The sequence below is a fragment of the Roseateles sp. P5_E4 genome, assembly GCF_054049255.1.
Genome location: NZ_JBFUMS010000014.1, coordinates 53,644 through 108,935 on the forward strand (window position 1 = coordinate 53,644; position 55,292 = coordinate 108,935).

Here is a 55,292-nt window from a genome sequence, read left to right on the forward strand (position 1 = left end):
AAGATCGCGCAGGACTTCCCGGCGCGCCGGGCCGCCGCCTACCAGGCCTGCTGGGAGCACCAGCCCCTGCCCAAGGCCTGGCGCCCGCGCGGTGTGGAGATGCGCATGCATGGCCGCCACACCTGGGGGCGGCTGGCCGTCATCCATGCGCTGGACGACCGCCAGTACCGCGACCCGCAGCTGTGCACCAAGGCCGGCAGATACGGCAGCAACACGCTGCCGCTGCGGGAGTGCCCGGAGCTGCTGGACCCGAAACGCACGCTGCTGGGCGCGGCCCAGGAACGCTGGCTGGCCGAGGGCTGGGACACCACGCCGGGCCGCTGGAATCTCGTCGCACAGCAGACGTTGATGGCGCGCATGAACTGGAACGCGACTGAGCCCACCTACTGGACCGACGGTTGGGATGGCTACGCGCCGGCCCGCAACCGGCTGCTGGCGACCGTGCGCGAACGCCAGGTGCCCAACGTCGTCGTGCTGGGCGGCGACGTGCATTCGCACGTCGTGGCAGACCTGAAGGCCGACTTCGACGACCCCGACTCGCCCGTCGTCGCCAGCGAGTTCTGCGGCAGTTCCATCACCAGTTGGGGTGGCAAGCAGCAGCGGTTGGACGAGGTGTTGCCGCACAACCCGCACCTGCACTACGGCCGCAGCGACCAGCGTGGCTACATGGCCTTCGTGGTCGACAAGGCGGGGCTGCGGGCGGCGGTTCGGTCGCTGGACGATGCCCTGCAGCCTGACAGCGCCATCCGGACGGTGGCACGTTTCGCCGTGCAAGACGGCCGAGCCGGCGTGCAGCCCGCCTGACGGCAGCGGCTCAGCGCGGGCGCGGCGTGGGGGCCGTCAGCGCGGCGGCCAGCGCCGTGGCGCGGCGCGCCTCGGCCTGGCGGCGCAGCGTACGCGGCAGCAGCAGGCAGCCCGCCAGCGCGGCGAAAGTCAGCGCCAGGCTGCCGGGCTCGGGGATGCGGTTCAGGTTGACGTTGTCGAGGTTGCCGCCCAGGCCGTCGCTGGTGCCCACGGATGCGAAGCTCAGCAGGTTGCGGCCGGCCTGTGCCGTCAGGCTGAACTTGACCTCGGTCCATTGATTGCCGCTGCCGCCGAGGCCGCTCAGGGTGGCGCCGAGCTGCACGCCGTTCCAGAACGCCTGCATGCCGTTGGTCGACGCGGCCTGGAGCTCGCGCGGTGCATACCAGAAGCTCAGTTCATAGCGTGCGCCAGCGCTGAGGTTGTCGAGGTATTGACCGATCAGCGTGTTGCCGTTGGTGTCGAGCTCGAGGTAGTTGCGGCCGTCCTGGGCCGTGCCGGCGACGTTGTTGCGGACTTCGAAACCGCTGCCGGGCCCGCCGAGCCAGGTCCAGCCCGGCGTGGTGACCACGTTGACCCAGTTGCCGTTGGCCACGGCCGTGCTCTCGAAGCTGCCGTTGACGAGCAGGTTCACCGGCGCGGGGGCGGCCAGTGCGGAACTGCCGAAGGCAATCAGAGCGAGCAGGGACAGGGCGCGTTTCATGGGCGGGGGCAGGCGGTGTGATGACTGGCCGCGATTCTTTAGCCAGCTCTGCCCCGCGCCGGGTGCAGAGTTCACACTCGCGAAACCACCCCCCTCAGGCCGGTGTGCCGCCTGTGAAGCAATTCACTGAAAACGGTTGTTGGGGACTGAGGTATTTCGGGCCGAGCGCTGGGCCTGCCATGGGCCAGAGGCCCATGGCCTTGCGTAGGCACAAGCAGTCCGCAGGGACTGCTTGTGTCCGACTCCAGTTCACCGAGCCGGCCCGCTTGGGCGATGTGCTTGCGGCTCGATGCCGCAAGCATCGCCGTCCCCTCGGGGGCTTCGGCCGGACACATTGCGCCCGGTGGGCGCGATGTGCCTGCCGAAGAGCTGCGGCACTGCCGCAGCGCGGTCTGCAAGACCGATCAGGCACGCCTGCGTTCAGTAGGGCGTGGCTGGGCGAGGGGCAGTTTTACCGCGGCGTGTGCGCGAGGGTGCTGGCCAGTGCCGCGGCACGGCGCTGTTGCTCCTGGCGACGCAGGGCGCGGCTCACGGGGCGCGCAACTGCCAGGGCCAGAGCACCAAGGACGATCAGCAGCGAGCCCGTGTCGACCTCGGCGGGCAGAGCGTCGAACTCGGTTTCGGCCTGGCGGTTGGCCGGCGTCCAGTGGGCGTTGCCGTTGAACGACGTCAGGCTGGCCGAGCCGAGGCGGCCGGCATCGGCAATCACGGTGGCCGTCGTCGTGTCGACGATGGGTTGGCGCGCTTCACGCGTGGCGCCGGCCGGGGTCGAGGAACTCAGGGCAGCGAGGACGGCAGCAAGGACCAGGGCTTTCATGTGCAGGCTCACCGGAAAGAAGGGCTGGATCGCATTGTTCGCAGCCTACCGTGGCGAGGTTGTGAAGACTTCACGCGCTCGGGGGGTACCCCCGCGAATGAGCGCTTCAGTCTTGACTATTGAGAAGCCCCTCGTCCAAGGAGTACCTTGACCGGTCCCCCGAGGGGACAGCGATGCTTGCGGCATCAAGCCGCAAGCACATCGCCAGGGCGGGCCGGCTCGGGAGCGGCCCAGCGCTCGCCCCGCAGAAAGGCACTACGGCGGCGGCTATTGGGGTGCCGCCCGCGCGGCTGCCTTGGCGGCCAGTTCTTCGCGCATGCGCTTGAGCTTTTCCCGGGGATCTTCACGGGTGATGCCTTCGTGCAGCTTCATCTCGGCCAGGAAGCGGCTGGGAATGCCCACGACGGTATCGCGGCCTTTCTTGCGCCGGCGCAACGTCGACACGGCCAGCGTCGTGCGCGCCCGCGTGATGCCGACGTACATCAGCCGCCTCTCCTCCTGCAGCGCCTCGGCCGTCAGCTCGGCTTCCTCGCGCTTGAAGGGCAACAGGCCCTCGTTGACGCCAGCCAGCACCACGTGGGGCCATTCCAGGCCCTTGGAGGCGTGGAGCGTGGTCAGCGTGACCTGGTCCTGGTCCTCGCCGCGCTCGGCCAGCGACAGGATGACGCTGATGGTCTGGGCCACGTCCAGCACGCTCTGCTTGGGCTCGGTGAAGCTGACGCCGCCTTCCTCGCTGTGCTGGCCGCCGCAGCGCTTGGCGATCCAGTCGACGAAGTCCAGCACATTGCCCCAGCGCGCCTGGGCGACCTTCTCGTTCTCCTCGTTGTCGAGCAGATGGGCCTCGTAGGCGATGTCCTTGAGCCACTCCGTCAGCATCGCGTGAGCCGCGGTGTGGCCTTCGGTATGTTTGGCCTTGTATTGCAGCTCGTTCACAGTGCGGCCGAACTCGTGCAGGCCGTCCAGGGCGCGCTTGGTCAGCGAAGTGGCCAGGCTCTCGGCGAACAGCGCCTCGAACATGCTGCACTTCCACTGCGCCGAGAAGGTGCCCAGGGCGCCCAAGGTCTGGTGGCCGATGCCGCGCTTGGGCGTCGTCACGGCGCGCAGGAAGGCCGGGTCGTCGTCCTGGTTCACCAGCAGGCGCAGCCAGGCACACAGGTCCTTGATCTCGGCCTTGTCGAAGAAGCTCTGGCCGCCCGAGACCTTGTAGGGGATCTGGGCGCGGCGCAGGGCCTGCTCGAAGATGCGTGCCTGGTGGTTGGCGCGGTACAGGATCGCAAAGTCGCGGTATTGAGGTCCCTTGCCATCGGCACGCAGCTGCTGGATGCGCGCCACGGCGCGCTCGGCCTCGTGCTCCTCGCCGTCAGCCTCCAGCAGCGCGATGGGCTCGCCGTCGCCGAACTCGCTCCACAGCTTCTTCTCGAAGATCTTGGGGTTGCCGGCGATGACGTTGTTGGCCGCGCGCAGGATGCTGCCGGTGGAGCGGTAGTTCTGCTCCAGCGGGATGACCTTCAGCTTGGGGTAGTCGGTCGGCAGGCGCTTCAGGTTCTCGATGGTCGCACCGCGCCAGCCATAGATGGACTGGTCATCGTCGCCCACGGCCGTGAACATGCCGCGCTCGCCGACGAGCGCCTTCAGCAGCTCGTACTGCACGGCGTTGGTGTCCTGGTATTCGTCCACCAGCACATAGCGCAGCTTGTTCTGCCACTTCTCGCGCGCCTCGGCGTCGCTGCTGAGCAGCTTGAGCGGCAGCGTGATGAGGTCGTCGAAGTCCACCGCCTGGTAGGCGGCCAAGCGCTCCTGGTAGCGCACCATGACGGCGGCGGCCGAGCGTTCATCCTCGTCCTTGGCCACCTGCGCTGCCTGGGCCGCGTCCAGCCCCTGGTTCTTCCACAGCGAGATGGTCCACTGCCAGCGCCGCGCCTGGTTCACATCCGTCGTGCCGCCGGCGTCCTTCAGCACGTTGAGCACATCGTCGCTGTCGAGGATGGAGAACTGCTCTTTCAGCCCGACCCGCGAGCCCTCCTCGCGCAGCAGGCGCACGCCCAGTGAGTGGAAGGTCGAGATTGCCAGGTCCTTGGCCGCCTTGTTGCCGACGAGTGCCTTGGCCCGCTCGCGCATTTCCTGCGCGGCCTTGTTCGTGAAGGTGATGGCGGCGATCTGGCTGGGCCGATAGCCCGACACCAGCAGCTGCGCGATCTTGGTCGTGATGACGCGCGTCTTGCCCGAGCCCGCGCCAGCGATGACGAGGCAGGGACCGCTCAGGTGGTAGACGGCTTCGAGTTGGGCCGGGTTGAGGCCAGCGGCGGGCGGGGATGACATGTCTTTGGTGGCGGCTCTGCTTGCGGGCCGAGCGACGGGCCGCTCCCAAGCCGGCCCGCGCTGGCGATGTGCTTGCGGTTCAACGCCGCAAGCATCGCCGTCCCGTAGGGGGACCGGCCAAGGTACACCTTGGACGAGGGGCGCACATCATGCCACTCGCGCTACCCCTTCCCCTGGCAAGGCCCGCAGCCCCAGCCCCAGTAGCAGCAGCGTGAAGAAAACGAAGCCGACGCGGGGCACGTCCAGCAGGCTGTCGAAAGCGCCCACGGTACCTAAGCCGATCAGCGCGGCGACGATAGCCGGCGCCAGCGGATGGTCGCGACCGCGGCCGAAGCTCAGGCGCACCAGCACCAGCAGGTAGGCCCCACCCAGCAGGGCCAGGCCCACCAGGCCCTGCTCGAACAGCACGTGCAGGGCCGCGTTCTTGATATGCCAGGGCAGGTGGTGGCGGTCGCTGGAGAAGAACCAACGTGCCATCTCGCGGTTGAAATCGCCATTGACCAGCAGCTGGCGCCCCTGGGCGTCCTGCATCGCGATGCGAGCGATGTCGACGCGCGCCGCGCGCGTGTCCAGCGCCATGGAGAAGGTCACGAAGCGCGGGGCCCACCAGTCGCCGCCCAGCGCTGGCACCGGCCCGAGCTTGAATTCGCTGGTCTGCCAGGCACCCATGCCGGCTGTTGCCGCGGCAGGCGCCGTGGCTTCGGCGCCGCCTTCCGCCGGCGCCTCGGCCCGCAGCGGCTTGAGCATCGGCTCGACGCTGTGGCAGTTGTCCGGGTAGATGAGGTTCTTCTCGCAGATCTGCAGCACCAGATTCGCGTCGGCCGCCGTGCGGTGCACCAGGGTGATGGCAACAGGCCCGGCCGCCGGTGCGGTGATGCGCTGGCTGACGCGGAACTGTTCGCCGCGGCCCAGCGCATGCTTGCCGGCGGCCAGCGCCAGATAGGACTCGGTCGGGTCGTGGCGCAGCCGGTAGTCGCCCACCTGGCTGCTGACCGGGCCCTCGTAGAAATTGCTCGGCACAAAGCGCCCCGCGCCCTTGCCCAGCAGCCACTGGCGGCCGCCGTGCAGCAGGTGCAGGCCCTCGCGCCAATGCGTCAGGCGGGTCTGGCCGTCCTCCTTCCAGGTGGCCACCCGGTCACGCAGATAGGCGCCGCCGCCCAGGGCCGCGACGATGGCCATCACCATCAGCAGGCCGGCAACCAGCAGGGCGCGCTTGCGCCAGCCCGCGGCGCCGTGGCTGTCCTTGCCCTGCAAGGGCCACAGGCGCGGCTCCACCAGCATGGCCGCCCACACGCCGGCCAGAGCCAGGCCTGCTGCCAGCGCCGTCCAGCGGCCCGTGGTGCCGCTCCAGTAGTCGGCCACGATGACCATGGTGGCCAGCAGCGAGAACCAGGCCGTCGCGACCAGCAGCACATACAGGGGCCGTGCCTGCCCCGGCTGGTCGCGCCAGCGCAGCGCGGCGCAGCACAGCAGCGCGACGACGTTGAGCACATAGGCCGCCTTCGGCACGGCCATGGACAAGGCCCAGCTCGCGCCACCGAGCAACAGGGCCAGCAGGCCGCCCATGATCAGCGCCGTCAGCCGCTGGCTCAAGGTGGGCAGCCACAGGCTGGCCGGCATGGCCAGCAGGATGACCATGACAAAGAACAGGGCCAGCAGGCCGCGGTAGCCACCGCTGCCGAATATCAGAGCGGCCGCCAGCGCGAAGGCGCCGGCCATGGCAAGCGCCCCGACCTTGGCCAGGCGCGGCAGCGGCTCGTCGACAGCGCCCAGCGTGCTGTCGATCTGGCTGCTTTCCGGGCCCGAGGCTGCGGCGCGGCGGCGCTGGGCGTCGGCCAGCATGACCATGGGGATGAGAGCCAGCGGCAACGCCAGGTAGACGCCGCGCGAGAAAGTGGTGAGGCAGGCATAGGCCGCCAGCAGCGCGATGACAAGACCGATGGCAAAGCGCCAGGGCGAGCGCGTGCGCAGCAGGGCCAGCAGGGCGAAGGGCAGGGTCAGCACCAGGAAGCCGTCCAGGGCCGCGCCGCCGACATGCATCTCCCAGAAAAGGGCCGTGGTGCGGTAGTCGGTCGAGAAGTCCAGCACGCCGGGGTAGGCCAGGCGCTCCCACAGCGCGGCGGCACTGGCGCCGGCCAGGGCCAGCACCAGGCCGAGCAGCAGGCCGCGCGAGAAACCTCTTGGACGCGCGGTGGCTGCGGCCGTCCACAGCGGCAGCAGGGCCAGCGCCAGGAAGATGGCCTTGGCGTTGCGCACCGAGTTCATCGCCTCGTGATAGCCATGGAACCAGCCGAAGGTGAAGCCACCGGCGTCGGCGAAACCGCGCCTGATGCTCCAGGCCGCGGACAGCGCCAGGGCCATCATCAGCACGACGACGACCGGCGAATAGACGAGGCCGTGGCGCCAGGCCGGCGCGCGGTCGCGCGCGTTCAGCTGCAGCGCATAGGCCAGATAACCGCCGCAGCCGCAGGCGGTGACGAGCAGGTCCATCTCCTCGAAGCTGATCCAGCCGGTCCAGGGCGCCAGGCCGATCAGGGGCAGCGGCGCGAGCACAAGAACGGGCGTCTTGACCCAGAACAGCGCCGCCAGCAGCACAGCGGCGCCCCAGGCAGCCAGTGCGAGCGGCCCCGACAGCGGGTGGTGCCAGGCCAACTCGGCGCCCACGAGGCCAAAGCCGACGCCGGCCGCGAGGGCCAGCCACTGAGTCTTGGTGGCGGGCAGCTTGAGTTGCAGTTCGCCCAGGCCCATCAGGCCCTGGGTGGCGGGGGCGGCCCCGACCGCGGCCATCAGCACGCCCGCCGGTTCAAGCCGGCAGGGATCGGGACAAAACGGGTCGCGTATGACGGCGCAAGCAGCGGGCGGGCCATGAAACCTCCGGAGAAGCGCGCATTGTTGCCGAGCCCCGAAGGCCGTGCATCGCGGGCAACCCGGGCCGGCTGAACGGGTTCAGCGCCTGCGCCGTAGCGCCGCCAGCAGCCCCAGGCCGCCCAGCAGCAGTGCCGCGTGGGTGGGCTCGGGCACGGCCGTGACCTGGATGTTGTCGATGCCGACCACTTCGGTGACGCCAGCATGGAATTCGCCCTTGATCGTCAGGCTGGTCACGTTGGCCAGCACCTGCCAGGACGGCAGCACGAAACTGTAGTGATGCCACTGACCATCGGCCGGCGGGTTGTTCGCGGCCACCATGTCGAACACCACGCCGCCGCCGGCCCCGATGATGGTCACTTCACCGAAAGGCGCCCAGTCCGGCGCATCGCCGTTGATGTTCCTGGCGTCGAAGGACAGCGTGCCGCCGGCAAAGGCCGACCAGTTGCCCAACCAGGCAGTGGGCGCGTTCAGCAGGAAGTCGTCGTCCGTGATGTCGGTGACCTGGAGCCAGCCACCGCCGTTGCCGCCGCTGGCCATCCAGACCTGGGCGCCACCGTTGCTGGTGGTCCAGCCTTCGGCATCGGTGTTGAAACCGGCGGCCATCGCAGCCGAGGTGGCCAGCGACAGCGCGACGGCGACGAAAGGCGCAAGGAGAGAACGGGCCATGGCGGTGCTCCAGCATTGGTAGGGCGCGCATGTTGGCCGAGGGGCCGCTGCGGCGACATCCCTAGCCAACGTCCGGAAAGCTCAACCCTGGGGCAGACCGCGGGTGCCGGCCGTGGGGGCAGACGGCTCCGAAACGTGGCCCGCCATGGCGAGCAGGCCCACACCGGCCGCGGCGCCGAGCCACAGCCAGCGCTTCCACCAGGCCGGCCGAGGCTTGGCTTCGACGGCGGGGCCGGGTTCGGCAGCGCCGCCGGCGCTGCGTGGGGGGGCGAGGCCCAGCCACTCGCGCAGTTCGTCGGCGAGGCCCTCGGCGCCGCGCGTGCGCAGCTCGGGTGATTCGGCCATGGTGCCGCGCAGCAGGGCATCGAGCTTGATCTGCTGCGCCGACTTCATCAGCGGCCAGGCCTCGGCCACGCTGCCACGCAGCGGCGCCAAGCCCCGGGGTGTGTCCTCCCAGCCGCAGATGAAGACGCGGGCCAGGGCGCCCAGGCCATAGATCTCGCTGGCGAGAGTGGGTGGTTCGCCGTTGCGGCGCTCGGGCGCCACGAAGGCCGGCGAAGCGCCGAGGCTCAGGCCGCGGTCGAAAGGGTCGGTCGGGTCGGGAATCTTGGTCAGGCCCAGGCCCATGAGGCGCACGCCGCCTTCGGGGCCGAGCCAGATCATGGCGGGGTCGATCTCGGCCAGCAGCCAGCCCTGCTGGTGGGCCGAGCGCAGGGCTTCGCAGAGCTGCACCAGCAACTCGACGCGCTGGCGCAGCCCCAATTGGTGCAACTGCGGCAGCACCGGCTCGCCATGCTCCCCCTCGACGATCAGATAGGGGTGGGCATCGGGTGTCACGCCGCTGTCGCTGGGCACGGCGATGTGGAGGTGCTGCAGCTTGGCGAGGTCACCGGCCTGGTCGGCGTAGCGCAGCATGACGCCGGCGCCCTGGTCGCTGCGGTCCAGCACGAGGACGGCCGCCTTCTGCTCCGTGGCCATTGCATGGTGGGCGCTGTACCACTGGCCGGCATGGGCCTGCTCGCCGTCGGCCAGCGGTTTCTCCAGCCGCCACACGCCCAGCGCCTGCCCTTCGTCCAGGGGCGCGGCGGCGGCTGGCGGTGGCAGGGAGAGATTGGGCATGCGCATGGCGCGGCATATTAGGGGTGACCCCAAGGGGCTGCCATCCCCCTTTGTTACAAAGCGGGCCGGTCCGCGCATTCGCTCACGGCCCTGGATACTCGCCCCCGGACAATGCTTGCCGTTCTCGCCACGACCTTTCCGTTCTTCGCGCTGGTGCTGTGCGGCTGGCTGGCCGCCGAGCGCGGTCTGCTGCCGGACAGCGCCATTCCCGGCCTGAATGGGTTCGTGCTTTTCTTTGCGCTGCCCTGCCTGCTGTTCCGCTTCGGGCGCGACACGCCGCTGCTGGAGCTGCTGAACCCGGCCCTGCTCGGCGTCTATCTCAGCTCGGCGCTGCTGATCGTCTTCTTCACGGTGGCAACGACGCTGTCCGAGCGAGTGGGCATGAAGGACGCGGCCTTTGGCGCCCTGGTGGCGGCCTTCCCCAACACCGGCTTCATGGGCGTGCCGCTGATCGTCGCGTTGCTGGGCAATGCCGCTGGCGGGGCTGTCGTCAGCACCATCCTGGCCGACCTCTTCGTGACGAGCTCGCTGTGCATCGCCCTGGCCCAGGCTGGCGCCAGCGGGCATGCCGGCCGGGCGGCGTTCGTGCAGGCGCTGAAGGCGGCCGCTTCCAATCCGCTGCCCTGGTCCATTGCCCTGGGTGCGGCTTTGGGCGTCAGCGGCCTGGTGTTGCCTGGGCCGCTGGCCAAGGTCATTGCCATGCTGGGGGATGCGGCCTCGCCGGTGGCGCTGTTCTCCATTGGCGCGGTGCTCAGCCGCTCGGGCCGTGCCAACCGCAAGGCCGGCCGTGTGACGCCGGCGGCGCTCTACCTGCCGGTGGCTGCCATCAAGCTGTTGCTGCATCCGGCGCTGGTCTTCGCCTTGGGTGCCGCGGCGCGCTGGCTGGGGGCGCCGCTGGCCTGGCCGCAGCTGGTTGCGCTGACGCTGGCGGCCGCGCTGCCCAGCGCCAGCAATGTGTCGCTGCTGGCCGAGCGCTACGGCGCAGACAACGGCCGCATCGCGCGCATCATCCTGGCGTCGACCGGCCTGGCCTTTTTCAGCTTCAGCGGCCTGGCGGCCCTGCTGATCTGACCTATGAAGCTTGCGGGCCGAGCGCCGGGCCTGCCATGGGCCAGAGGCCCATGGCCTTCCGTAGGCACAACCAGTCCGCAGGGACTGCTTGTGTCCGACTCCAGTTCACCTAGCCGGCCCGCCGTTGGCGATGTGCTTGCCGGTCGATCCGGCAAGCATCGCCGTCCCCTCGGGGGACCGACCGCGTACCCGCGGGCGAGGGGCTTCAGTTCAGCGGCGGCGACGCGCCACCCAGGCGATGACGCTCAGGCCCGACAGCAGCAGCGCATAGGTCTCGGGTTCGGGAATCGGCAAGCCGCCGCCGGTCGCACAGGCGAGGTTCTGGCAGATCGTGCCGCTGCCATTGCCGGCGAAGCTGATGCCGTAGTCCGCCGCAGCGGCGCCAGACATCACATAGACCGTCGAGCCCTGCGGCAACTGCATGCCCGTGAACTGCACGGTGTTGGAGAAGTCCGCGGCACCGTTGCCGCTGATGCTCGTGCTCAGCTCGGACTTCAGGTACAGCGCCGTGCCATAGGTGAAGCTATAGCTGCCGATGACATCCTCGTTGATCGTCAGCGTGCCGTTGCCATCCGTGTAGGTCCACAGGCCGTCGCTGTAGACGCTTTTGTTCCAGTGGTCCGAGCCGGCGTCGTAGGAGGCGTAGACCGACGCGACGACCTGGTTGGAGAAGGAGCGCAGCGACCAGTCGATGGACGCGCCGCCATTGCCCGTCGTGATGCCGGCGAGACTGCCGTCGATGTGGATGGTGCCGGTGAAGGTGCCCGTGCCGGTGCCGCCGCCGATCTGGTAGAGCTCTTCCCAGGCCGAGCGCCCGACCGCATAGGTCAGGTTGTTGCTTTCCACGTGCATGGGCCAGCTGGTCGCGCCGACGACGAACTGGCCGTCGTAGCTCTGGCTCACCGGCGTGAAGCCGGCCAGCGAGGCGCTGGCGTGGTTGCTGCCCCAGTCCGTCATGCCGTAGGCATTGGCGGTGACGGGCGTCATGCCCTGGCTGGCGTCACCCGCCCAGACGCCACCGGCCGTCACATTGGGCAGGGGCGTGGCTTGATCGTAGGCGGCGCCGCTGCGGTAATCGGAGCCGTAATAGACGCTGCCGTAGACGGTGTTCGGATTGCCGCCGGCGTCCAGGCCAAAGACGGGGCTGGTTGTCTGGATGCTGTTGTAGTAGCCGCTGTAGGCCTCGGCAAAGACGCGGTATTGCGACTGCGCCTGGGCGGTGCAGGCGAGGGAAGCGAGACCCAGCAGGGTCAAGGCACGAAGAGACATGGCACGGCTCCCAAGGCAGCGAGCCGGCGGTGGCCCGCTGAAACAAGTTGTGCACTCTGTCACTAATTGCTTGTCTTGGCATCCCCATTCGACAGGACGGCGCGCCCTGGCAGCCGGATCGTCACGCGCAGCCCGCCACCGTCCCGGTTGGCCAGCGCGATATGGCCGTCGTGGGCTTCGGCAATCTCCCGTGCCAGCGCAAGCCCCAGGCCCGTACCGCCCTGGGAGCCGGGTTCGGAGCGCTTGGTGGAGTAGAAGGGCAGCAAGGCCTGGGCCAGCACCGCCTCGCTCATGCCGGGGCCGCGGTCCAGCACTTCGATGCGCAGCTCGTCGCCCTGGCTGGCCAGGCGCAGCAGGATCTCGTCGGGGTCGCTGCCCGACTCATGGGCGTTCTTGATCAGGTTGAGCAGGGCTTGTTCGATCTGGGCCGCATCGAACCAGCCGGGCTGATCGGGCGGCGCGCCCTCGACGCGGAATTCGCCCAGCGTCGCCAGCCGCGCGATAAAGGCCGACCAGTCCACCGCGGCGCGGCGCGGCGCCGGCAGCTTGGCGAAGGCCGCGTAGCCGCTCAGGAAGACATGCAGATGTGCCGCGCGCTCGCCGATGCTGGCCAGTACCTGCAGCAGGCGCTCGGTGTTGCCGCGCCGCGCCAGCTCCGCGCCGCTGTGGGCCAGCGACGAGATCGGCGCCAGCGAGTTGTTCAGCTCGTGGCTCAACACGCGGATGACGCGCTTCCACGTCGCGACTTCGGCCCGCGACAGCTCCCGCGTCATGCGCCGCAGCAGCCGCAGCCGATGCGGCTGGCCCTGCAGCCTGAATGTGCGCGTGCTGTGGTGGAAGGTTTCCTCCGATCCATCGGGCAGCGTCACCGCGAAAAGCCGGTCGCCGTCGCCGGCGAGGGCCTCGCGCAGCGCCTCCGGCAGGTGGGCGATGACGGTGGGGAAGTCCAGCCCGGTCAGGCTGCGGCCGTCGCCCAGCAACTGGCGTGCGGCCAGGTTGGCAATGGCGATGCGCTCGCTCGGCGCCGTCAGCACCAGCGCGACGGGCGTGTTCTGCACGACGGTGTCCAGCAGCAGCTCGCGCTGGGCCAGGTGCTGGCGCTGCTCGCGCAGGGCCAGGCCGAGCTCGGCGTGCAGTTGCGTCAGCTCGATCAGCTCACGCGGACCGTCTGGCGCGAGATTGAGGCTGAAGTCGCCGTCCCGGTAACTCAGCACGGCCCCTTCGAGTGCGCGCGTGAGCCGCAGCAGCGGCGTCAGCCAGAACGCCGCCAACCAGCCGATCAGCGGCAGCATGACGATCACCGCCACGGCCAGCGCGATGCCTGCATCCAGGCCCGCTCGGCGCATGCCGAGGATGACCAGGGGCGGCACGACCGCCGCCGCGCCGAGTGCCAGCAGTGCGCGTGCGCGCAGCGACAGCGGCATCAAAGGTCTATCCCATAACGCTCCAGCCGCCGGTACAGCGCCTGGCGCGACAGACCCAACTGGCTGGCCGCGCGGCTGACCACGCCGCCTGCCGCGTTCAGCGCCGCGACGACGGCCTCGCGGCTGGGCTCGTCGAGGTTGCGCCAGGCGCCCCCGCCATTGCCATTGGCTTCCTCCAGCCCCAGCAGGGCCGGCGTGATCTCACCGCCCTGGCACAGCAGGGCCGCGCGTTCGACGGCGTTCTTCAGTTCGCGCACATTGCCTGGCCAACGGTGGGCAAGCAGGGCCTCGCGCGCGGCCTCGCTCAAACGCGCCCGGCCGGCCAGGAAGTGTTCAGCCAGCGGCAGCACATCGTCGCGGCGCTCGGCCAGGGGCGGCAGCCTCAGCTCTATGAGGTTGAGGCGGTAGAACAGATCCTCCCGGAAGGCGCCGGTCTTGACCATGGCGCGCAGGTCGGCATTCGTCGCGCTCAGCACGCGCACCCGCACCTGGCGCGTCTTGCTCGAGCCCAGGCGCTCGAACTGGCCCGTCTCCAGCACGCGCAGCAGCTTGACCTGGCCGGCCAGCGGCAGGTTGCCGATCTCGTCGAGGAAGAGGGTGCCGCCATCGGCCGCCTCGAAGCGGCCCACGCGCGCCTTGGCCGCACCGGTGTAGGCGCCGCTGTCGCTGCCGAACAGCTCGGCCTCGATGAGGTCGGCCGGCAGGGCGCCGCAATTCAGTGCGACGAAAGGGCCGCCGTGCGCACTCGAATTGGCATGCACGAAGGCCGCAATGCGTTCCTTGCCGGCGCCGTTCGGTCCGGTGATCAGTACCGGCACCGGTGCCGCGGCAATCTGGCCGGCCAGTTCGAGCAAATTGGCCATCGCATCGGAGCCGAACACGAGGCCGGCGAGGTCGTAGCGCCGTGCCAGCGCTGCGCGCCTGGCGGCCCGCGCCTCGCGCAGCTGTGCGATTTCGCGGTTGGCCTCGCCCAGCTCCAGCAGGTTCTCGACGGTCGCGATCAGCTTGGCGTCGTCCCAGGGTTTGGCGAGGTAGTCGGCCGCGCCGGCCTTGACTAGGGCCACGGCCGCGTCCAGCCGTGTCCAGGCCGTCAGCAGGATGACGGGGAGGTCGGGGCGGCGCGCGCGGATGGCACGAAAGAGCTGCTCGCCTTCCTCACCCGAGGTCGTGTCGGCCGTGAAGTTCATGTCCTGGATGACGAGGCCGAAGGCGCGCTTGTCCAGCAGGGCCAGGCCCTCCTCGGGGCTGGTGGCCATGCTGGCCTCGATGTCGTGCAGGGACAGCAGCAGTTCCAGCGCCTGGCCCACGCCGGGGTGGTCGTCAATGATCAATACGCGTCGCATGGCGCAGCAGGATAGCCGCCCATCCAACCGTGCCATCTGCCCGGATTTTCCGCACGACGCGCTAGGTTTTTCCCTAGATCGCCACTTCAACGGCGGACTCGTCACAAAGCAACCCGTATCCTGCGCCGCCTCGGGCGGGCTGATGGTGGTTGCGCACGAGATTCACATCAACGTCGAAGGGAACACCATGTCTTCAGTGGGATTGGATGCCGTACCCGGTCCGGGTCGGAGTGCGGGCTGGCTCGACAAGGAAAGAACCATTGCCGGCGTCGGCTTCAACCGCTGGCTGGTGCCGCCGGCGGCCCTCGCCATCCATCTGTGCATCGGCATGGCCTATGGCTTCTCGGTGTTCTGGCTGCCGCTGTCCAAGGCCCTGGGCATCAAGGAGGCGATCAAGTGCGGCGCCGACGTGGGTTTCTTCCAGGAACTCTTCGTCAGTGGCTGCGACTGGAAGGTCTCGACGCTGGGCTGGATGTACACGCTGTTCTTCGTCTTCCTGGGTTGCTCCGCGGCGATCTGGGGTGGCTGGCTCGAACGCGCCGGCCCGCGCAAGGCCGGTGTCGTGTCGGCCCTGTGCTGGTGCGGCGGCATGTTGATCTCGGCGCTGGGCATTCATCTGCACCAGTTCTGGCTGATGATCCTGGGCAGCGGCGTCATCGGTGGCATCGGCCTGGGCCTGGGCTATATCAGCCCGGTCAGTACGCTGATCAAGTGGTTCCCGGACAAGCGCGGCATGGCCACCGGCATGGCCATCATGGGCTTTGGCGGCGGCGCCATGATCGGCTCGCCACTGGCGGCCGAACTGATGAAGACCTTCGCCACGGCCACCGACGTCGGTGTGACGCAGACCTTCATCGTCATGGCCCTCGTCTACTTCGTCTTCATGATCGGCGGCGCATTCGGCTATCGCGTGCCGCCCACGGGCTGGAAGCCGGCCGGTTGGACCGCACCGGTTGCCCAGGGCAGCAACGCCATGATCACGCAGCGCCACGTGCACGTGAAAAAGGTCTGGGGCATTCCGCAGTTCTGGCTGGTCTGGATCGTGCTGTGCATGAACGTGTCGGCCGGCATCGGCGTCATCGGCATGGCCAGCCCGATGCTGCAGGAAGTCTTCGGCGGTTCGCTGATCGGTTTGACCGCCAAGTTCGGTGAGCTGGACAAGGCGCAACTGGCCAAGATCGCCGCCGTGGCTGCCGGCTTCACGGCGCTGCTGAGCCTGTTCAACATCGGTGGCCGCTTCTTCTGGGCCAGCCTGTCGGACAAGCTCGGCCGCAAGGTCACTTATGTCGTCTTCTTCCTACTTGGCGGGCTGATGTACGCCAGCATCCCCAGCAGCGCTGCCGCCGGCTCCAAGCTCGCCTTCGTCGGCGCGGTCTGCGTCATCCTGAGCATGTACGGCGGCGGTTTTGCGACGGTGCCGGCCTTCCTCGCCGACCTGTTCGGCACGCAGATGGTGGGCGCCATCCACGGCCGCCTGCTGACGGCCTGGGCCACGGCCGGCATCCTGGGCCCCGTCGTCGTGAACTACATGCGCGACTACCAGCTGGAGCTGGGCCTGCCGCGCGAGCAGGTCTACAACCAGACCATGTACATCCTCGTGGGCATGCTGGTCGTCGGCCTGATCGCCAACCTGATGATCCGTCCGGTGGCCGACAAGCACTTCATGACCGAGGCCGAGCTGGCCGAGGAAAAGCGCCTGGCGCACGAGCGCGCTGCGGCTGCCGAGGTGGGTTCGGGGTCGGGCGCCAGTGCCGCGACTTCGCCCGCGGTGGTGGCGCTGGCCTGGGCCGCGGTGGGCATCCCACTGGCCTGGGGCGTGTACAAGACCCTCATCAACGTGGGCAAGTTCTTCAACTGATCCGGTCCTGCTAGGCTGACAAGCCCCGCTGCCTGTGCAAGGCGCGGGGCCTTTTTCTTGGTGTATGACCTTACAGCCCCCACGTTCGCGCTGCTCACTGCCCCCCGAGGGGGTGCGTCAGCGGCTTCGGGCGGCCGGGCACCACTGACATGAGTGAACAAAAGATCGAGCTGTACGACGGCCCCGCCGGCGGTTGGGGCGCGCTGAAGAGCGTGGCCAAGCACCTGAACGAGCAGGGCGTGGCCGTGAAGGGCGCCAAGACGCTGCTGCATGCCAACCAGACCGACGGCTTCGACTGCCCCGGCTGCGCCTGGCCCGACCGCGACCACCGCTCCACCTTCGAGTTCTGCGAGAACGGCGCCAAGGCCGTCGCCGCCGAAGCCACCGCGCGTCGGGCGACACCGGAGGTCATTGGCGCCAAGACGCTGAAGGAATGGGCCGAGGCGTCGGACTACGACCTGGAAGCCACCGGCCGCCTGACCGAGCCCATGGTCTACGACGCCCAGACCGATCGCTACCAGCGCACCAGCTGGGACGCGGCCTTCGCGCTGATCGCCCGCGAGCTGCAGGCGCTGCCTGATCCCAACGAAGCCATCTTCTACACGTCGGGGCGCACCAGCAACGAGGCCGCCTTCCTCTACCAGCTGTTCGTGCGCGAGTACGGCACCAACAATTTCCCCGACTGCTCCAACATGTGCCACGAGCCCAGCGGCTCCGGCATGCGGCCGACCATCGGCGTCGGCAAGGGCACGGTCACGCTGCACGACTTCGAGCAGGCCGATGCCATCTTCGTGTTCGGCCAGAACCCGGGCACCAACCACCCGCGCATGCTGGGCGAGCTGCGCGCCGCCCGCAAGCGCGGTGCGCGCATCGTCAGCTTCAACCCGCTGCGCGAGCGCGGCCTGGAGCGTTTCGCCGACCCGCAGAACGCCATCGAGATGGCGACGCTGGGCGACTCGCCGATCAGCAGCCACTACTTCCAGCTCCAGGTCGGCGGCGACTTCGCGCTGCTCAAGGGCATGTGCAAGCGCGTCGTCGAACTGGACGATGCCGCGCTGGCGGCCGGTAAGCCGCGCGTGCTGGACGTCGCCTTCATCGCCGAGCACACCCAAGGCTTCGAGACCTTCATCGCCGAGCTGCGCGAGCAGCCCTGGGAGCCGCTGGTCGCGGCCTCGGGCCTGACACGCGAGCAGATCGTGCAGGCCGCGGACATCTACGCGACGAGCGAGCGCGTCATCGCCTGCTGGGGCATGGGCATCACCCAGCACCGGCACTCGGTCAAGACCATCCAGATGATCGTCAACCTGCTGCTGCTGCGCGGCAACCTGGGCCGCCCCGGCGCGGGTGCCTGCCCGGTGCGCGGCCACAGCAATGTGCAGGGCGACCGCACCATGGGCATCTACGAGAAGCCCGCGCCGGCCTTCCTGGACAAACTGGGCCAGGTGTTCGGCTTCGAGCCGCCGCGCGAGCACGGTCATGACACCGTGGGCGCCATCCAGGCCATGCTCGACGGCCAGGGCAAGGTCTTCATCGCCATGGGTGGCAACTTCGCCGCTGCCACGCCCGACACGGCCGCCACCTGGCGCGCGCTGCGCCAGTGCGAGCTGACCGTGCACATCACCACCAAGTTCAACCGCAGCCATGTCGTGCACGGCCGCAAGGCCCTGGTGCTGCCGGTGCTGGGCCGCACCGAGATCGACGTGCAGGCCAGCGGGCCACAGGGCGTCACGGTGGAAGATTCGATGAGCATGGTGCACCTGTCGGCCGGCATGAATGCGCCGGCTTCGGAGCACCTGATCTCCGAGCCCATGCTGGTCGCGCGCATGGCCGCTGCCACGCTGACGAAGAGCCGCACGCCCTGGCTGGCCCTGGCCAGCAACTACGCCACCATCCGCGACAAGATCGAGGCCGTGCTGCCCGACTTCGCCGGCTTCAACGAGAAGATCAAGGCGCCCGGCGGCTTTCGCCTGCGCAACACCGCCAGCGAACGCGTCTGGGCCACGGCGAGCGGCAAGGCCGAGTTCAGCACGCACGCCATGCCGACCGACCTGGCTGTGCAGCGCATTGCCGAGCGCCAGCGCGACGTTCGCGTCTTCACGCTGACGACGCTGCGCTCCCACGACCAGTACAACACCACCATCTACGGCCACGACGACCGCTACCGCGGCGTCTATGGTCACCGCCGCGTCGTCTTCATCAACGCCGAGGACCTCAAGGACCTGGGGCTCAAGGCCGGCGACTGGGTGGACATCACCAGCCTCTACATCGACGAGGCCGGCGGCGACGTCGAGCAGCGCCATGCCGAGCGCTTCCTGCTCGTCGCCTACGACATCCCGCGCGGCTGCCTGGCCAGCTACTACCCCGAGACCAACCCGCTGGTGCCGCTGCAGAGCTTCTCCGTCACCGCGCGCACGCCGACGTCCAAGTCCATCCCGGTCGTGCTGAGTGCGCACGCCGCCTGACCTGCTGCGCGAGCTGGGCGATGGCGCCCAGGCCGTGCCGCTGACGCGCCTGGCCAAGCGCCTGGACGCCCGCGTCAGCGAGTTGCTGCGCGAGTTCACGGCCCTGAGTGACGCCCGGCTCGGTGGCGTGGCCGGGCCTGGTTGGGTCAGCCTGCATTGCGACGACGCGGGCCGCTGGACGGTGACCCTGACCGAGGCGGGCCGCGCGCAGCAGTCGTCGACACAGGGCTAGCTAGCCGCCGTGTGGCCGCAGGCAGATCCCGTGCCTATCCGGAGGCACGGCCGAGGCACGGAGTGCAGCTTGCAGCGCCTCAAGATCCCTGTCATGCTGGCTCTGCAGGGCAGCCCAGCAGCGGCGCCCTTCAGCGAGCGCCGCCCAAGGCGCAGCGCGGTGCAGGCGGACAACGGCGTCCTGCCGACCGACTTCCGGCTGAGTCGACGATGTCGCCAGCCGCTCGACTCCTTCGACGAGGTCAAGCCATGAACTTCAATGCTTTCAAGGTTTCCACCCGATTGGCCCTGGGTTTCGGCTCGGCGGTGCTGCTCGGCCTTGTGATCGCCGTCTTCGGCATGCTGCGGATGGGCTCGCTGGCCGCCAAGGTCGACGAGCTGGCCCTTGATCGCATGCCCAAGATGGACAAGTTCGCCGACATCAAGGACAACCTCAACACGAGCGCTCGCGCGGTGCGCAATGTGCTGCTGACGACCGATGCGACCGTCCGTGCTGCCGAGGTGAAGCGCATCGGCGAGATGCGTGCGGCCACCGACCAGTCGATCGCCATGCTGGACAAGGCGCTTGCACAGCCCAAGAGCCGGGCGCTGCTCAAGCTCATCACCGACAACACGCCCGCCTACCGGCACGGGCTGGACCAGGTGTTGGCGCTGGCGAGCGAGGGCAAGACAGCCGAGGGCGCTGCGATGCTGACCGGCGAGGTGCGTGCCCGGCAGAGCACGATCTTCAAGGCCGTCGACGATTCCATCGAGTTGCAGAGCCAAGTCGCCAACCAGCTCGCCAAGGATGCCGGCCAAGTCGCCGCCAGCAGCGGCATGGAGATGCTCGGCGGCGCGGTCGCGATGGCCTTGCTGGGCGGTCTCGTGGGCTGGGCACTGTCGCGCAGCCTGAGCCGCGCACTTGGTGCCGAGCCGGGCGAACTCAGCGAGGCCGTGCAGCGCGTGGCCGATGGAGACCTGGCCCAGCCGGTACCGGTGCGGTCAGGAGACACGACGAGTACCGTGGCTGCTGTGGCGCGCATGCAGGAGGCGCTGGCTCTCATCGTGAGCACCGTACGCGCCAACTCCGACAGCGTGGCCATCGCCAGTGCCCAGATCGCGCAGGGCAACCAGGACCTGTCCAGCCGCACCGAAGAGCAGGCCAGCGCCCTGGAGCAGACGGCGGCGTCGATGGAGCAGCTGGGCTCGGCCGTGCAGCAGAACGCCGACAACGCCCGTCAGGCCAACCAGCTGGCGCAAGGCGCCAGCGAGGTGGCCGTGCGGGGTGGCGCCGTCGTCAACGAAGTGGTGGCGACGATGAGAGACATCCAGCAGAGCTCGCAGCGAATCTCCGACATCATCGGCACCATCGACGGCATCGCCTTCCAGACCAACATCCTCGCGCTGAACGCGGCGGTGGAGGCCGCGCGAGCCGGCGAGCAGGGCCGCGGCTTCGCGGTCGTGGCCGGCGAGGTGCGCCTGCTGGCCCAGCGCAGCGCCCAGGCGGCCAAGGAGATCAAGTCGCTGATCATGGCCAGCGTCGAGCGTGTCGAGCGCGGCACCGTGCTGGTGGATCAGGCCGGCTCGACCATGACCGAAGTGGTCGACGCGATCCGCCGCGTCACAGACCTGATGGGCGAGATCAGCAGCGCCAGCGGCGAGCAGAGCAGCGGCGTGGCCCAGGTCGGCGAAGCGGTCATGCAGATGGACCAGACCACGCAGCAGAACGCCGCACTCGTCGAGCAGGGCGCCGCCGCCGCCGAGAGCCTCAAGGAGCAGGCCCGCCAGCTCGTGGCGGCGGTGGCGGTCTTCCGGCTCGCGCACGAGGCTCATGCGGCCGTGCCGGCGCCCCGGCCACGCAAGCCCTCGCCACCCGTGAGCCGGCCGTCGACGCGACCGGTGGCCAAGGCTGGCGTGCGCAGACCGGCACCCGTCGAGCCGCGCGTGCCCTCCAGGCCTGCCGCCAGCTCAGCCGTCGTCAAGCCCCCGGCGGCGGCCGATGGTGAATGGGCCGACTTCTGAACCGACACTGCAGGCTCCGTTGACTCGCCCGCATCTCCCATGCCTGCTCTCCGTCTCCTTGGCCGCCTCACCTCCATCAACGTCCGCAAGGTCATGTGGACCGCCGCGCAGCTTGATCTCGAGCTCGACCGCGAGGACTGGGGTGCGGGTTTTCGCTCGCCGCAGGAGCCGGGCTATCTGGCGATGAACCCCAACGGCCTGATACCCGTCCTCATCGATGGTGACTTCGTGCTGTGGGAGAGCAATGCCATCTGCCGCTATCTCGCCACCAAGCGCTACGCAACCACGCTGCTGCCGACCGAGCCGCAGGCGCGCGCCAGGGTCGAGCAGTGGATGGACTGGCAAGCCGGCGAGTTGAACAACAGCTGGCGCGTCGCCTTCATGGCGCTGGTGCGCGGCCAGCCGGCCACGCCGGAGGCCATCGAAGCGGGCGTGGCGAACTGGAACAAGCACATGGGCATGCTGGAAGTGCAGCTCGCCAAGACGGGCGCCTTCGTGACCGGGCCTGAGTTCACGCTGGCCGACGTCGTGCTCGGCCTGTCGGCCCAGCGCTGGAAGAATGCGCCGATCGAGCGCGTGGAACTGCCGGCGGTGGAGGCCTGGCTGCAGCGCTTGAGCGCGCGGCCGGGGTTTGCCGACTACGTGGACAACGGCATGCCTTGAGCGACCTCAGGGCTTGCCGCCAGCATGCCTGCGCGCAAGGATCTGTTGCGCCGCCTCTCTGGCCGCGGCCATCTGCTGCGGTGTGGGCGGCGCGGCCAGGTGAAGCGCACCCCGCTCCAGCAGCGACTTGGCCATGCCCTTGGCCTCAGGGTGATCGGGCAGTTCGGCGTAGGCCATCAGAAAGCTCAAACGCTCGGCATCGCTCAGTCCCCACGCGGGGTTCGACGTCGCCGCATTGATGAGGCTGAGCCCGTCACCGGCGAGCGCGTCACGCCGCATCGCTTCGGCCACCTGCTGGCGCTGCGCGGCGGTCAGGTCGCCGGGGAAGGTCGCGGCGGCAAAGGCCGAGGCCGCCTCGACCACGCCGGCCCGCACCGCCCGTGAGGCCAGTTCCGGCAGCATCACGCGGTGCTGGGCGGTCACGGTCTGGCAGCGCCTCGACTCGGCATCGGCCTCCACCATCATCTGGGTCATCATTTCCGGCGATATCCCCTGGTTGCGGACGGTCTCGAAGCTGTTGCGCCGCGTCTCGTTCGACGCGCAAAGCCGCAGCCAGCGCACCGCCTCCCAGGCGGCCGCCGCATCGTCGCCGGCCATCGCACGATCGATGTGCGGGCCGTACCCTTCCGAGCCGATGCGCGGTGCGGCCGGCCTTGCGGAGGTGGGTGTCGGCGAAGCCGTTGCGGAGGCGGCGCGCGCCACCGCGCGGATGGTTGTCGAGGCTGCTGAAGCCGCCAGGGGCGGCGTGGCGGGCAGGGCGGCCACGGTTGTGGGCTGGGAGGGCAAGGCCGGGTTGGCTGGCGGCTCGCTCAGGCCCAGCCATAGGGCGGCGGCAGCTGCCGCGCCAACCGCGATGAGGATGAGAACCCAGCGAATGGCGTCCATGGCGGCTCAGCTCGCGAAGTTGTAGCGCACGACGGCGACCGTCAGCGCGAACAGATAGCCGTAGGCGAAGCGGTCAATGCGCAGCACGGGGTCACCACGGCGCGATCGCCACAGGCCCATCAGCGTCATTGCGAAACCGGCGATCACGGGCGTGACGACGAGGTTGGCCAGGCGGGGCCAGCCATCGCGCGTCAGGTGCTGGGGCATCAGCCACAGGCTCAGCGCGCCGACGATGCCGCCCAGCAGCACATAGCCGAGCACGGCCACCCAGACGCTGGGCTGCTTGCGAAAAGGCTCGGCCACGGCATGCAGGCCGAGTTCGACGAGCAGTTCGCCGAAGACCTGGAAGATCAGTTCGAGCAGCAGTTCAAGCAAGATCTCCAGGGCGGTCTCCGCAGTCGGTGAGATGACACGCAGCCTAGCGCAACCGGCCGGCCGGCAGGCGGCCGCGTGAGTTTTCACCGGCTGGAGCGCTGATGAAAAAAAGCCCGCGGCAGATGAGCCGCGGGCCAGGTGCGGAGTGGCGCCTGCCACCCTGCCGTCGAGATGTGTCAGCCGAGCCGTACCGGCACAAAGATCTGCTGGCCGTCACGCGCCACCAGCAAGGCCACCGAGGCCGGCTTGCCCTTCAGCGCGTCGCGCACCTGCTCCACGCTCTGCACCGGCTTGCCGTTCAGCGCCAGCAGCACGTCGCCGGGCTGCACGCCTGCCAGCTGGGCCGGGCCGGTCACGCCTTCGATCAGCAGGCCATGGTCCAGCCCCGAGCCGCGCAGCTCCTGGCGCTCCAGCGGACGCAGCGCCAGGCCCAGCGAGCCGCCCTGGGGCGTGGCATTGGCTTCCTGCGTGTCCTTGTCGGCGCGGCCCAGGCTGACGGTCTCGCTGACGCGGGACTTGTCGCGCCACAGCTCCAGCTTGAGCTTGTCGCCGGGGCGGGCCAGGCCGACGCGGCTGGAAACGTCGCCCGCCACGCGCACCGGCTCGCCGTCGATGGCCGTGATGACGTCACCCGCCTTCAGCCCGGCCTTGGCGGCGGCGCTTTCAGGCTGCACGCTGGACACCAGGGCGCCATCGGGTGCGCCCAGGCCGAAGGACGAGGCCAGCGGCGCCGACAGGTCCTGCAGCGTGACGCCCAGTCGCGCATGCTCGACCTTGCCGTGGGCAACGATCTGGTCCTTGACCTTCAGCGCCACGTCCACCGGGATGGAGAAGGCCAGGCCCTGGAAGCCGCCGCTCTGCGAGAAGATCTGCGCGTTGACGCCGACGACACGGCCGGCCGCGTCGAACAGCGGGCCGCCCGAGTTGCCCGGGTTCACGGCCGCGTCGGTCTGGATGAAGGGCACGACGCTGTCGCCGGGCAGCGAGCGACCCTTGGCGCTGACGATGCCCTGCGTGGCCGTCTGCTCGAAGCCATAGGGCGCGCCGATGGCCAGCACATAGTCGCCGACCTGCACCTGCTTGGGGTCGCCCAGCTGCACGGTGGGCAGGCCCTTGGCGTCGAGCTTGAGCACGGCGATGTCGGTGGCCGGGTCGCTGCCCAGCACCTTGGCCGAGAACTCCCGGCGGTCGCTGAGCTTGACGGTGACCTGCTTGGCGTCGCGCACGACGTGGGCGTTGGTCAGCACGACACCGTCGCTGCTGATGATGAAACCGGAGCCCTGGCCGCGGAAGGGCTGCGGCCCCTGCTGCGGCATGCGCAGCCCGGGAATGCCGCGGAAGAAGCGGAAGAAGGGGTCATCGTCACCCCGCGCGACGGGGCCTTCGTCGCCGTCGTCATTGCCCACCTTGTGCAGGCCGGCCACGGTGATGCCGACCACGGCAGGGCCCTGGGTCTGCACGATGGCGCGGTAGTTGGGCAACTGGGCGGGGGGAAGGGCCACGGCGGGTGCCGGTGTGGTGGCCGCAGCGAGGGCCACGGTGGTCGGGGCGGCGCCGCCGGGCGTCGCGTCGGTGGCCGCTGCGGCGGGCGCCTTGTGAAACCCGGGCAAGGTCCAGCCCGAAGCCGTGGTGGTCAGCGTCACACCGGCAGCCAGCAGCGCAGCGGCCGCGGCAGTCACCGTCATCTTGGCGGTCTGGGTCATCGAGAACTCTCCTCTAGGGGCGGGCTGCGGCGCAGCCGTTGCCGTGGACTCTAGGGAGGGGAGGTGAGGGCTCGATGAGGGGAAGGTGAGGTGAAAGTTAAGGCGACGTGGGGCGTGGAGTCTGCGGTGGCGGCTTCAGGCTGGCTGCTGCCGCTCGGATTCATCAGTCGTGGGGCAGCAATGTGCCCAAAGCGGAAACTCGCCGAAACACCGCAACAGGCGGAAGCTGTCCTTCGCATCGAAGCCCGCCCTAACCACTGCCTCGGACACACGACCGCTGGCTCAGAGATGCGGTGAAGCGATTGAGGCTGTTCAACGCGTCGCGAACCGCAAATTCGGATCCCGCAGCGGCCTCCAGCCGCATCTCAGACGTACCCATCTCCGAGTTCCCAGGAGTTGGCGCCGCGCCATCCATCAGTTGCTCAGCGAAAACCGCATCGTCAGCTGCGCTATGTGCTTGACCAGCCCCCGGTAGCGCACTCTGGCGTTCGATCCGAACGGGAAGGCCGGGCGCGTCATCGAGTCGGCGCCGGGACTGGAAGGCGCAGGAATGCACCGCAACGGCGCCATATCAATCGCGCTCCGCGTCATCGTGGTGCATTTGTCACCGTTGCGGTACGTCCCGCTGTTGATCTTCGGCTGTTCCTGTGGCTTTTCATATGGCACGGACGTTGCGTAAGTTCCGTCGGGGGGCGGCATCGCGCTGCACCTAATGGCTGGCTAGGGTTCCGGTCCGCAGATGCGGATGTCTGGTCCGAGAGCTGGCGACCTCCAGACGAGGTTACACGGCGGGACAAAAGCCCGGGAGAACGGCGAACGCACTTCGGTGGCGTGGCGCTGCTCCCCGCCGTCAAACCCTCTGGAGTGACTTCATGATCCTGCGACGTCTCGTCTTCGCCCTCTGCCTGGGCTCCGCAAGTCTGTTTGGTTCGGTGGCCCACGCGGCGACCAAGCAGTCGTTCAGTGTGTGCTGGACCATCTATGCCGGCTGGATGCCCTGGGAGTACGCCCAGACGCAAGGCATCGTCGACAAGTGGGCCAAGAAGTACGGCATCCAGGTCAAGGTCGTCCAGCTCAACGACTACGTCGAGTCGATCAACCAATACACGGCGGGCAAGTTCGACGGCTGCACCATGACCAACATGGACGCGCTGACCATCCCTGCGGCCGGCGGCGTCGACAGCACCGCGCTGATCCCGGGCAGCTATTCCAGCGGCAACGACGGCATCGTGCTGAAGGGCAAGGGCAAGACGCTCAAGGACATCAAGGGCCTGAACGTCAATCTCGTGCAGTTCTCGGTCTCGCACTACCTGCTGGCGCGGGGGCTGGAGACGGTCGGCCTGCGCGAGCGCGACGTCAAGGTCGTCAACACCTCCGATGCTGACATCGCCGGCGCGTTTGCGAGCCCGTCGGCCCAGGCCGTCGTCACCTGGAACCCCCAGCTGTCCACCGTCGCCGCCACGCCCGGCGCGACCGCGGTGTTTGACTCCAGCAAGATCCCCGGCGAGATCCTGGACCTGATGGTGGTCAACACCGCCACGCTGAAGGACAACCCGGCGCTGGGCAAGGTGCTGGTGGGTGCGTGGTTCGAGGTGATGGCGCAGATGAAGGCCAAGAACACGGCGGCGCTGACGCACATGGCCAAGGCCTCGGGCACCACCCTGGACGACTACACGAAGCAGCTCGCCACGACCGCGCTGCAATTCACGCCGGCCGACGCGGTGAAGCTGGCCAGCGGCCCGCAGCTGCCCGAGACGATGAAGCGCGTCGCGAAGTTCTCGTTCGAAAAGGGTCTGCTGGGCCAGGGTGCACGCAACGCCGACGCGATCGGTGTGGCCTTCCCTAACGGCGTCGTCAACGGCAACGCGAAGAACGTGAAGCTGCGCTTCGACGACAGCTTCCTGCGCCTGGCGGCCGACGGCAAGCTCTGACCCCGTTCCCCAACCAGGGCTCACCATGCGCTTCATCAACCGGGTTCCGAACCGCGGCGTACGGCTGCTGCTCGCCATGCTGCCGCTCGTGCTGCTGCTGGTCCTCTATGCGGCGGGCTCCTCGGTCCGCCTGAGCGAGAACCCGGACGACAAGCTGCTGCCCAGCTTCGCCCAGATGGTCGACGCCATGCGCCACATGGCTTTCGAGCAGGACGAGCGCACCGGGGACTACCTGATGTTGTCGGACACGCTCGTGAGCCTGCAGCGCCTGGGCCTGGGCCTCGGGCTGGCGGCGCTCGTCGGTCTGTGCCTGGGCGTCGCCGCCGGCGTCTTTCCGCTGCTGGGCGCGCCGCTGTCGCCGCTGCTGGCCGTGGTCTCGGTGATCCCGCCGCTGGCCATCCTGCCCATCCTGTTCATCGTCTTCGGCCTCGACGAGCTGTCCAAGGTGATGCTGATCGCGATCGGCGTGGCGCCCCTGCTAGCGCGCGACCTCGAGCAGCGCGCCCGGGAGATCCCGCACGAGGTGATGGTCAAGGCGCAGACGCTGGGCGCCAACAGCTGGACCATCGTGCTGCGCGTCGTACTGCCGCCGCTGTTCTCGCGCCTGCTGGTGTCGCTGCGGCTGATGCTGGGAGCTGCCTGGCTGTTCCTGATCTCGGCCGAGGCGATCTCCGCGACGGCAGGCCTGGGCTACCGGATCTTCCTGCTGCGGCGCTATATGGCGATGGACGTGATCCTTCCCTACGTCGTCTGGATCACGCTGCTCGCATGGCTGACAGACGCGGCACTCAAGCATCTGAATCGCTGGTGGTTCCCGTGGTCGGAAGGAGCCAAGGCATGAGCTACATCACGGTGAAGAACGTCTGGCAGAGCTACGGCGACCATGTGGTGCTGGAGCGGCTGAATCTCTCCGTGGAAGAAGGCGAGTTCTGCACGCTGGTCGGTGCGTCGGGCTGCGGCAAGTCCACCTTCCTGCGGCTGCTGCTCGGCCAGGAGCGGCCGACCAAGGGCCAGTTGCTGCTGCAAGGCCAGCCGCTGCCCGCTGAACCCGACGCGACCCGGGGCGTGGTCTTCCAGCGCTACTCGGTGCTTCCCCATCTCGACGCGCTGGACAACGTGGCCATCGCGCTGGAGCTGCCGCGCGCGAAGTGGACCGGCCGCCTGTTCGGCCGCGCCAAGCGGGAGGCGCGCCGCGAGGCCGGCGAGATGCTGGAGCGCGTGGGCCTCGGGCATGCCTTGCATCGTTATCCGAGCCAGCTGTCCGGCGGCATGCAGCAGCGGCTCGCGATCGCGCAGGCGCTGATCGCCCGGCCGCGGGTACTGCTGCTCGATGAGCCCTTCGGCGCGCTGGACCCGGGCATCCGCAAGGACATGCATGTGCTGCTGCACGATCTCTGGCGCGAGACGCGGCTGACGGTGTTCATGGTCACGCACGACCTCTCCGAAGGCTTCCACCTCGGCACGCGCCTGCTCGTGTTCGACAAGACGCGCATCGACCCCCACGCGCCGCAGGCCTACGGCGCACGAATCACCTACGACATCCCGTTGAACCAGGACCGCCTGGCCGACGCAGGGGCCGCCGCCGCACTGCGCGCGCACGGCGTTCCCGCGCCGTTGCCGGTGCCATCCAAGGAGTGACATGAGCTCGCAATCCCTCACCCTCGAGACGCCGCTGCGCGAGGAGACCGTCCCTGGCGGCGGCCACCTATCCTTCGTGCTCAAGCGCGGCCAGTTGCTGCGCATCACCGACGTCGAAGGCGGCGCCAACGCCGCCCTCATGCTGCTGAACGCGCAGCAGCCCAGCGACCGCTTCAACCTGCCCGACACCCTCAAGGGCCAGCACACCGCGCGGCTCACCGCCGGCCACTGCCTGGTCTCGGACATGGGCCGGGTGCTGGCCGCGATCACGGCCGACACCTGCGGCTGGCATGACCCGTTCGGCGGCCTGCTCAACGCCGACGAGGTGCGCGAAAAGTACGGCGCCGGCCGCTACCAGGAGCTGCGCAACGGCTTCTACCGCAACGGCCACGACAACCTGCTGGTGGAGATGGGCAAGTGGAACCTGGACCTCCAGGACCTGCTGATGGTGGTCAACCTTTTCAGCAAGGTCGTCGTCGCTGCCGACGGGGCGTTCGCGTTCGTCCCGGGCAACTCGAAGGCGGGCGACTACATCGAGCTGTTCGCACCCATGGACACGCTGGTGTTCCTGACCGCGCTGCAACACCCCATGGACCCGGCGCCGCACTATGCCCCGCGCCCGCTGCAGCTGAGCTGGAAGCTGGCGCACGGCGACGCGCTGAGCGTCGGTTGCCGCACGTCGCGCCCAGAGAACGCGCGCGCCTTCCGCAACACCGAGCTGTTCAACCTCTGAGGAACGCGTCATGTCCCTGACGACCAGCGAACTTCGTCCCGAATTGGCCGTCTCGCGCCACGTCATCCCCGCCGGCGAACCCTATCTGTGCGAAGTGCGCCGCGGCCAGACCGTGCGCCTGCTCGACCTCGAAGGCAACCAGGCGATCGACACCCTGTTCTACAGCGTGGCCAACCCGCGCGAGCGCTATGACGCGCAGCGCACGCTGCGCCGCCAGAACCGCGCCTACCTGACGACGGGCAGCGTGCTGTATTCCAACCTCGGCAACCCCTTGCTGACCATCGTGGCCGACACCTGCGGCCGCCATGACACCCTCGGCGGCGCCTGTGCGCAGGAGAGCAATGTCGTGCGCTATGCGTTCGAGAAGCGCTATATGCACAGCTGCCGCGACAACTTCATGTGCGCCTGCCTTCGCGACGGCCGCCTGAAGAAGGCGGACATCGGCGCCAACATCAACTTCTTCATGAACGTGCCGGTCACGCCCGAAGGCGGGCTGACCTTCGAGGACGGCATCTCGGCGCCCGGCAAGTACGTGGAGCTGCGCGCCGAGATGGACGTGATCGTGCTGATCTCCAACTGCCCGCAGCTGAACAACCCCTGCAACGGCTGGAACCCCACGCCCGCGGAGGTGCTGGTATGGGACTGACCTTGCGCAAGCTGCTGCACGCGGTGCGGTCCATCGCCTTTCACCTGGCGCAGCTGCGCGCCGGCATCAAGCCTGAACCGAGGGCGAAGCGCCCCTGAAGAGGCTCGGCCCTGGCCGCCGCCTCCCGCCGTGGACGACCCCGGCGCGACCCCTCAACGCGGGACGGCCCGCGCGTCGAGATTGACAACATGTTCGACAAGCTCCTCATTGCCAACCGCGGTGCGATCGCCTGCCGTGTGCTGCGCACACTGCGCCAGATGGGCGTGCAAGGCGTCTCGGTCTACTCCGACGTCGACGCCGCCAGCCTGCATGTGCAGCAGGCCGACGAGGCGATCAGCCTCGGCGACGGGCCGGCCGCGCAGACCTACCTCGTCGTCGACAGGATCCTGGACGCCGCGCGTCGCAGCGGCGCGCAGGCCATCCATCCGGGCTACGGTTTCCTGTCCGAGAACGCCGCGTTCGCCGAGGCCTGCGAGGCCGCCGGCATCGCCTTTGTCGGTCCGACGCCCCGGCAACTGCGCGTCTTCGGCCTCAAGCACACGGCCCGCGCGCTGGCGCGTGAGCAGGGCGTGCCCATGCTGGAAGGCACCGAGCTGCTCGAGAACGTCGAGGCCGCGCTCGAAGCCGGCGCCCAGGTCGGCTATCCGGTCATGCTGAAGAGCACCGCGGGCGGCGGCGGCATCGGCATGCGCGTCTGCCACTCCGCGCAGGATCTCGCCGAGGCCTTCGAGACGGTGCGCCGCCTCGGCCAGAACAACTTCAGCGACGCCGGTGTCTTCATCGAGAAGTACATCCAGCGCGCCCGTCATCTGGAGGTCCAGGTGTTCGGCGACGGCCGCGGCGAGGTCGTCGCGCTCGGCGTGCGCGACTGCTCGGTGCAGCGTCGCAACCAGAAGGTGCTGGAGGAGACGCCGGCGCCCAACTTGCCGGCCGGCATGGCGGACGAGCTCTGCGCCGCCGCCATCAAGCTGGCCAAGGCCGTGAGCTACCGCAGCGCCGGGACGGTGGAATTCGTCTACGACAGCGAGGCCGGCCGCTTCTACTTTCTGGAGGTCAACACGCGCTTGCAAGTCGAGCACGGCGTGACGGAGCAGGTGTGGGGCGTGGACCTGGTTCGCTGGATGATCGAGCTCGCGGCCGGCGACCTGCCGCCGCTGGCGGATCTGGTGCGCGGCCTGAAGCCCGTCGGCCATGCCATCCAGTCGCGGCTCTACGCGGAAGACCCGGGCCGCGACTTCCAGCCCAGCCCGGGCCTGCTCACGGCCGTGTCCTTCCCGCCAGCGGACGGGCGGGCCGTGCGCATCGACACCTGGGTGGAGGCCGGCTGCGAGATTCCGCCCTACTTCGATCCGATGATCGCCAAGCTGATCGCCTGGGCGCCGACCCGCGACGAGGCGCGCCTCGGCCTGGACGCGGCGCTGGCGGGCACCGTGCTGTACGGCGTGGAGACCAACCGCGACTACCTGCGCCAGATCCTGGCCGACGCGCCGTTCGCCAGCGGTTCGCCGTGGACGCGTTGCCTGGAAGGCCTGGCCTACCGCGCCCACACGCTCGAGATCGTGTCGTCCGGCACGCAGACCACGGTGCAGGACTTCCCCGGCCGCCAGGGCTACTGGGCCGTCGGCGTGCCGCCGTCGGGCCCCATGGACGACCGTGCGCTGCGCCTGGGCAACCGCCTGCTGGGCAACCCTGAAGGCGCGGCCGGGCTCGAGATCACGATGACCGGCCCGACGATCCGCTTCCATGCTGACGCCGTGGTTGCGGTGACCGGCGCCGACATCCCGGTGCGCATCGACGGCATCGCCCAACCCCTGCACACCGCGTTGCTCGTCGCGGCCGGCAGCGTGCTGGCCATTGGCACCATCGCCGGCGCCGGAGCGCGCAGTTATCTGGCGGTGCGCGGCGGCCTGCAGGTGCCCGACTACCTGGGCAGCAAGAGCACCTTCACGCTGGGCCAGTTCGGCGGCCACACTGGCCGGGCGCTGCGCGCGGGCGATGTGCTGCATGTGGCACCGCTGGCCGACCGGGCCTGCGGCCAGGCACTCGCCGCCGGCCTGTGCACCTCGCTCGGCGCCGTGCGCGAGCTGCGCGTGATCTACGGCCCGCATGGCGCGCCGGAGTACGTCACGCCGGGCTACGTCGACATCTTCTTCGCCACCGACTGGGAAGTGCACTTCAACTCGAGCCGCACCGGCGTGCGGCTGATCGGGCCGAAGCCGGAGTGGGTGCGGGACAGCGGCGGCGAGGCCGGCCTGCATCCGTCCAACATCCACGACAACCCGTATGCGATCGGCGCGGTCGACTTCACCGGCGACATGCCCGTGATCCTCGGACCCGATGGCCCGAGCCTGGGCGGCTTCGTGTGCCTGGTGACGGTCATCGAGGCCGACCTATGGCAGCTCGGCCAGCTCAAGGCGGGCGAAAAGGTCCGCTTCGTTCCGGTCGACATGCCGACCGCCCGCGCGCTCGCCGACGCGCGCGAGCAGGAGTCGACGACGCTGGCAGCAGCGCCGGTGAGCTGGCACCCGAGCGCGCCGGCGTCACCCGTCGTGCTGGACCTCGGCAGCGGCGACAAGCGCCTGGTCGCGCGCTTGTCCGGCGACACCCACCTGCTGCTGGAAATCGGCGCGCCGGAGCTGGACCTGGTGCTGCGCTTCCGTGGCCACGCGTTGATGCAGGCGCTTCAGGCGCGCGCACTGGACGGCGTGGTCGACCTCACACCTGGCATCCGCTCGCTTCAGGTTCACTACCGCCCACGCACGCTGCCGCTGGAGGCGCTGCTGACGGTGATCGCCGACCTGTGGGACGGCGTCTGCGCGGCCGACGACCTGAGCGTGCCGTCCCGCGTCGTGTACCTGCCGCTGAGCTGGGACGACCCGGCCTGCCAGCTGGCGATCCAGAAGTACATGACCACGGTGCGCAAGGACGCGCCCTGGTGCCCGAGCAACCTCGAGTTCATTCGCCGCATCAACGAGCTCCCCGATCTCGACGCCGTGCAGCGGACTGTGTTCGACGCGAGCTACCTCGTGATGGGCCTTGGCGACGTCTACCTCGGTGCACCCGTGGCCACGCCGCTGGATCCCCGGCACCGGCTGGTGACCACCAAGTACAACCCCGCGCGCACGTGGACGGCGGAGAACTCGGTGGGCATCGGCGGCGCCTACATGTGCATCTACGGCATGGAGGGCCCCGGCGGCTATCAGTTCGTCGGTCGCACGCTGCAGATGTGGAGCCGCTACAAGGACGTCGCCGCCTTCAACGGCAAGCCCTGGCTGCTGCGCTTCTTCGACCAGGTGCGCTTCTACCCGGTCAGCGCCGACGAACTGTTGCGCATCCGGCGCGACTTCCCGCTCGGCCGCTATCCGCTGCGCATCGAGGAGACCCGGCTGAACCTGGCCGACTACCAGGCCTTCCTCCAGCGCGAGGCCGCGTCCATCGAGGCCTTCCGTTCCCACCAGCGCGCCGCCTTCGATGCCGAGCGCCAGCGCTGGGTCGACTCGGGCCAGGCCCATTTCGAAAGCGAGGAGGCGGCTGTCGCCGACGCGGACGAAGCGCCTTTGCCTGCGGGCATGCGCGCCGTGGAAAGCCAGCTCGCCGGCAACCTCTGGCAGGTGCAGGTCGAAGTGGGCCAGCGCGTCGCGACCGGCGACGTGCTCGTCGTGCTCGAGTCCATGAAGATGGAAATCTCCCTGGGCGCGCCATGCGATGGCGTGGTGCGAGAGATCCGCGTGCAGCCCGGCTCGCCGGTGCGCGCGGGGCAGTGCGTCGTCGTCGTCGAAGAACAGGCTTGAGGAGGACGCCATGGGCATCAACCTGAACATCACGGCGCTGACCGAGGCCTATCGCAATGGAGCGGTGGCCCCACGGGCCGTCATCGCCGAGGTCGTCGCCAGGGCCAGGGCGCTGAACCCCGAGTTCAAGCTCTTCATCCACGTGCTGTCGGACGCGGAACTGAGCCCCTACCTGGCCGCGCTTGACGGCCGCTCGCCGGCGGACCTGCCGCTGTACGGCCTGCCGTTCGCGATCAAAGACAACATCGACCTCGCCGGCGTCCCCACCACCGCCGCCTGCCCCGAGTTTGCTTACGTGCCGCAACGCAGCGCGACGCTGGTGGAGCGCCTGATCGCGCTCGGCGCCGTGCCGGTGGGCAAGGCCAACCTCGACCAGTTCGCTACCGGCCTGAACGGCACCCGCTCGCCCTACGGTGCCTGCCGCAACAGCGTGCATCCTGACTACCCATCCGGCGGCTCCAGCGCAGGCTCCGCGCTGGCTGTAGCACTCGGCGTGGCCAGCTTCGCGCTCGGCACCGACACGGCCGGCAGCGGGCGCGTGCCTGCGGCCTTGAACAACCTCGTGGGCCTCAAGGCGACCAAGGGACTGCTGTCCACGGCGGGCGTCGTTCCGGCCTGCCGCACGCTCGACTGCACGACCTTCTTCACCGCCACCGCGGCCGAGGCGAGCCGGCTGCTCGCGCTGACGGCGGGGCTGGACGAGCGCGACGAGTACAGCCGCGCCAATCCGTCGTGGAACGGCGCCGACGCCTTCGGCCGGCCACGCGCGGGCTTCCGCTTCGGCGTGCCGCGCCAGCTCGAGTTCCTGGGCTGCGCCGAGAGCCCGCGGCTTTTCGAGGCCACCGTGGCGCGGCTCGAAGGCCTGGGCGGGCAGCGCGTCGACATCGACTTTTCGCCCTTCCTTGAGGCCGCGCGCCTGCTCTACGAAGGGCCATGGGTGGCCGAGCGCTACGCCGTCGTCGGCCCGTTGATCGAGGCCAAGCCCGACGCCGTGCTGCCCGTCATCCGCGACGTGCTGCGCAAGGCCCCGGCCTGCACCGCGGTGGAGGCCTTCCGCTCGCAATACCGGCTGCAGCAGCTCAAGGCGCAATGCGACCGCCTCCTCGCGGACCTCGACTGCGTGCTGACGCCGGCCTATCCGCGCCCCGTCACGCTCGCCGAGCTGTGCGAGCAACCCGTGCAACGCAACGCCGACCTCGGCTGGTACACCAACTTCATGAACCTGCTGGACTACGCGGCCGTGGCCGTGCCGGCGGGCTTCATGGCCAACGGCCTGCCCTGGGGCGTGACGGTCTTCGGTCGCGCCTTCACCGACCAATGGCTGCTGGGCCTGGCCGACGGCCTGCAGCGCGCCACCGCGCTGCCGCTGGTGGGCGACCGCGCGTTCGAGACGGCGGCGCCGGCCGCCGTCGCACGCAACGACCGCTCGCGCGTCGTCGTCTGCGGAGCCCATCTGGACGGCCTGGCGCTGAACTGGCAGTTGAGGGCGCGCGGCGGCCGGCTGCTGGAGGCCACGCAGACCGCGCCGCGCTATCGCCTGCACGCGCTGGCGGGCGGTGCAGTGCGCCGGCCGGGCCTCGAGCGCGTCGCCACGGCCGGTGCGCCCATCGCCGTCGAGGTCTGGGAGCTGCCGAGCGCGGAACTCGGATCCTTCCTCGATGCCATTCCCGCGCCACTGGGCTTGGGCAAGGTCGAACTCGCGGACGGAGGCTGGGTGACCGGCTTCATCTGCGAGGGCGAGGGCCTGGCCGGGGCCGAGGACATCACGCACTTCGGCGGCTGGCGCGCCTACATCGCCAGCACCTAGCCACCTGTTCCTGATTTCCCATCGCAACCACGGAGAACCTTGATGAACCCGACCTTTCGCCCCGCCCTAGTCCTCGCCGCCGCCCTGGCCGCCAACGCCGCCTGGGCCGACGGGCCTGCGCCGGAACCCGAAAACACGCTGGCCTGGAACATCGGCGCTGTCAGCGATTACCGCGTTCGCGGCATCGCGCAGACAAGCTTCAAGCCCGCGCTGCAGGGCGGCCTCGACTTCACGCACAAGAGCGGCTTCTATCTGGGCAGCTTCGCCTCCAACGTCCGCTGGCTGAAGGACCTCAACGGTGCCACCAAGGGCAATGTGGAGGTCGACGTCTACGGCGGCTTGCGCGGCACGCCGGCCGACGGCTGGAGCTATGACGTCGGCGTGATCCGCTACGAATACGTCGGCAACAACTCGGGCGATGCCGGCACCCCTGGCGCCGGCCTGTTCACGAACGCGTCCACCACCGAGGCCTACATCAACGTCGGCTTCAAGATGTTCAACCTCAAGTACAACCGCAGCTTCGGCGACTTCCTTGGCAACCCGAGCAGCTCGGGCAGCCAGTACTTCGACCTGAACGCCACCTTCCCCGTGGCCGACGGCCTGAACCTGACGCCGCACGTGGGCCGCCAGACCATCCCCAACCAGGGCGCCACGGGCAATGCAGGCGACTACACCGACTGGTCGCTGTCGCTGGCCAAGGACTTCGGCAACGGCCTGGTCGCGACGCTGAGCGTCGGCGGCACCAACGCCGCCAAGGGCGCAGGCAACTTCTATCGCGACATGAAGGGGCACGACCTGGGCCGCGCCTACGGGCTGGTGGGCGTGAAGTACTCCTTCTGAGAACCTGGACGCTCATGGCCACCCGGGCACCTCCCGGGTGGCGCGCGGCGACGCAACGCGAAAGCTTGAGATGAACCCATCCGTCCATCCGATTCACTTCCGGCCTCAGGCTGTGGCGCCGGTCGGCACTGCCTGCGGGCATCCGAGCACCGACAGGTGGAGCGTCGATGCAATCGAGGCGCTGCTCGACCAGCCCTTGAACGACCTGATCCTGCAGGCGCAGACGGTGCACCGCCAGCACTTCGAGCCCAACCAGGTGGAACTGGCGACGCTGCTGTCGATCAAGACCGGCGGCTGCCCCGAGGACTGCGGCTACTGCCCGCAGTCTGTGCACCACGACACCGGCGTAGACGCCACCAAGCTGATGGACGTCGCTGCCGTCGCTGCGGTGGCGAGAACCGCGAAGGCGCACGGTGCGACGCGCTTCTGCATGGGCGCTGCCTGGCGCGCGCCGAAGGACCGCGACATCGAGGCGGTATCGGCCATCGTGCGGGAGGTGAAGGCGCTTGGCCTGCAGGCCTGCTGCACGCTGGGCATGCTGTCCGAGCCCCAGGCTCAGGCGCTCAAGGACGCCGGCCTGGACTACTACAACCACAACCTTGACACGGCCCCCGAGGCCTACGGCCGCATCATCTCGACGCGCGACTACCAGGATCGCCTGGACACCCTGGGCCGCGTCCGCAACGCAGGCATCAACGTCTGCAGCGGCGGCATCGTCGGCATGGGCGAGACGCGGCGCGAGCGTGCGGGCCTGGTTGCCCAGCTGGCCAATCTCGACCCCTACCCGGAGTCGGTGCCGATCAACGACCTCGTGCGTGTCCAAGGCACGCCGATGGCCGACCAACCCCCGCTCGATCCCCTGGAGTTCGTCCGCATGATCGCCGTCGCGCGCATCACCATGCCCAAGGCACGCGTGCGGCTATCAGCTGGCCGCCAGCAGATGAGCGAGGCGGTCCAGGCGCTGTGCTTTCTCGCCGGCGCGAACTCGGTGTTCTACGGCGAGAAGCTGTTGACCACAGGCAATCCCGACGTCGAAAGGGATAGAACTCTCTTCGCCAAGCTCGGCCTATGCATTGCCAAGCCGGCGGGAACCGAGCACCCGGCGGCGGCGGCCTGATCTCTTTCCGGGCTTTGCGCACTCGGCTGCAGAAGACTCCCAGGCGTCACGGTCGCCTGTCCGGCGTTCAGGGCCGCAGATGCTGGCCACCCCTAGACACCGACGTACCCGTCGGTGCCGAGCGGCCTCTGGCATTTGTGCGACGCCACGCTGTGCTTCTGTGCCTTCCAGAACCTCGTCAAAAATGCTTGCGAGGCCGCGCCCAAAGGCAGCAAGGGCTCAGTGCGCCTGTACGACGAGACGCCGCACGGGGTCGAGATCGAAAACAAGGGCACCGTGCCCGAGTAAATCCGCGCCGCCTCTTCGACAAGTTTGTCGCTGCCGGCAAGCCCGGCGGCAGCGGCCTTGGCACGTACTCTGCACGCCTGCTTATCAAGGCCCGAAGCGGCGATATCGCTTTGGCTACCGCCGATGAAACGGGAACGACGCGACTCACCGTGGAGCGGCCAAGAGCGGCCGACTGATGCCCCGTGAAGGACCGCTTTCGCTGGCGTTGCCGTCCTCCGTCGTAGAGCTTGACCTTCGGCTTTGGGCACATTGCTGCCCTACGCACGCCGGCCGCGAGCGTCGGCAACCGCTGCGAAGCAGTAGTCCGCCGAACTTTGGCATCAGGCTGAGCTGAGTCATTCACATGCCAATGCAGCAGCGACAGCAGCCGTCCGGACCGGTCGTTGAGCGCTGCTGGCACCGATCGGCAGCTTCGCCCATAGCAGCAGTCGCTTGACCACGGTCCTCGAAAGTCAATCGGTTGAAGCGAACCTTCCCCGCTTCGAGCCATGGTTCGGGTCGTAGACGCCCCAAGCCCAATCTCCAAACCGGGTGTGTCGGTAGTCTTCGTAGGCGCGTCGGATTTCGTCTAGCGTGGTCATCACGAACGGCCCGTGCTGCACGACTGGTTCTTCAATCGAGCGGCCTTGGAGCAGCAGTACCTCGGTTTCCTTGGACCCATTTACAAGCTCGACCACGGCGGAGCAGTCGACCTCGATAGCAGAACGCGCGTCGACGCACTCACCGTCGATGGTCAGCGTGGAGCCCTTGAAGAAGAGGAGCTGCCTGCGCGTGCCACTACCCAAGGCAGGCGGTAGCTGCCACCTCGCACCCGGCGCCATCTTCAACGTCCACACGGCCAAGTCCGAACTAGGGTCTGACGCCCATGACCTTGAAGGCGGTGACGGCGGCTGTTGCATGTGCACTCCGTGCAAGGCGCCGACGATGCATGTGACGTCGACGCCGGCTTCAACATGCCTCGGGATGTCCTCGGCCCAGAACATCTTGAAGCTGGGCTCAGCCATCTTGTCGCGCGCCGGCAGGTTCAGCCATATCTGAAACAGCTCCAGCGTGTTCGGCTCGAGGGGGTCCAGCAAAGGGAACATCTCCGCATGCACGACACCACGCCCCGCAGTCAGCCACTGCACATCGCCCGCGCCATACCGGGCTGTGGCGCCCAGTGAGTCCGAGTGGTCGACCACGCCCTGGCGGACGATGGTGATGGTCTCGAAGCCGCGATGCGGGTGGGCAGGGAAGCCTGGCACCGTCTGCCCGAAGTACATGCGCCAGGGCTTTCCGGCACCTGTATCGGCAGGTGGTGGCTCAACCGGTCCCAAGTCGGCGTTCCCAGGTGGATAGTGGTCGAGGTGATAGGCGCAGACGAGAAACGGGTCGATGGTTTCCCAGGGGGTGCCGAGCCGGGCGACGCTGATGATGGAACGGGGCATGAACAATCCGAAGAGAGCAGTGGGTGAGCCACCCGTGGGCGGCAGTCAGCTCAGCTTGATGAGGTTCTGCAGGATCAGCGGCCCGCCCATACCGATCAGCAGCCCGCCCTCGTTCGCCTTGCCCAGAGGGACCGGCGCGAAGCCCAGGTCCGCGACCAGCTTGGCCATCGCCGCCTCAGCGCCGGCGTCGTTGCTCGACACGAACATGACACGCCGACCACCGTTGACCGCAGGGTCTTGCGCGAGCAGCTTGGCCGGCAGCTGGTTCAGCGTCTTGACGACCTTCGCACCCGGGAAGGCGGCAGCCACCACGTCAGTGGAAGCCTGCCCCTTCAACTCTTCCGGCGAGATGCCGTAGGTGTTCATCGCGTCGACAACGACCTTGCCAGACCAGTTCGGGAGGGCACCGCCGACCGCCGCGTGAGCTCGGAACGGCACAGCCAGGATGACGACGTCGGCCGCAAGAGCGTCCTGCAACGCGACGGGAACCACCTTGTCGCCAAGTTCAGCGGCAAGCGATGCAATGGACTCGGGGCCGCGCGTGTTGGCGATCCGAACGGAAATGCCGCTGCGGGCGAAGTGACGGGCCAGGGCGGTGCCGACGTTGCCGGAACCGATGATGGAGTAGGAGGTCATGATGATTCTTTCGATGGGGGTTTGAGATTTGCGAAGCGCGTGCCCTTTAGGCCGCAATCGCCTCGATGTCTTGCAAGGCCTTGGCAATAGCGGCGTCCTTGGCTTGCGGCCCGAACGCGATGCCTTCGGCGCGCACGACCTTCACGTCGGTCACACCGAGGAAGGCCAGCAGGCCGATGAGGTAGCTTTCCTGGTGCTCGAGCGCGGCAGCCGGGCTGCCGGCCGAGTAGACGCCGCCCCGCGCCGATGCGATGAAGGCCTTCTTGCCCTTGAGCAGCCCTTGCGGCCCGGTCGCGGTGTACTGGAAGGTCTTGCCGGCCACGGCGACGCGGTCGATCCAGGCCTTGAGCGGCGTCGGAATCGACAGGTTGTACATGGGTGCGCCGATGACGAGGACGTCTGCGGCGAGCAGTTCGTCCATGTAGGCGTTGCCCTTGACCAGGTCGGCGTTGATGGTGGCGTCGTCGCTGGTAGCACCCATGCGCGCGGCCATATGAGCGCCGGTGAGGTGCAAGGCGGGGTCGGCTGCAAGGTCCCGATAGGTCACCCGGATGTCCAGGTGAAGCGCCTTTTGGCGGGCGACGATTTCAGCAGTCAGCTGGCGGCTGACGGACGCGGCGCCGAGGGCGCTGGAGTCAAGATGAAGGAGTTGCATGTTGGGTCTCGAAGTGGGTGGGGGTGGTTCGCAGCGGGCTTACTGCTTGACGGCTTCGACCTGCACGGCGAGCTTCACGGTGTCGGGGATGCCATAGTTGATGCCCCAGCCGATGCCCCATTGGCTGCGCTGAATCGTGGTCTCGAAGTCGCCGCCGCACACCTCGCGCTTGAGGATGGGGTTCGTGTAGCAGTTGAAGTTGGAGGCCTTCAGCACGACGGGGAGGGTCTTGCCCAGCAGCGTGAGTTGCCCCGCGACTTCGCTGACCTTGTCGCCGTTGAAGCTGAACGTGCTGGCGGCGAACTTGGCCGTCGGGAACGCGGCGGCGTTGAGGAAGTTGTCGCTCTGCAGGTGCTGGTCGAACGCGGCCGTGCCGGTGCTGATGGAGCCGGTCTCGAGCGTCAGTTCGACCTTGCCGGTCTTGGCCGCCTTGTCGAGTTGAACGGTTCCTTCCTTCTTGTCGAACCGACCGCGGTTGGTCGACGTTCCGAAGTGGGTGACCTCGAAGGTCACGTAGGTGTGCGTGGGGTCGATGCTGTAGGTTGCGACTTCCGCGTGAGCAGTGCCGACGAGTGCGGTGGCGGCGGCCAGTGCGGCCGCGATGAGGGTCTTGCGCATGGGACGGGTCCTTTGAGGGTGGCTTGCAGGAACTGGGGCTAAAACAGAGATGGGTCCCTGCTGCCTCCTATCCTTTGCAGCGATGACTGCATGGGAACGAATGATGGAGACCGGCTTCCATTCTGAGAAGCCGGTATATTGAGATTCGATCCATCTGTTTAAGAGATGGAAGGAGTCTCAATTGCTCGACGGCGTTTCCTTGGACCAGCTCAGGACGTTCATCGCCGCGGTGGACGAGGGCAGCTTTTCCGCCGCCGCACGCAAGCTCAACCGCGTGCAGTCAGCGGTGAGCGGCTGGGTCAGCGGGTTGGAGCAGCAAATCGGCGTGGTGCTCTTCGACCGCTCAGGCCGGTTTCCGAAGCTCACCGCGGAGGGTGTGCTTCTGCTGGCCGACGCCCGCAACATCGTGTCTGGTGTGGACACGCTGAAGGCCCGAGCCAAGCTGATGGCGGCAGGCCAGGAGACCGAGCTCTCGGTGGTGGTTGACGTGTTCTTCCCCACTGCGCTCGTCAGCGCTGCCGCAAAGGCATTTGCGAGCCAATTCCCTCTTACGCCGTTGCGCCTGTTCGTGGAGGGCCTGGGAGCGGCTTACCAGCCCGTGCTGGATGGGCGGTGCAGTTTGGGCATTCTCTCGACCTTGCCGGCTGTGACGTTCCCGTCGCTGGTGAGCGAGCGCTTGGGCGAATTGCCCCTGGTATCGGTCGCCGCGGCGAACCATCCGCTCGCGGCATGGGCAGATCGGATTCCCCGGAGCGAGCTGGCGAAGCACGTCCAGCTGGTGCTCACCGACCGATCAGACCTGATGGCAGGACGCGACTACGGCGTGGTGTCGCCGTCGACCTGGCGCCTAGCCGATCTGTCGACCAAGTACGCCTTCCTGAAGGACTGCGTCGGCTGGGGCGGCATGCCACTGCACATGGTCGAGAAGGACATCGCTGACGGCACCCTGGTTGTCCTCGATGTGGACGACATGCCGCGGACGGGCTTCATGTTGACCATGTCCGCGTATCACCCGGCTTCCGAACCGCCCGGGCCCGCGGGCAGGTGGTTCATTGACCACTTGAAACAGTCCTGGGAGTCCTTGCGGGAACTGCCCTGATGCCTTCGGCAGGAAGGCTCTTTCAGGGATACCCAGATGACGCTTGAGCGATCGGACGGTTGCTTGCAGCTTCCGCTGCAGAGATGTCGGGGTGAGGTGCGTGTGGCGCACCCTCGCCGCTCGAAAGCAGTCGTTGCTGCCATGTCGACAGATGACTCGACGACTGCTTCCTGTCCAAGACCGTGAACCCGGCGACCTGCCGCGGATGACGGCACTCGCTGCAAAGCGGGCGCCAGCTCCTTAGTCCTGAGCCGCACGCCCTTGGCGTCGGTCAGGACTTCGCAAACCGCCTGCGGTACTCCGCCAGGCTGACCCCCAACCGCCGCGCAAACGCCCGCCTGAAGCCATCCGCATTCGCATACCCCACCGCATCCGCCAGCCGCTTGGCCGGCAGGTCCGACTCCTCGGCCAGGCGGCGGGCGGCGTCGATGCGGGCATGGTCGACAAAGGCCGCGGGTGTGGTGCCGGCCTCGCTGCGGAAGGTGCGTGCAAAGCTGCGCTCGCTCATGCCGGCGCGCGCGGCCAGCGCGGGCACTGAAAGGTCGGCCTTCAGGTGGGCCAGCACATAGTCCTGCACGTCGCGCACGCTGGATCGCTCGGACGTCTGCGCGGCCAGGTGGGCGCTGAACTGGCTCTGGCCGCCGGGCCGCTTGAGGAACATCACCAGCTCGCGTGCCACGCGCAGCGCGAGGTCGCGGCCGTGGTCTTCCTCCACCATCGCGAGCGCGAGGTCCATGCCCGCGGTCACGCCGGCGGAAGTGAACAGCTTGCCGTCCTTCACGTAGATGGCGTCCGCCTCGACGCAGGCCTCGGGGTAGGCGGCCGCCAGGCGTGCCGCGGCGTTCCAGTGGGTCGCGACGCGCTTGCCGTCGAGCAGACCCGTGGCCGCCAGCACGAAGGCGCCGGTGCAGACTGAGCCGTAGCGCCGCACCGTGCGCGACTGGCGCCGCAGCCAGTCCCGCAATGGCCCGTCGCTCGCCATGTCTTCGATGGTGGGGCTGCCAGCCACGAGCAGGGTGTCGATGCGCCCGCGATGCGTCGCCACCGTCGCATCCACGGCCAGGCGCAGGCCGCTGCTGCTGGTGAGCAGGCCGGCCTCGCTGGAGATCAGCTGTACCTGGTAGGCCCTGGGGTCCTTGAGCTGGCGCGAGGCTTCGACGAAGACGTCGGCAGGCCCGGCGACGTCGAGCAGCTGGAAGCGGGGGAAGGCAAGGATGGCGACGCGCATGGCGGGGATGGCAGAGAAGGTCCGATGACTGGCAGAGAACGTCGCACGTTGGCGAAGACGGCCAAACGAGTCTGGCAGAAAATGTCGACACCAGCAAATTGCGCCAGAAGGCTCATCATGCAAACCCAACCCATCGGCCCAGCCTCACCCACTTTTGAAACGCGCCCGGCAAGCTCCGTGCGCGACCTGCCCGTCAGCCTGTTCGGTTCGGTCATGGGCCTGTCGGGGCTGGCACTTGCATGGCGGCTGGCGCACATCAGCCTGGGCGTGCCGGCGTGGGTGGGTGAGGCCATAGCGGCCTTTGCCGTGGGCGTGTTCGTGTTGTTGTCGCTGGGCTATCTGGCCAAGCTGGCCTGGCACCGCCAAGCCGTGCACGCGGAGTTCCATCACCCCGTGTCCGGCAACTTCTTCGGCACCGTCGTCATCGCGGTGCTGCTGGTGGCGGCGGTTGTCGAGCCGTACAGCACGCCTGCCGCCAGCGTTATCTGGACGGTCGGAGTGCTGGCAACGCTCGCCCTCGCAGGGGTGTCGACCTCCCGCCTGCTCAAGGGCAGCGTGGACGCGTCTCACGCGCTGCCGGCCTCGCTGATGCCGGGCGTGGCCACGCTGGACATCCCCCTGACCGGCAGCCACATGCCCATGGCCTGGGCGCCGGAGGTCAACCTGATGGCCGGTGCCGTGGGCGCCGTGCTGGCGGTGCTGCTCTACCTGCTGATCTTCAGCCGCCTCGTGCACCGCGACCCGCTGGCGCCCGCCATGACGCCGTCGCTGATGATCCTGATGGCGCCTTTTGCCGTGGGCTTTCTGGCGTACGTCAACCTCGTGGGCGGCGTCGACCGTTTCGCCGCGCTGCTCTTCTACTTCGCGCTGTTCATGTTCGTTGTCATCGTGCCCAAGGTGTTCCGCCGCGGCGCCAGCTTCTCGCTGGGCTGGTGGGTGATCGGCTTCCCGTTGGCCGCGCTGGTCAACGCAGCGTTGAAGTACGCGCAGTTCCGCGACAGCGCGCCGCTCTGGGTCATCGCCATCGTGCTGCTGGGCCTGCTGAGCATGGCGCTCGCGGTCCTCACGGTGCGCACCGTGTGGCTGGCGCTCAGCGGCAGGCTGTTGTCATGACGTGGCCGGCCAGGCCAGCTCCGCACGCAGCCCGCCGAGTGGTGATGCGTCCAGGCTGATGCTGGCGCCCTGCTGCCGCGCCGCCGCCTGCACGATGGCCAAACCCAGCCCGCTGCCTTCAACCGTCGCGCCTTCGCCGCGCTGGAAGCGATCGAAGACGCGCTCGCGCTGGTCGGCCGGGATGCCGGGGCCGTCGTCGTCCACACGCAGCAGCGGTGCGCCACGCGAGCCGCGCAGCGCGCTCACCTGCACCGTTCGGGCGCCGTACTTCACGGCGTTGTCGATGAGGTTGCGCAGGGCGCCGCGCAGGGCCTGGGGGTCGCCGGTCAGCAGCAGCGGGTCGGGGGCGGTCAGGGCCAGCGTCACGTCAGCCTTGTCGGCCAGCGGCTGCACATCGGCCACGGCCTGGCGGGCCAGGTCGGCGAGGTCCAGCGGCAACTCGGCCGCCGCGGCACCGGGCTCGGCGCGGGCCAGGGCCAGCAGCTGCTCGACGAGATGGACCGCGCGGTCGATGCCACCGCGCAGGCGAGCAATCGAAGCGTCCTGCTCTTCGCCCGGTGCCGCATCGCGCAGCAGGCCGAGTTGCAGCTTCAGCGCGGTCAGCGGCGAGCGCAGTTCGTGAGCCGCATCGGCGACAAAGCTGCGCTGGGCGTCGAAGGCGGACGAGAGCCGCCCGAGCAGGTCGTTGAAGGCGTCGACCAGCGGCGCCACTTCACCGGGCAGGCCGGCGGTGGGCAGCGGGTGCAACGCGTTGGCACCGCCGGCCTGGGCCGCGCGGGTGACGCGCGCCAGTGGCGCGAGTGACACGCCGAGCAGCCACCAGACGGCCGCCGCCACCAGCGGCAGGGCCACGGCCAGCGGTACGACACTGCGCAGGGCCGCCAGTGCGGCGAGCTTCTGGCGCACGGCCAGCGGCTGGGCGACCTGCACGACGCGCTGCGGCGTGGCCGCGCTGAACACGCGCCAGTCCTGCCCGGCGAGGTGCAGGTTTGAAAAGCCCAGCACCGCGCGCGCCGGCAGCGCCTCGGTCATGCCCTGCGGCCGGCTGGAATAGATCTCCAGCCCCTGCACGGACCAGATCTGCACGAGGTAGTCCAGGCTGGGGTCGGCCAGCGCCGCGGCCTCGTCGCCGGCGATGCGGCCCTGGTCGCGCAGCGACAGCGCCGTCTGGCGCAACTGGTAATCGAACAACTCGTCGGCCTCGGCGCGCACGCTGACATAGGTGGCGCCGGCTACGGCCAGGGCCGTCACCGCGCCAAGTGCCGCCAACAGCGCGAAGAGGCGGCCGCGCAGCGTGCCCAGCCACTTCATGGCGCGCCACCTTTTTCAGGGCCGGCGTAGTAGCCCAGCCCGCGCACGGTATGGAGCAGGTCGGCGCCGAGCTTCTTGCGCAGCTGGTGCATGTAGACGCTGATGGCGTTGCTCTCCAGCTCCTCGCCCCAGCCGTAGAGGCGGTCCTCGAGCTGGGCGCGCGACACGATGGCGCCGGGCCGCTCCAGCAGCGCCTCCAGCAGCGCGAACTCGCGGGCCGACAGCAGGATGGGTTTGCCGGCGCGCGTGACCTCGCGGGTGGCGGGGTCCAGGCGCAGATCGGCGACCTGCAGGCCCGTGTCGGTGCGGCCGCCATGGCGACGCGTGACGGCGCGCAATCGGGCGAGCAGTTCGTCCAGCTCGAAGGGTTTGACGAGGTAGTCGTCGGCACCGGCGTCCAGGCCGGCCACCTTGTCGGTCAGCGCGTCGCGGGCGGTCAGCACGATGACCGGCGTCGCGTCCTCGCGCGCCCGCATCGAGCGCAGCACGTCGATGCCGCCTCGCTTGGGCAGGCCCAGGTCCAGCAGCACGGCGTCAAAGCGTTCGCCGCTGGACAAGACCGCATCGGCGGCCTGGCCATCTCGCACCCAATCAGCTGCGAAGCCCTGGCGGCGCAAAGCCTCGCGCAGGCTCTCGCCGATCATGAGGTCGTCTTCGACAAGCAGTAGGCGCATGGTTCAGCGGGCCAGCAGCGCGGCGGCCGCCTCGGTGTCGATGACGGTGGCGTAATCGCTTTGCAGATTGGCCAGCGCCATCTGGTGCACCTCCTCGGCCGCATGGCGCACGCCGCGCAGGTCGGTCAGGTCGAAGGCAAAGCAGGCGTCGGCCACCACATGGGTCTGAAAACCCAGGTTGCCGGCGCTGCGTGCGGTGGCCTCGACCGAGTTGTTGGTGCTGACGCCGACGATGACCAGCGAGCGGTGGCCGCGCGCATGCAGCCAGCGCTCCAGGCCACTGTGGGTGAAGGCATCGGGCACGTTCTTCTCGACGACGTGCTCGTCGTCGCGCGGCGCCAGGGCAGGCTGGAACTCCGCGCCGGGCTGGCCCGGCCAGAACGGCGATCCGAGTGTGCGGGAGATGTGGCGAACGTGCACGATGGGTGCGCCGGCGCGGCGCCAGGCGTCCAGCAGGCGGGCGATCTGCACCTCGGCCTGCGGGTTGTTGCGCACGCCGGACTGGGGCCAGGTCATGCCGACCTGCATGTCGATGATGAGAAGAAGCGGCATGGGATAAAAGAAGGCAAGGTGTCAGTGGCAGGTGTCGAAGCCTGCACCCCTCACAGGGACGGCTGCGGCCGTGCGTTTACCAGCGTCGCCACGCTGACGCCGTGCATCGTAGGGCGAACGCAGGAGGCTTCAGCCGGCGGCACTCGCAGAGCGGCTCATACTCCTGCATGAAACTCGTAGTGGCTGTTCATTTCGATGGCGCGCAGGCGAATGCTGCCGCTGCGGCTTTCGACGCCTGGGATGCCGCGGAAGCGACGCAGACTTACATCTCGCGCATCACCCATGTCGAGAAGGCCGTGCGAGGAGAACTCGACCTGCGAGAGCTGCCCTGTGTGATGCAACTGCTGCGCGAGCACAGCCTCGAACCGGAGCTCATCCTGGTTGACGGCTTTGTCCATCTGGATGCTGACGAAACGCCGGGCCTTGGCCAGCACCTGTATCACGCGCTGGGTGGCAAGGTGCCTATCGTGGGTGTTTCGAAGAAGCGCCTGCCGGGCCTGTCGGCGCAGTTCGAGGTCATGCGAGAAGAGGAAACGCAGCCGCTGTTCGTGACGTGCGCGGGCATCGACATTGGCGCAGCCAAGGCGCGACTGCGTGCCATGCACGGCAGGAAGCGCGTGCCCACGCTCATGAAGCTCGCAGCTCGCCTTGCGAAGAGCACGGATTGATTCCGCGCTGCGGGTCACTGACCGGTGTCGGCTTTGGGGTGGGCCGACTGCCGACGCGCGACTATCCTCGGGCGGCGAGCAGCTAACGTCAGCAGCGGGCGAACAATTCGGCTTTGGGTAGGAAGATCAGGATGCGCACAACCTCGAACATGGCCGCCGGTGCGGTCCATCGCCTGGCGATTGACAGCCAGGTGCTCGCTGGCAATCTGCTCGGCGACCCCACGCTGCGCGCCATCGACGTCTACGTTCCGGCGGGGCATGACGGCCGCGGCCTGCCGCTGCTGGTCGATATCGTGGGGTTCACCGCGGGCGGGCCGGCGCACACCAACTGGAAGAATTTTGGCGAGAACCTGCCTGAGCGGCTCGACCGCTTGATTGCGACCGGCGCCATGCCGCCCGTCGTCGTGGCCTTCCCGGACTGCTTCACGCGCCTCGGCGGCAATCAATACGTGAACTCGGCCGCGGTAGGACGCTGGGACGATTTCCTGCGCGCAGAGGCAGTGCCGTTCGTCGAAGCCCGCTTTGGCTGCGGCGGGCCGGGCCGACGAGGCATCTTCGGCAAGTCCAGCGGAGGCTACGGCGCGATGGTCCATGCGTTGCTGCACCCGGACTTCTGGAGCGCGGCGGCCGTGCATTCCGGCGACATGGGCTTCGAGCTCCTCTATCGGCACGAGTTCGTGCCGGTGCTGCGCGCGCTCGCCAAGCAGCCGGACATCGGCGCATGGGTCGACGCCTTCTGGCAAGCCAGGAAGGTCAAGGACAGCGACGTGCACATCCTCATGATGCTGGCTCAGGCGGCGAGCTTCGACCCGGATCCTTCAGTTCCCTATGGCGTTCGCCTGCCGGTGACGCTGGATACCTGCGAGCTGATTCCCGAGCGCTGGGCGAACTGGATGGCCTGGGACCCGTTGAGCCTTGTCGAAGAGCATGGGCGCGGACTGGTCGCGCTCAAGGCCCTGTACATCGACTGCGGCGATGTCGACCAATACAACCTGGTCTATGGCGCCAGGCGAATGCACAAGCGGCTTCTCGCCATGGACGTGCCGCATGTGTATGAGGAATTCAGCGACGACCATACGGCGGTCGACTATCGGATGGACGTCAGCCTGCCGATTCTGGCCAAGGCGCTCGCTCAGCCATGAACAGCGCAAATCAGGGCGAGCGTCGGAAAGCCAGATCGCCGGCCATCGTGCTCGGGACTGTCGCGGCCCTGGTCACCGCGGGTGCTGTGTCGTGGGCCACGCCGGACGGCAACCTCGTTGTGACCCTGGTGCCAGCCCTGGCAGTGGGCCTGGTCGTATTCGGTGTCGCGCTGTGGCGCTTGCGCCGTGTCCACGCAGGTCCTTGAAGCCGACTCTTCTCTCGATTCAAGGTTTGAGACCTGCCCGGCCATTTTCGATTGGGAGACCTACTCGCTCGCCGGCTCAAGGAAGCATCGTCGATAGCTCTTGAAGGGCGGGTCCGCGAACCGCGTATTGGCCTCTATCCCTTCAGGGTCGGCCGCCACGCTTTCACGGTAGCGGCGGTAGGCGTCGTCGTCAGGGAAGGCGAACAGGGCGACGGCTTCGTTAGCGGGGCCGGTGGCACCCAGGCTGGCGAAGCTCATGGCTGACCCAGCCGGCGCCTCGCGTGGCATGAAGAAGCCGTGGTGGACGCCGCCATGGCGGCGGATGAGGCGGACCCAGGTGCGGGCGTAGTCCGCGAACTCGTCCAGTCGATGGGGGTCAAGTTCGTAGCGAACTTCGCAAACGAGCTGGTAGTCGAGCATGGGGCTCAAGTGTCTTTGTGCGCAGCAGGGGTGTTGATGGAAAGAATACCTGCCAAAGGGCATCGACATCTCTGGCTAACCCAACTGCAGCTCAACTCGATCGCCAGACAATTGAACGAGAGGCCGCGCAAAACGCTCGGCTTCCAAACGCCCGCTGAGAGACTCAGCGAATGTGTTGCGTTGACCGGTTGAATCCGCCGCCTATGGCGGGCATTCGACCGGCACGCCAATCCCGGGATTTCGGCGCGGCAGTTCGGCGACGGGCGAGACGTGACGATCTCGAAAGCCGCGCACTTCGTGCGACGGGTCGCCGCTGAAGACTTCATGCGAGTCGATTGAGATAGCGCCTCGCCACGGTTGCCCGGCAAGGAGGGTTTTCCAGCTCGTGTTGCCGCTTCAGACACGCTCCACTGGCAGGCCAAAGTAAGGGCTGAGGCATCCTTGGCCGGGACGCAGTCGGGCCCAATCCAAGGTGCAAGTGCCGCTTGCCAAGAGGAGCCCAACATGATTCCCGATGTCGGCTTGAAGTGGGTGATCAGTGTTGCCACGCTCGCCCTGACCGCGTTCACCGTTCTGTCCGCCGACGCCGCGGACGCTCCCGCAGTCAAGGAGGGCGACTGGGTGGTGCGGGACTTTCGCTTCCATACGGGCGAGGTGCTTTCCGAGCTTCGCATTCACTACACGACCGTCGGCGCGCCGACGGGCGAGCCGGTCCTGGTGCTGCATGGCACCACGCAGTCGGGCACCAGCATGCTGGCTGCCGCCTTTGCCGGTGAGCTGTTCGGTGCGGGTCAGCCGCTGGATGCCAGCCGCTACTTCATCGTGCTGCCCGACGCCATCGGGCACGGCAAATCGAGCAAGCCGTCCGATGGGCTTCGGATGGCTTTCCCCAAGTACAACTACGACGATTTGGTCGAGGCCCAGCATCGGTTGCTGACCGAGCATTTGGGCATACGCCGCCTGCGGCTGGTGCTGGGGTTCTCGATGGGCGGTATGGAGACGTGGCTCCTGGCCCAGAAGTACCCCGACATGATGGACGCCGCAGTCCCCATGGCCTCGTTGCCGGTGGAGATGTCCGGCCGCAACTGGATGCTCAGGCGCCTCATCATCGACTCCATCCGCAACGACCCCGATTGGCTCAACGGCGGCTACACCAAACAACCACGCAGCGCGCAGTTCGCCTCGGTTTTCTATGGCCTGGCTACCAGTGGCGGCAACCAGGCACTCAACAAGATCGCACCGGTGCGGGCCAAGGCGGATGAGCTCGTCAATAGCCGCTTGGCCGCCGCCTACAGTGCCGACGCCAACGACGTGCTCTACCAATGGGAGTCGTCACGTGACTACAACCCGGCCGCCGGGCTTGAGCGCATCACGGCCACGTTGTTGGCCATCAATTCAGCCGATGACGAGCGCAATCCACCCGAACTGGGCGTGATGGAGCGCGACATCAAGCGCGTGAAGAACGGCCGTGCCCTGCTGATACCCGCGTCCGACCAGACTGCGGGCCACGGCACGGTCTTCCAGGCAAAGTTTTGGAAGAAGGAGCTGATGGAGCTGTTGCAGGCGGCCCCACGTGAGGCGAAGTAGGTGCGAGATGGCAGCTCTACATGCACGCTCGTTTCAGGCGTTGGGTTTCGGCGCCGCGCTCAATGCGCCTCCGTTTCCTGCATGTCCCATGTCCCCTTCCAGCTTGAAGCAGCCTATAGCGCCGGACTGGCCTCCCTAAAACGCACTCTTCGTCGTCCCCCCATCCACCCGCAGCGCCGCCCCCGTCGTGGCCGAGGCCAGGGGGCTGGCGACATAGACCACCAGGGACGCCACTTCCTCGGGCGTCCCGAAACGCTTGATCAGCGAGGTCGGCCTGACCTTCTCGAAGAACTCGGTCTCGAACTCGGCAAAGGATTTGCCGTGGGAGACTTGCTCGACGAATTCATTGACGCCGCGCGAGCGCGTCGGGCCGGGCAGCACGCTGTTGACCGTGATGCCGGTGCCGGCAAGGGACTCGGCCAGGCCACGCGAGACGGCGAGCTGGGCCGTCTTGGTCATGCCGTAGTGAATCATCTCCGCCGGGATCTGCACGGCGCTTTCGCTGGAGATGAAGATGATGCGGCCCCAGTTGGCCGCCTTCATCGCCGGCAGCACCAGCCGCGCCAGGCGCACGCCGCTGAGCACGTTGACGTCGAAGAAGCGCTGCCAGTCGGCGTCGGGGATGTCCTCGAAAGGCTTGGCTTCGAAGATGCCCAGGTTGTTGACCAGGATCTCGATGCCGGGGTGCGCGCGCACCAACGCCTCGGCCACGTCAGGCTGGCTGAGGTCGCCCGCAAAGCCGAACACCTCCTGGCCGGTGGTGGCCTTGATCGACGTGACGGCGGCGTCGACCGCGGGCTGCATGCGGCCATTGACGATGACGCGTGCGCCCTCGGCGGCGAGCGACTGCGCGATGGCGAAGCCGATGCCGGCCGTGCTGCCGGAGACGAGGGCGAGGCGGTTCTTCAGTTGCAGGTCCATGGCAAACCTTCCAAAAAAAGGATGAAGCTAGCCGATGCGGAACGACCCGATCCGCATTGGGGCTGTTCCGCACCGGGCCGGTGCGACAGGCCGTCCGGCCGGCCCAGTTTTGTGCGCATGACTTGCATACAAGCCAGATGAGCGCTGGCATGGAAGCTGCAAAGCCCCCGCCATGGGCATCTCGGCCACCGACATCAGCCAGCGCATCATCGAAGCGGTGCTTGCGCAGAAGCTCGCGCCTGGCGCGCGGCTGGGTGAGCAACAACTGGCGATGCTGTTCGACTGCAGCCGCACCATCGTGCGCGAGGCGCTCACGCGGCTGGCGGCGCGCGGCATCGTCACCGTCAGCGCGCGGCGCGGCTGGTATCTGATCGCGCCGACGCCGGACGAGGTGCGCGAGGCCTTCGAGGCGCGCCGCGTCATCGAACTAGGCCTGATCCGCGGCCAACCGCAACTGCCCGCCGACGCGATCGCGCGGCTCAACCACCATCTGCAGCAGGAACAGGCGGCGCTGCGCGGCGACGACGTCGGCACGCGCAGCTTCCTGCTCGGTGATTTCCATGTCTGCCTGGCCGAGTGCCTGGGCAACAGCCTGCTGGCCGACACGCTGCGCGACGTCACGGCGCGCACGACGCTGATCGCGATGCGCTACCAGTCCTCCCACGACGCGGCGCTGTCCTGCCAGGACCACGTCGCCATCGTCGAAGCCCTGGCCGCTGGCGACAGCACCCGCGCCGAGGCGCTGATGGCCGAGCACCTGTCCAGCGTGCAGGCCGCGCTGCGCCTGCCCGCCGACGACGACCCGTTGCAGCAGCTGCGCGAAGCCCTCGCGCCGCTGCCTTCCACGACTTCCTCCACCGCCGAACCCGCCTACCTAGGAGCCCTGCTATGACCTTGACGCTTTCCCGCCGCCTGACGCTGATCGCCGGCCTGAGCCTGTTGGCCGCCGCTGCCCAGGCCCAGACCGCGCTGGACACCATCACGAAGAGCAAGGCGATCAAGATCGCCATCCCGACGGACTACCCGCCCTACGGCTTCGTCGGCCCCGACATGGCGCCGCAGGGCCTGGACGTCGCGGTGGCCCAGCTCATCGCGGCCAAGCTGGGCGTCAAGGTGGAGCTGGTGCCGGTGACCAGCGCCAACCGCATTGCCTACCTGCAGACCAAGAAGGCCGACCTGGTCATCTCGACGCTGGGCAAGAACCCCGAGCGCGAGAAGGTCATCAACTTCAGTGCCGCCTACGCGCCCTTCTACCAGGCCGTGTTCGCGGCCAAGAGCCTGCCCATCAAGACGTGGGCCGACCTGGGCGGGAAAAGCGTGGCCGTCACGCGCGGTGCGATGGAGGACCAGGAGCTGGCCAAGGTGGCACCCGCCACGCTGGAATACAAGCGCTTCGAGGACAACAACGCCACCATCGCCGCCTTTGCCGCCGGCCAGACCCAGCTGCTGGCCACCAGCGCCGCCGTGGCCGGCAATCTGATGCAGCGCAACCCGGGGCTGAACACCGAATACAAGCTGCTGCTCAAGGACAGCCCCTGCTTCGTCGGTGTGGCCAAGGGCGAGGATGCGCTGCTGGCCAAGGTCAACGACATCATCGTGGCGGCCAAGGCGGCCGGTGAGCTGGAGGCGCTGTCCAAGAAGTGGCTGGGCCGCGGTACCGGCGAACTGCCGCTCTGACGCGAAGCGAGCGAAGCCATGATCAGCTTCGATTTCCTCGCGGTGCTGGCCGAATGGCCACTGCTGCTCAAGGGCCTGGCATGGACGCTGGGGCTCACCCTCATCGCGACGCCGCTGGGCCTGCTCATCGCCACGCTGGGCGCCTGGTCGCGCGCCAGCGGCCCGGTGTGGCTGCGCCGCCTGCTCGGTGCCTACGTCGAGCTGCTGCGCAACACGCCCTTCATCGTGCAGCTCTTCTTCATCTTCTTCGGCCTGCCCGCCGCGGGCGTGAAACTGTCGCCCGAGGCCGCCTCGCTGATCGCGATGACGCTCAACCTGGGCGCCTACGGCACCGAGATCCTGCGTGCCGGTATCCAGGCCACGCCGCGTGGGCAGTGGGAGGCGGCGCAGAGCCTGGCGCTCAGCCCCGTGCAGGTGTTCACGCGCGTCGTGCTGCCGCCGGCGTTGCAGCGCGTGTGGCCGGCGCTGACGAGCCAGATCATCATCGTCATGCTGGGCTCGGCCGTCTGCGGGCAGATCTCCACCGAGGAGCTGAGCTATGCGGCCAACCTCATCCAGAGCCGCAACTTCCGCGCCTTCGAGGCTTTCATCATCGCGACGCTGGCCTATCTGGCCCTGGCCATCGCAGCGCGCAAGCTGCTGAGCTGGGCCGGCCCGCGCTTCATCTTCGGAAGGCGGTCGGCATGATCGAGTTCACCCTCTGGGACATCGTGCGCAACCTCCTGCTGGCGCTGCGCTGGACGGTGGCCCTGTCGGCCATCGCCTTCATCGGCGGTGGCGTGGTGGGCGGCCTGCTGCTGACGCTGCGCATCGGCATGGGCGCCCGCACCCGGCGCGCCATCGCGCTCTACGTGCAGCTTTTCCAGGGCACGCCGCTGCTGATGCAGCTTTTCCTCGCCTACTTCGGCCTGGCCCTGCTGGGCCTGGAGGTGTCGGCCTGGACGGCCGCGGCACTGGCGCTGACGCTCTACACCAGCGCCTACCTCGTCGAGATCTGGCGCGGCTGCGTGGACGCCGTGCCGCGCGGCCAGTGGGAGGCGGCGCGCAGCCTGGCGCTGAGCTTCGGCGAGCAGCTGCGCCACGTCATCCTGCCGCAGGCCGGTCGCCTGGCCATCGCGCCGACGGTGGGCTTCCTGGTGCAGGTCATCAAGGGCACGGCGCTGGCGTCGGTCATCGGCTTCATCGAGCTGACCAAGGCCGGCAGCATGATCGCCAACGCCAGCTTCAAGCCCTTCCTCGTCTTCGGCTGCGTGGCGCTGCTGTACTTCGCGCTGTGCTTCCCCGTCAGCCTCTTGGCACAACATCTGGAAGGCAAAGCCCATGGCCGCCCAACTTGAAGACCTGCAGGCCGCGCCCGTCGTGCCTGGCGCGCCCATCGTGCGCATCACGGCACTGCGCAAGTCCTATGGCGCCAACGAGGTGCTCAAGGGCATCGACCTAGACGTCCTGCGCGGTGAGGTCATCGCCATCATCGGCAAGAGCGGCTCCGGCAAGAGCACGCTGCTGCGCTGCATCAACGGGCTGGAGCAGTTCCAGGACGGCTCGCTGACCGTCAATGGCAAGCCGCTGCTCTACGAGAGCGCGATGGCCATGCGCGCGCTGCGCCAGCAGGTGGGCATGATCTTCCAGGGCTTCAACCTGTTCCCGCACCTGAGCGTGGGCCGCAACGTGATGCTGGCGCCGACGCTGGTGAAGAAGCGCAGCGCGCACGAGGCGGCCGAGCAGGCGTCGAAGCTGCTCAGCCGTGTCGGCCTGGCCGAAAAGTTCGACGCCATGCCCGACCAGCTCTCCGGCGGCCAGCAGCAGCGCGTGGCCATCGCCCGCGCGCTGGCGATGGAGCCGGCGGTTTTGCTGTGCGACGAGATCACCTCGGCGCTGGACCCGGAGCTGGTGGGCGAGGTGCTGCGCGTCGTCGAGACCCTGGCCGACGAAGGCATGACGCTGCTGATGGTCACGCACGAGATGAGCTTCGCCCGCAAGGTGGCGGAC

General features: G+C 68.4%; 51 protein-coding genes, 1 pseudogene and 1 riboswitch (2 of these 53 only partly in view). Of the genes and pseudogenes, 30 read left to right on the forward strand and 22 right to left on the reverse strand.

Features of this window, described 5'->3' with window-relative positions; all coding sequences use genetic code 11:
• On the forward strand, positions 1 to 804 hold the 3' portion of the coding sequence (locus tag ACXJLH_RS24080) for an alkaline phosphatase D family protein (protein ID WP_457446768.1). 705 nt of this gene lie to the left of the window's left edge; 804 of the gene's 1,509 nt are visible here — the last part of the coding sequence; its start codon lies off the left edge, out of view; it ends in the stop codon at positions 802 to 804.
• Between the two features lie 10 nt (positions 805 to 814).
• Here the strand turns inward: ACXJLH_RS24080 and ACXJLH_RS24085 are convergent, their stop codons facing one another.
• The 6 genes from ACXJLH_RS24085 to ACXJLH_RS24110 all read right to left on the reverse strand — a co-directional run bounded on the left by ACXJLH_RS24085 (position 815) and on the right by ACXJLH_RS24110 (position 9,299).
• On the reverse strand, positions 815 to 1,504 hold the full coding sequence (locus ACXJLH_RS24085) for a hypothetical protein (RefSeq protein ID WP_457350543.1): 690 nt from the start codon (positions 1,502 to 1,504) through the stop codon (positions 815 to 817).
• 451 nt (positions 1,505 to 1,955) lie between these two features.
• Positions 1,956 to 2,321: a hypothetical protein gene (locus ACXJLH_RS24090; protein WP_056205481.1), complete on the reverse strand. Its 366-nt coding sequence runs from the start codon at positions 2,319 to 2,321 to the stop codon at positions 1,956 to 1,958.
• A gap of 267 nt (positions 2,322 to 2,588) precedes the next feature.
• Positions 2,589 to 4,640: an ATP-dependent helicase gene (locus ACXJLH_RS24095; RefSeq protein ID WP_457446770.1), complete on the reverse strand. Its 2,052-nt coding sequence runs from the start codon at positions 4,638 to 4,640 to the stop codon at positions 2,589 to 2,591.
• 147 nt (positions 4,641 to 4,787) lie between these two features.
• A complete protein-coding gene (locus ACXJLH_RS24100) occupies positions 4,788 to 7,433 on the reverse strand; it encodes a hypothetical protein (RefSeq protein WP_457446772.1) in 2,646 nt (881 codons plus the stop codon).
• A 153-nt stretch (positions 7,434 to 7,586) separates the two neighbouring features.
• Entirely contained in the window at positions 7,587 to 8,174 is a 588-nt protein-coding gene (locus tag ACXJLH_RS24105; RefSeq protein ID WP_457320802.1) for a PEP-CTERM sorting domain-containing protein, read from the reverse strand.
• Positions 8,175 to 8,255: 81 nt separating this feature from the next.
• A complete protein-coding gene (locus ACXJLH_RS24110; RefSeq protein ID WP_457446774.1) occupies positions 8,256 to 9,299 on the reverse strand; it encodes a hypothetical protein in 1,044 nt (347 codons plus the stop codon).
• Between the two features lie 105 nt (positions 9,300 to 9,404).
• Here ACXJLH_RS24110 and ACXJLH_RS24115 point away from each other — a divergent pair, with 105 nt between their 5' ends.
• Positions 9,405 to 10,364, forward strand: coding sequence for an AEC family transporter (locus ACXJLH_RS24115; RefSeq protein ID WP_057298490.1), 960 nt, complete (start codon positions 9,405 to 9,407; stop codon positions 10,362 to 10,364).
• A gap of 210 nt (positions 10,365 to 10,574) precedes the next feature.
• Here ACXJLH_RS24115 and ACXJLH_RS24120 read toward each other — a convergent pair whose 3' ends face one another.
• The 3 genes from ACXJLH_RS24120 to ACXJLH_RS24130 all read right to left on the reverse strand — a co-directional run bounded on the left by ACXJLH_RS24120 (position 10,575) and on the right by ACXJLH_RS24130 (position 14,400).
• Positions 10,575 to 11,633, reverse strand: a complete 1,059-nt coding sequence (locus tag ACXJLH_RS24120; protein ID WP_457320808.1) for a PEP-CTERM sorting domain-containing protein — start codon at positions 11,631 to 11,633, stop codon at positions 10,575 to 10,577.
• 62 nt (positions 11,634 to 11,695) lie between these two features.
• A complete protein-coding gene (locus ACXJLH_RS24125) occupies positions 11,696 to 13,057 on the reverse strand; it encodes a sensor histidine kinase (protein ID WP_457446776.1) in 1,362 nt (453 codons plus the stop codon).
• On the reverse strand, positions 13,057 to 14,400 hold the full coding sequence (locus tag ACXJLH_RS24130) for a sigma-54-dependent transcriptional regulator (protein WP_457446778.1): 1,344 nt from the start codon (positions 14,398 to 14,400) through the stop codon (positions 13,057 to 13,059). The genes ACXJLH_RS24125 and ACXJLH_RS24130 overlap by 1 nt, the downstream gene beginning before the upstream one ends.
• A 187-nt stretch (positions 14,401 to 14,587) precedes the next feature.
• Here ACXJLH_RS24130 and ACXJLH_RS24135 point away from each other — a divergent pair, with 187 nt between their 5' ends.
• From ACXJLH_RS24135 to ACXJLH_RS24160, 6 genes are all read left to right on the forward strand, one after another.
• Entirely contained in the window at positions 14,588 to 16,258 is a 1,671-nt protein-coding gene (locus ACXJLH_RS24135) for an OFA family MFS transporter (RefSeq protein WP_457350531.1), read from the forward strand.
• A gap of 149 nt (positions 16,259 to 16,407) precedes the next feature.
• Positions 16,408 to 18,720 carry an FdhF/YdeP family oxidoreductase gene (locus ACXJLH_RS24140; RefSeq protein WP_457446780.1) on the forward strand — a complete coding sequence of 771 codons (2,313 nt, stop codon included), beginning with the start codon at positions 16,408 to 16,410 and terminating at the stop codon, positions 18,718 to 18,720.
• Positions 18,704 to 18,952 (forward strand): hypothetical protein, encoded by a 249-nt coding sequence (locus ACXJLH_RS24145; RefSeq protein ID WP_457446782.1) that lies wholly within the window; start codon positions 18,704 to 18,706, stop codon positions 18,950 to 18,952. Before ACXJLH_RS24140 ends, ACXJLH_RS24145 begins: the two co-directional genes overlap by 17 nt.
• A 69-nt stretch (positions 18,953 to 19,021) precedes the next feature.
• Positions 19,022 to 19,204 carry a hypothetical protein gene (locus tag ACXJLH_RS24150; RefSeq protein WP_157282217.1) on the forward strand — a complete coding sequence of 61 codons (183 nt, stop codon included), beginning with the start codon at positions 19,022 to 19,024 and terminating at the stop codon, positions 19,202 to 19,204.
• Positions 19,201 to 20,952 (forward strand): methyl-accepting chemotaxis protein, encoded by a 1,752-nt coding sequence (locus ACXJLH_RS24155; protein WP_457320819.1) that lies wholly within the window; start codon positions 19,201 to 19,203, stop codon positions 20,950 to 20,952. The genes ACXJLH_RS24150 and ACXJLH_RS24155 overlap by 4 nt, the downstream gene beginning before the upstream one ends.
• A gap of 39 nt (positions 20,953 to 20,991) precedes the next feature.
• Complete coding sequence (locus tag ACXJLH_RS24160; RefSeq protein WP_457446784.1) at positions 20,992 to 21,615, forward strand: glutathione S-transferase family protein; 624 nt, start codon at positions 20,992 to 20,994, stop codon at positions 21,613 to 21,615.
• A 6-nt stretch (positions 21,616 to 21,621) separates the two neighbouring features.
• On the opposite strand, the gene ACXJLH_RS24165 is transcribed toward ACXJLH_RS24160, so the two are convergent.
• The 3 genes from ACXJLH_RS24165 to ACXJLH_RS24175 form a co-directional block, all read right to left on the reverse strand.
• Entirely contained in the window at positions 21,622 to 22,500 is an 879-nt protein-coding gene (locus ACXJLH_RS24165; protein ID WP_457446786.1) for a hypothetical protein, read from the reverse strand.
• 6 nt (positions 22,501 to 22,506) lie between these two features.
• On the reverse strand, positions 22,507 to 22,875 hold the full coding sequence (locus ACXJLH_RS24170; RefSeq protein WP_457446788.1) for a hypothetical protein: 369 nt from the start codon (positions 22,873 to 22,875) through the stop codon (positions 22,507 to 22,509).
• A 176-nt stretch (positions 22,876 to 23,051) separates the two neighbouring features.
• Entirely contained in the window at positions 23,052 to 24,578 is a 1,527-nt protein-coding gene (locus ACXJLH_RS24175) for a Do family serine endopeptidase (protein WP_457446790.1), read from the reverse strand.
• Positions 24,579 to 25,287: 709 nt separating this feature from the next.
• Positions 25,288 to 25,388, forward strand: a riboswitch (guanidine-I (ykkC/yxkD leader).
• 62 nt (positions 25,389 to 25,450) lie between these two features.
• Between ACXJLH_RS24175 and ACXJLH_RS24180 the strand changes: the two genes are divergently transcribed.
• The 10 genes from ACXJLH_RS24180 (at position 25,451) to ACXJLH_RS24225 (ending at position 37,369) form a co-directional block, all read left to right on the forward strand.
• Positions 25,451 to 26,509, forward strand: coding sequence for a putative urea ABC transporter substrate-binding protein (locus tag ACXJLH_RS24180; protein WP_457446791.1), 1,059 nt, complete (start codon positions 25,451 to 25,453; stop codon positions 26,507 to 26,509).
• Between the two features lie 25 nt (positions 26,510 to 26,534).
• Positions 26,535 to 27,350: an ABC transporter permease gene (locus ACXJLH_RS24185; RefSeq protein WP_457446793.1), complete on the forward strand. Its 816-nt coding sequence runs from the start codon at positions 26,535 to 26,537 to the stop codon at positions 27,348 to 27,350.
• Positions 27,347 to 28,147: an ABC transporter ATP-binding protein gene (locus tag ACXJLH_RS24190; protein WP_457446795.1), complete on the forward strand. Its 801-nt coding sequence runs from the start codon at positions 27,347 to 27,349 to the stop codon at positions 28,145 to 28,147. The genes ACXJLH_RS24185 and ACXJLH_RS24190 overlap by 4 nt, the downstream gene beginning before the upstream one ends.
• Position 28,148: 1 nt before the next feature.
• On the forward strand, positions 28,149 to 28,880 hold the full coding sequence (locus ACXJLH_RS24195) for an urea amidolyase associated protein UAAP1 (RefSeq protein ID WP_457446797.1): 732 nt from the start codon (positions 28,149 to 28,151) through the stop codon (positions 28,878 to 28,880).
• Positions 28,881 to 28,890: 10 nt separating this feature from the next.
• Complete coding sequence (locus ACXJLH_RS24200) at positions 28,891 to 29,526, forward strand: urea amidolyase associated protein UAAP2 (RefSeq protein WP_457446799.1); 636 nt, start codon at positions 28,891 to 28,893, stop codon at positions 29,524 to 29,526.
• 188 nt (positions 29,527 to 29,714) lie between these two features.
• Complete coding sequence (gene uca, locus ACXJLH_RS24205; protein ID WP_457446801.1) at positions 29,715 to 33,317, forward strand: urea carboxylase; 3,603 nt, start codon at positions 29,715 to 29,717, stop codon at positions 33,315 to 33,317.
• 10 nt (positions 33,318 to 33,327) lie between these two features.
• A complete protein-coding gene (atzF, locus tag ACXJLH_RS24210) occupies positions 33,328 to 35,124 on the forward strand; it encodes an allophanate hydrolase (RefSeq protein WP_457446803.1) in 1,797 nt (598 codons plus the stop codon).
• 42 nt (positions 35,125 to 35,166) lie between these two features.
• Positions 35,167 to 35,964 carry a TorF family putative porin gene (locus ACXJLH_RS24215; protein WP_457446805.1) on the forward strand — a complete coding sequence of 266 codons (798 nt, stop codon included), beginning with the start codon at positions 35,167 to 35,169 and terminating at the stop codon, positions 35,962 to 35,964.
• A 70-nt stretch (positions 35,965 to 36,034) separates the two neighbouring features.
• Positions 36,035 to 37,081 (forward strand): biotin synthase BioB, encoded by a 1,047-nt coding sequence (gene bioB, locus ACXJLH_RS24220; protein ID WP_457446807.1) that lies wholly within the window; start codon positions 36,035 to 36,037, stop codon positions 37,079 to 37,081.
• A gap of 114 nt (positions 37,082 to 37,195) precedes the next feature.
• Positions 37,196 to 37,369: an ATP-binding protein gene (locus ACXJLH_RS24225; protein WP_457446809.1), complete on the forward strand. Its 174-nt coding sequence runs from the start codon at positions 37,196 to 37,198 to the stop codon at positions 37,367 to 37,369.
• A 452-nt stretch (positions 37,370 to 37,821) separates the two neighbouring features.
• Here the strand turns inward: ACXJLH_RS24225 and ACXJLH_RS24230 are convergent, their stop codons facing one another.
• The 4 genes from ACXJLH_RS24230 to ACXJLH_RS24245 are packed head-to-tail and all read right to left on the reverse strand — an operon-like array spanning position 37,822 to position 40,705.
• The gene (locus ACXJLH_RS24230; protein WP_457446811.1) at positions 37,822 to 38,796 is read right to left on the reverse strand and encodes a pirin family protein; all 975 of its coding nucleotides are present in this window, start codon (positions 38,794 to 38,796) and stop codon (positions 37,822 to 37,824) included.
• A 45-nt stretch (positions 38,797 to 38,841) separates the two neighbouring features.
• Entirely contained in the window at positions 38,842 to 39,432 is a 591-nt protein-coding gene (locus tag ACXJLH_RS24235) for an NADPH-dependent F420 reductase (RefSeq protein ID WP_457446813.1), read from the reverse strand.
• Positions 39,433 to 39,478: 46 nt separating this feature from the next.
• Positions 39,479 to 40,087 carry an FMN-dependent NADH-azoreductase gene (locus ACXJLH_RS24240; RefSeq protein WP_056205446.1) on the reverse strand — a complete coding sequence of 203 codons (609 nt, stop codon included), beginning with the start codon at positions 40,085 to 40,087 and terminating at the stop codon, positions 39,479 to 39,481.
• Positions 40,088 to 40,126: 39 nt separating this feature from the next.
• Complete coding sequence (locus tag ACXJLH_RS24245) at positions 40,127 to 40,705, reverse strand: YceI family protein (protein WP_056205444.1); 579 nt, start codon at positions 40,703 to 40,705, stop codon at positions 40,127 to 40,129.
• 181 nt (positions 40,706 to 40,886) lie between these two features.
• Between ACXJLH_RS24245 and ACXJLH_RS24250 the strand changes: the two genes are divergently transcribed.
• On the forward strand, positions 40,887 to 41,804 hold the full coding sequence (locus ACXJLH_RS24250; protein ID WP_057295916.1) for a LysR family transcriptional regulator: 918 nt from the start codon (positions 40,887 to 40,889) through the stop codon (positions 41,802 to 41,804).
• Positions 41,805 to 42,075: 271 nt separating this feature from the next.
• Here ACXJLH_RS24250 and ACXJLH_RS24255 read toward each other — a convergent pair whose 3' ends face one another.
• On the reverse strand, positions 42,076 to 43,032 hold the full coding sequence (locus tag ACXJLH_RS24255; RefSeq protein WP_457322705.1) for a GlxA family transcriptional regulator: 957 nt from the start codon (positions 43,030 to 43,032) through the stop codon (positions 42,076 to 42,078).
• 117 nt (positions 43,033 to 43,149) lie between these two features.
• Here ACXJLH_RS24255 and ACXJLH_RS24260 point away from each other — a divergent pair, with 117 nt between their 5' ends.
• The gene (locus tag ACXJLH_RS24260; protein WP_457350499.1) at positions 43,150 to 44,145 is read left to right on the forward strand and encodes an SLAC1 anion channel family protein; all 996 of its coding nucleotides are present in this window, start codon (positions 43,150 to 43,152) and stop codon (positions 44,143 to 44,145) included.
• On the opposite strand, the gene ACXJLH_RS24265 is transcribed toward ACXJLH_RS24260, so the two are convergent.
• From ACXJLH_RS24265 to ACXJLH_RS24275, 3 genes are read right to left on the reverse strand one after another with little or no spacing between them, the layout of a single operon-like run.
• The gene (locus ACXJLH_RS24265; protein WP_457350497.1) at positions 44,140 to 45,456 is read right to left on the reverse strand and encodes an ATP-binding protein; all 1,317 of its coding nucleotides are present in this window, start codon (positions 45,454 to 45,456) and stop codon (positions 44,140 to 44,142) included. The two genes, ACXJLH_RS24260 and ACXJLH_RS24265, sit on opposite strands and share 6 nt — an antisense overlap.
• Positions 45,453 to 46,130, reverse strand: coding sequence for a response regulator (locus ACXJLH_RS24270; protein WP_056205437.1), 678 nt, complete (start codon positions 46,128 to 46,130; stop codon positions 45,453 to 45,455). Before ACXJLH_RS24270 ends, ACXJLH_RS24265 begins: the two co-directional genes overlap by 4 nt.
• Before the next feature lie 3 nt (positions 46,131 to 46,133).
• On the reverse strand, positions 46,134 to 46,682 hold the full coding sequence (locus ACXJLH_RS24275) for a cysteine hydrolase family protein (protein ID WP_457393816.1): 549 nt from the start codon (positions 46,680 to 46,682) through the stop codon (positions 46,134 to 46,136).
• A gap of 167 nt (positions 46,683 to 46,849) precedes the next feature.
• Here ACXJLH_RS24275 and ACXJLH_RS24280 point away from each other — a divergent pair, with 167 nt between their 5' ends.
• The 3 genes from ACXJLH_RS24280 (at position 46,850) to ACXJLH_RS24290 (ending at position 48,698) form a co-directional block, all read left to right on the forward strand.
• On the forward strand, positions 46,850 to 47,350 hold the full coding sequence (locus tag ACXJLH_RS24280) for an endonuclease V (protein WP_457393813.1): 501 nt from the start codon (positions 46,850 to 46,852) through the stop codon (positions 47,348 to 47,350).
• Between the two features lie 131 nt (positions 47,351 to 47,481).
• Positions 47,482 to 48,492: an alpha/beta hydrolase gene (locus ACXJLH_RS24285; RefSeq protein WP_457446815.1), complete on the forward strand. Its 1,011-nt coding sequence runs from the start codon at positions 47,482 to 47,484 to the stop codon at positions 48,490 to 48,492.
• Positions 48,489 to 48,698: a hypothetical protein gene (locus ACXJLH_RS24290; RefSeq protein WP_457446817.1), complete on the forward strand. Its 210-nt coding sequence runs from the start codon at positions 48,489 to 48,491 to the stop codon at positions 48,696 to 48,698. Before ACXJLH_RS24285 ends, ACXJLH_RS24290 begins: the two co-directional genes overlap by 4 nt.
• Before the next feature lie 60 nt (positions 48,699 to 48,758).
• Here ACXJLH_RS24290 and ACXJLH_RS24295 read toward each other — a convergent pair whose 3' ends face one another.
• A complete protein-coding gene (locus ACXJLH_RS24295) occupies positions 48,759 to 49,118 on the reverse strand; it encodes an NIPSNAP family protein (protein WP_457446819.1) in 360 nt (119 codons plus the stop codon).
• 40 nt (positions 49,119 to 49,158) lie between these two features.
• Here ACXJLH_RS24295 and ACXJLH_RS24300 point away from each other — a divergent pair.
• Together ACXJLH_RS24300 and ACXJLH_RS24305 are read left to right on the forward strand one after the other, a co-directional pair.
• Positions 49,159 to 49,310, forward strand: a pseudogene (locus tag ACXJLH_RS24300) (IS30 family transposase); the annotation flags it as partial.
• Between the two features lie 312 nt (positions 49,311 to 49,622).
• Positions 49,623 to 50,705 (forward strand): alpha/beta fold hydrolase, encoded by a 1,083-nt coding sequence (locus tag ACXJLH_RS24305; protein WP_056205429.1) that lies wholly within the window; start codon positions 49,623 to 49,625, stop codon positions 50,703 to 50,705.
• A 135-nt stretch (positions 50,706 to 50,840) separates the two neighbouring features.
• Here the strand turns inward: ACXJLH_RS24305 and ACXJLH_RS24310 are convergent, their stop codons facing one another.
• Positions 50,841 to 51,626 (reverse strand): SDR family NAD(P)-dependent oxidoreductase, encoded by a 786-nt coding sequence (locus ACXJLH_RS24310; protein WP_457446821.1) that lies wholly within the window; start codon positions 51,624 to 51,626, stop codon positions 50,841 to 50,843.
• Between the two features lie 172 nt (positions 51,627 to 51,798).
• Here ACXJLH_RS24310 and ACXJLH_RS24315 point away from each other — a divergent pair, with 172 nt between their 5' ends.
• The 5 genes in view from ACXJLH_RS24315 to ACXJLH_RS24335 are tightly spaced (at most 18 nt apart) and all read left to right on the forward strand, a layout consistent with a single transcriptional unit that may run on beyond the window.
• A complete protein-coding gene (locus tag ACXJLH_RS24315; protein ID WP_457446823.1) occupies positions 51,799 to 52,518 on the forward strand; it encodes a GntR family transcriptional regulator in 720 nt (239 codons plus the stop codon).
• The gene (locus tag ACXJLH_RS24320) at positions 52,515 to 53,303 is read left to right on the forward strand and encodes a transporter substrate-binding domain-containing protein (protein WP_457446825.1); all 789 of its coding nucleotides are present in this window, start codon (positions 52,515 to 52,517) and stop codon (positions 53,301 to 53,303) included. Before ACXJLH_RS24315 ends, ACXJLH_RS24320 begins: the two co-directional genes overlap by 4 nt.
• Positions 53,304 to 53,321: 18 nt before the next feature.
• Positions 53,322 to 53,990 (forward strand): amino acid ABC transporter permease, encoded by a 669-nt coding sequence (locus ACXJLH_RS24325; protein WP_056205422.1) that lies wholly within the window; start codon positions 53,322 to 53,324, stop codon positions 53,988 to 53,990.
• On the forward strand, positions 53,987 to 54,640 hold the full coding sequence (locus ACXJLH_RS24330) for an amino acid ABC transporter permease (protein WP_457320376.1): 654 nt from the start codon (positions 53,987 to 53,989) through the stop codon (positions 54,638 to 54,640). The genes ACXJLH_RS24325 and ACXJLH_RS24330 overlap by 4 nt, the downstream gene beginning before the upstream one ends.
• Positions 54,624 to 55,292, forward strand: the 5' portion of a protein-coding gene (locus tag ACXJLH_RS24335; protein ID WP_056205419.1) for an amino acid ABC transporter ATP-binding protein. Its footprint extends 114 nt past the window's final position; 669 of the gene's 783 nt are visible here — the first part of the coding sequence; it begins with the start codon at positions 54,624 to 54,626; its stop codon lies beyond the right edge, outside the window. The genes ACXJLH_RS24330 and ACXJLH_RS24335 overlap by 17 nt, the downstream gene beginning before the upstream one ends.

Coding starts and splice junctions, on each gene's coding strand:
- ACXJLH_RS24085 (WP_457350543.1), bottom strand. CDS start 1,504: ATGAAACGCGCCCTGTCCCTGCTCGCTCTGATTGCCTTCGGCAGTTCC.
- ACXJLH_RS24090 (WP_056205481.1), bottom strand. CDS start 2,321: ATGAAAGCCCTGGTCCTTGCTGCCGTCCTCGCTGCCCTGAGTTCCTCG.
- ACXJLH_RS24095 (WP_457446770.1), bottom strand. CDS start 4,640: ATGTCATCCCCGCCCGCCGCTGGCCTCAACCCGGCCCAACTCGAAGCC.
- ACXJLH_RS24105 (WP_457320802.1), bottom strand. CDS start 8,174: ATGGCCCGTTCTCTCCTTGCGCCTTTCGTCGCCGTCGCGCTGTCGCTG.
- ACXJLH_RS24110 (WP_457446774.1), bottom strand. CDS start 9,299: ATGCGCATGCCCAATCTCTCCCTGCCACCGCCAGCCGCCGCCGCGCCC.
- ACXJLH_RS24115 (WP_057298490.1), top strand. CDS start 9,405: ATGCTTGCCGTTCTCGCCACGACCTTTCCGTTCTTCGCGCTGGTGCTG.
- ACXJLH_RS24120 (WP_457320808.1), bottom strand. CDS start 11,633: ATGTCTCTTCGTGCCTTGACCCTGCTGGGTCTCGCTTCCCTCGCCTGC.
- ACXJLH_RS24125 (WP_457446776.1), bottom strand. CDS start 13,057: ATGCCGCTGTCGCTGCGCGCACGCGCACTGCTGGCACTCGGCGCGGCG.
- ACXJLH_RS24130 (WP_457446778.1), bottom strand. CDS start 14,400: ATGCGACGCGTATTGATCATTGACGACCACCCCGGCGTGGGCCAGGCG.
- ACXJLH_RS24135 (WP_457350531.1), top strand. CDS start 14,588: ATGTCTTCAGTGGGATTGGATGCCGTACCCGGTCCGGGTCGGAGTGCG.
- ACXJLH_RS24140 (WP_457446780.1), top strand. CDS start 16,408: ATGAGTGAACAAAAGATCGAGCTGTACGACGGCCCCGCCGGCGGTTGG.
- ACXJLH_RS24155 (WP_457320819.1), top strand. CDS start 19,201: ATGAACTTCAATGCTTTCAAGGTTTCCACCCGATTGGCCCTGGGTTTC.
- ACXJLH_RS24160 (WP_457446784.1), top strand. CDS start 20,992: ATGCCTGCTCTCCGTCTCCTTGGCCGCCTCACCTCCATCAACGTCCGC.
- ACXJLH_RS24165 (WP_457446786.1), bottom strand. CDS start 22,500: ATGGACGCCATTCGCTGGGTTCTCATCCTCATCGCGGTTGGCGCGGCA.
- ACXJLH_RS24175 (WP_457446790.1), bottom strand. CDS start 24,578: ATGACCCAGACCGCCAAGATGACGGTGACTGCCGCGGCCGCTGCGCTG.
- ACXJLH_RS24180 (WP_457446791.1), top strand. CDS start 25,451: ATGATCCTGCGACGTCTCGTCTTCGCCCTCTGCCTGGGCTCCGCAAGT.
- ACXJLH_RS24185 (WP_457446793.1), top strand. CDS start 26,535: ATGCGCTTCATCAACCGGGTTCCGAACCGCGGCGTACGGCTGCTGCTC.
- ACXJLH_RS24190 (WP_457446795.1), top strand. CDS start 27,347: ATGAGCTACATCACGGTGAAGAACGTCTGGCAGAGCTACGGCGACCAT.
- ACXJLH_RS24195 (WP_457446797.1), top strand. CDS start 28,149: ATGAGCTCGCAATCCCTCACCCTCGAGACGCCGCTGCGCGAGGAGACC.
- ACXJLH_RS24200 (WP_457446799.1), top strand. CDS start 28,891: ATGTCCCTGACGACCAGCGAACTTCGTCCCGAATTGGCCGTCTCGCGC.
- uca (WP_457446801.1), top strand. CDS start 29,715: ATGTTCGACAAGCTCCTCATTGCCAACCGCGGTGCGATCGCCTGCCGT.
- atzF (WP_457446803.1), top strand. CDS start 33,328: ATGGGCATCAACCTGAACATCACGGCGCTGACCGAGGCCTATCGCAAT.
- ACXJLH_RS24215 (WP_457446805.1), top strand. CDS start 35,167: ATGAACCCGACCTTTCGCCCCGCCCTAGTCCTCGCCGCCGCCCTGGCC.
- bioB (WP_457446807.1), top strand. CDS start 36,035: ATGAACCCATCCGTCCATCCGATTCACTTCCGGCCTCAGGCTGTGGCG.
- ACXJLH_RS24230 (WP_457446811.1), bottom strand. CDS start 38,796: ATGCCCCGTTCCATCATCAGCGTCGCCCGGCTCGGCACCCCCTGGGAA.
- ACXJLH_RS24235 (WP_457446813.1), bottom strand. CDS start 39,432: ATGACCTCCTACTCCATCATCGGTTCCGGCAACGTCGGCACCGCCCTG.
- ACXJLH_RS24240 (WP_056205446.1), bottom strand. CDS start 40,087: ATGCAACTCCTTCATCTTGACTCCAGCGCCCTCGGCGCCGCGTCCGTC.
- ACXJLH_RS24245 (WP_056205444.1), bottom strand. CDS start 40,705: ATGCGCAAGACCCTCATCGCGGCCGCACTGGCCGCCGCCACCGCACTC.
- ACXJLH_RS24255 (WP_457322705.1), bottom strand. CDS start 43,032: ATGCGCGTCGCCATCCTTGCCTTCCCCCGCTTCCAGCTGCTCGACGTC.
- ACXJLH_RS24260 (WP_457350499.1), top strand. CDS start 43,150: ATGCAAACCCAACCCATCGGCCCAGCCTCACCCACTTTTGAAACGCGC.
- ACXJLH_RS24265 (WP_457350497.1), bottom strand. CDS start 45,456: ATGAAGTGGCTGGGCACGCTGCGCGGCCGCCTCTTCGCGCTGTTGGCG.
- ACXJLH_RS24270 (WP_056205437.1), bottom strand. CDS start 46,130: ATGCGCCTACTGCTTGTCGAAGACGACCTCATGATCGGCGAGAGCCTG.
- ACXJLH_RS24275 (WP_457393816.1), bottom strand. CDS start 46,682: ATGCCGCTTCTTCTCATCATCGACATGCAGGTCGGCATGACCTGGCCC.
- ACXJLH_RS24280 (WP_457393813.1), top strand. CDS start 46,850: ATGAAACTCGTAGTGGCTGTTCATTTCGATGGCGCGCAGGCGAATGCT.
- ACXJLH_RS24285 (WP_457446815.1), top strand. CDS start 47,482: ATGCGCACAACCTCGAACATGGCCGCCGGTGCGGTCCATCGCCTGGCG.
- ACXJLH_RS24290 (WP_457446817.1), top strand. CDS start 48,489: ATGAACAGCGCAAATCAGGGCGAGCGTCGGAAAGCCAGATCGCCGGCC.
- ACXJLH_RS24295 (WP_457446819.1), bottom strand. CDS start 49,118: ATGCTCGACTACCAGCTCGTTTGCGAAGTTCGCTACGAACTTGACCCC.
- ACXJLH_RS24305 (WP_056205429.1), top strand. CDS start 49,623: ATGATTCCCGATGTCGGCTTGAAGTGGGTGATCAGTGTTGCCACGCTC.
- ACXJLH_RS24310 (WP_457446821.1), bottom strand. CDS start 51,626: ATGGACCTGCAACTGAAGAACCGCCTCGCCCTCGTCTCCGGCAGCACG.
- ACXJLH_RS24315 (WP_457446823.1), top strand. CDS start 51,799: ATGGGCATCTCGGCCACCGACATCAGCCAGCGCATCATCGAAGCGGTG.
- ACXJLH_RS24320 (WP_457446825.1), top strand. CDS start 52,515: ATGACCTTGACGCTTTCCCGCCGCCTGACGCTGATCGCCGGCCTGAGC.
- ACXJLH_RS24325 (WP_056205422.1), top strand. CDS start 53,322: ATGATCAGCTTCGATTTCCTCGCGGTGCTGGCCGAATGGCCACTGCTG.
- ACXJLH_RS24330 (WP_457320376.1), top strand. CDS start 53,987: ATGATCGAGTTCACCCTCTGGGACATCGTGCGCAACCTCCTGCTGGCG.